We start from the raw sequence: 57,413 nt of genomic DNA, 5'->3' as shown, positions 1-57,413 counted from the left end.
CGCGCAGCCTGCTCGACACTTTCGCCGTTTTCCATGAACCCGGCCGGCAGCGTCCAGTAGCCCAGCCGCGGCTCAATGGCCCGACGGCAGAGCAGCACCTTGTCGCCCCAGACCGGTACGACGCCCGCCACGATGTTGGGATTCTGGTAGTGAATGGTGTTGCAGTGCTCACACACGTAACGCGGGCGGCTGTCGCCCTCGGGAATACGCTGAATGACCTTTTCGCCGCAGTTGCTGCAGAATTTCATGATCGGATCGGGTTCCTGAAGTCAGCGGCTATCTTGAGCTGTTGCGCAGGTACACGGCAAGAGGTGTATGGCGTGTCTGGCAACACTTGGGCGCGTCGACGCTTTGGTGCATGATGCCGGGCAGGCAACCGATCGAGAATTCCCATGCTGGATGAGCTTCTTCTCCGTATGAGCAGCCACACGCCGGTGAGGCTGGAGACGGACGCGCGCTTCCCCGAAGCCGCCGTGCTTCTGCCCATTACTCGCAGTGAAGAACCCGAGCTGGTGCTGACCTTGCGTGCCAGCGGGTTGTCGACCCATGGCGGCGAAGTGGCTTTTCCCGGCGGGCGTCGGGACCCCGAAGACCCGGACCTGATTTTTACCGCCCTGCGCGAAGCACAGGAGGAGATCGGCCTGCCGCCCGGATTGGTGGAAGTGGTCGGCCCGCTGAGTCCGCTCATTTCCAAGCACGGCATCAAGGTGACGCCTTACGTCGGCCTTATTCCCGACTTCGTTGAATACACGCCCAATGATGCTGAAATTGCAGCGGTGTTCAGCGTGCCGCTGGAGTTCTTTCGGCAGGACGTTCGCGAACACACCCATCGCATCGACTACCAGGGGCGCAGCTGGTATGTGCCGAGTTACCGGTTCGGCGAGTACAAGATCTGGGGCCTGACCGCGATCATGATCGTCGAGCTGATGAACCTGCTGTTCGACAGCGGCATCAACCTCAACCAGCCGCCCACTCGATCCATCATCCATACGCTGAAATCCTGACCCGCCGCGCCAGGTTTGGCCACAAGGAGCACGTCATGAAGTACCGCCTGGGCGAATCCCGCGTTGATGCCCACCCGACCAGCTGGATCGCGCCCACTGCGACCGTCATCGGCAATGTGCGCTTGCAGGCCAATGCGAGTGTCTGGTTCGGTGCCGTGCTGCGCGGCGATAACGAGCTGATCGACATTGGCGAGAACAGCAATGTGCAGGACGGGACGGTGATGCACACGGACATGGGCTCGCCGCTGACCATTGGCCGCAACGTCACCGTCGGCCACAACGTGATGCTGCATGGCTGCAGCGTGGACGACAACACGCTTATCGGCATCAACTCGGTCATCCTCAACGGGGCAAAGATCGGCAAGCATTGCATCATTGGCGCGAATTCGTTGATCGGCGAAGGCAAAGTCATCCCCGATGGCTCGCTGGTCATGGGGTCGCCCGGTAAAATCGTCCGCGAGCTGACCGAGGCCCAAAAGAAAATGCTCGAAGCCAGCGCCGCCCATTACGTCCACAACGCCCAACGTTATGCGCGTGACCTGGCGCCACAGGAAGACTGATGCCCAGCCCCGACTCCCCGACCTTCGACTCCCCGATCCCAGGTTCCCCAATCGCCGAAACGAGCGCCCATGAAAAGCCGGTCCGCTCGCCGTGCGTAAGCATTTGCTCGCTGGACGATGCGGACGTCTGCACCGGGTGCCAGCGCACCGTGGCCGAGATTACCGGCTGGAGCCGCATGGACAACCCGGCACGCCGCGCCGTGCTCGCGGCCTGTGACGAGCGGGCGAAGGCGGGCGGCATGATGTTTTCGGTGAACGGCGACGCCCGCCGCCGCTGACTCATCCCTGCGCTGCTGCATCCCTTTGCCTTGCCAACATGGTAAATTGCGCGCCTTTCTCCCCTGCGGTTGCTTGCACACGGCGAGCGACCCTCGACCTGCTCCACGAGGACCTGAGATGACTCAAATCGGAACTCCACTGTCGCCGACCGCGACCCGCGTTTTGCTCTGCGGTTGCGGCGAGCTTGGCAAGGAAGTGGTGATCGAACTGCAACGTCTGGGCGTTGAAGTGATCGCCGTCGACCGTTATGCCAATGCTCCGGCGATGCAGGTCGCGCATCGCAGCCACGTTATCAACATGCTCGACGGCGCGGCGTTGCGTGCGGTGATCGAGTCCGAGAAGCCGCATTACATCGTCCCGGAAATCGAAGCCATCGCCACGGCGACGCTGGTCGAGCTGGAGTCCGAGGGCTTCACGGTCATCCCGACGGCTCGTGCCGCACAGCTGACCATGAACCGCGAAGGCATCCGCCGCCTGGCCGCTGAAGAGCTGGGCCTGCCAACCTCGCCTTACTACTTCGCCGACACGTTCGAAGACTACAAGCAAGCCGTTGAAGACCTGGGCTTCCCGTGCGTGGTCAAGCCGGTCATGAGCTCGTCGGGCAAGGGCCAGAGTTTGCTGAAAACCGACGCTGACATTCAGAAGGCCTGGGACTACGCCCAAGAGGGCGGTCGCGCCGGCAAAGGTCGAGTCATCATCGAAGGCTTCATCGACTTCGATTACGAGATCACCTTGCTGACCGTGCGCCATGTCGCTGGCACGACGTTCTGTGCACCGGTTGGCCACCGTCAGGAGAAGGGCGACTATCAGGAATCCTGGCAGCCACAGGCCATGAGCCCGGTGGCGTTGGCCGAGTCCGAGCGAGTGGCCAAGGCCGTGACCGAAGCGTTGGGCGGCCGAGGCCTTTTTGGCGTCGAGCTGTTCATCAAGGGTGACCAGGTCTGGTTCAGCGAAGTGTCGCCGCGTCCCCACGACACCGGTCTGGTGACATTGATTTCTCAGGACCTGTCGCAGTTTGCGCTACACGCCCGCGCGATTCTGGGCCTGCCGATTCCGTTGATCCGCCAGTTTGGCCCATCGGCCTCGGCAGTGATTCTGGTAGAAGGCCAATCCACGCAGACCGCGTTTGCCAATCTGGAGCAGGCGCTGAGCGAGCCGGACACCGCGCTGCGTCTGTTTGGCAAGCCAGAAGTCAACGGTCAGCGGCGCATGGGCGTGGCGCTGGCGCGTGACGAGTCGGTTGATGACGCCCGGCGCAAGGCCACCCGTGCTTCGATGGCCGTGAAGGTTCAGCTTTAAGCGTCAACTTCGAACAAAAAACGGCGTCCTCACAGGCGCCGTTTTTGTTTGATAGCTGTGCGCACGAAGACGTTGGATCAAACCTGCCTATGTCACCCGCTACCTGCTGACAGTGTGGGAGCGCGCTTGCCCGCGAATGAGGTGTGTCAGGTTCATAAGCGGTGACTGATACACCTCGTTCGGGGGCAAGCGCGCTCCCACACGTACGTTTCCGGTGGGCTCAGGCAATCGTATCCAGGTCCGCGTGCCGGGTTTCTTTCAGGCACAGCACGGCAATCACGCTGATCAGCGCTGCTGCCGAAACATAACCGCCCACCCAGCTCAACCCGCCCATTTCCACCAGCTTTTGTGCGAAGAACGGCGCGACAGAGGCGCCGACGATGCCGCCGATGTTGTAAGCCGCGGACGCGCCGGTGTAGCGAACGCGCGTGGGAAACAGCTCTGGCAGCATTGCGCCCATGGGCGCAAACGTGACGCCCATCAGAAACAGCTCGATGGACAGGAACAGCGTCACCGCCCACGTGGTGCCGTGGGTCAGCAACGGCTCCATCAGGAAACCCGACAGAATGGCCAGCACGCCGCCGACAATCAACACCGGCCGGCGGCCAAAGCGGTCACTGGCCAGTGCGGAAAGCGGCGTCGCAAGGGCCATGAACAGCACGGCGAAACACAGCATCGCCAGGAACGATTCCCGACTGTAGCCCAGCGTCTTCACCCCATAGCTCAGCGAAAAGACCGTCGAAATGTAGAACAGCGCATAGCACACCACCATTGAGGCTGCTCCCAACAGCATCGGTGCCCAGTACTGCGCGAACAGCTCGGCGATGGGCAGCTTTACGCGCTCGTGGCGGGCAATGGCTTTGGCGAAGACAGGTGTTTCCTCAAGCTTCAGGCGCACATACAGGCCGATAACGACCAGCACGGCGCTGAGCAGAAACGGCACGCGCCAGCCCCAGGAGCGAAATTGCTCGTCATCCAGCGTCATGGCCAGCGTCAGAAACAGCCCGTTGGCGGCAAGGAAACCGATCGATGGGCCCAGTTGGGGAAACATGCCAAACCAGGCTCGTTTGCCTTTGGGAGCGTTTTCGGTCGCCAGTAAGGCGGCTCCGCCCCATTCACCGCCAAGGCCCAGGCCCTGACCGAAGCGCAGCACACAGAGCAGGATCGGCGCCCATGATCCGATGGCATCGTATCCCGGCAGCACGCCGATCAACGTCGTACAGACCCCCATCAGCAGAAGCGAGGCGACCAGCGTCGATTTCCGACCGATGCGGTCGCCAAAATGGCCAAACAGCGCCGAACCCAGCGGGCGAGCAAGAAACGCGATTCCGAACGTCAGAAAAGCCGACAGCATCTGCGCGGTGCTGGACGTTTGCGGGAAGAACACCGGCCCGATCACCAGCGCAGCGGCTGTGGCGTATACGTAAAAATCATAAAACTCGATGGCCGTGCCGATAAAACTGGCGGTGGCAACGCGCGCTGCGGAGTTGGCCGGGCGGGCCTCGCTCTGCTCGCGGGCGGGAAGGGCGGAAGTAGTGGTCATGCGGAGATCCCTGGCAGTCGTATCGCCTGTCAGCGGGGAACGAACATCCGTACGCGCGCTGTGGCAATCGTTATTTATTGTTGGGTCCAGCGCTGAACAGACTAGCCCGGATGCGGGCAAAGGCGCGTGGCGAGCTCGGGATCGGAGCGCAGGCCAGGGTCGCGTGAGCGGTCAGGCTGTGTGACTGGCCGGATCGCGCATTGTGCGGGTAGCACGCGGATCGGCGGGGCTGGGTAAGCGGATCGATTATAGGAAGGGGATCGGCGCCGAAACAAGTGTTTCAGCGCGCCGCTGCATGCCTCAGATCACGTCCTTGGTACGTGTGTTCAGCCACATCAGCACACGGCTGACGCGATTGTCTTCGGTCTCGAGGATTTCCAGGCGGTAGGGGCCGATTTTCAGGCACACCGAACTGCTGGGAATCGTCTCCAGCGCTTCGGTGATCAGACCATTGAGGGTTTTCGGACCGTCGGAGGGGAGGTGCCAGGCAAGGCTCTTGTTCAGATCGCGAATCGACGCCGCACCGTCGATCACCAGACGGCCGTCAGGTTGGGGCTGAATGTGCGGGTTGTCGATGGCCTGCTCGCTTTCGAATTCCCCGACGATTTCCTCAAGAATGTCTTCGAGACTGACGATGCCCAGCACTTCACCGTACTCGTCGACCACCACGCCCATGCGTCGCTGCTGCTTGTGGAAATTGAGCAGCTGCATCTGCAGCGGCGTGCTTTCGGGCACAAAGTACGGCTCATAACATGCCGCCTGCAGCGCCTCTTTGGTCAGCTCGTTGCGGGGCAACAAGTGGCTGACCATCCGCGTATTGAGGACCCCTTCGACCTGATTGATGTCGTTGTGATAGACCGGCAGACGCGTGTGGCGGGAAATGATCAGCTTGTCGGTGATCTCTTCGATCGTGTCATCGAGGTTGATGCCGTCCACTTCGCTGCGCGGCACCAGGATGTCATTGACGGTCATGGTGTCGAGCGCATGAATGCCAGAGATGATGTGGGCGCGGCCGAACTGACTTTCGTTGTCCTGATAAACCGGCGGTCGCTGGTCGTCCTCATCATCGACGCTGTCAGCGCGACGCCTGGACAGAAAAGGACGCAACAACAGTTTGGCGATGTTTTTGTAGAGCCAGGTCAGCGGTTGCAATATCCGAACGGGGATGCGCAACACGTTGTTGCCCAGCAGCAGAATCGCTTCAGGCCGACGCGCCGCCAGCTTTCTCGGGATGAACTCGGTCACCACCACCAGCGCGCTGGCAACACCCATCCAGGCCAGCAGCGGGGCATGAACATAGCCCTCGCCAATGGCAAGCAGGGTGGCGAGCACGGTGATGAGGACTTTGAGGAGCGTATTGCCGAGGATGAGGCTGTTGAGGTTGAACGCGAGTACCGGCCTGGCCGGCTCGCTGGAGCGTGGATTGACAGGCATGGCGCGCAGATTGTGGTGCGCAGCCTCGACCGCTCCCAACAGCCCCGACCACAGGGTAAGCAGGGCAAGGAGCGTGAGCATTGAGCCGGCCGGCAGGTTTTCCATGATCAATGCCCGTCAGATGTGCAGGATGTATTCACGGACGAGCTTGCTGCCGAAGTAAGCCAGCATCAAGAGTACAAAACCGCCCAGCGTCCAGCGAATCGCCTTGTGCCCGCGCCAGCCCAAATGATGACGGCCCCACAACAGAACGCTGAAGACGACCCACGCCAGGATCGACAGCAGCGTTTTGTGCACCAGGTGTTGAGCAAAGAGGTTTTCGACGAAAAGCCAGCCGGAAATCAGCGACATCGAGAGCAAAACCCAGCCCGCCCAGAGGAAGCCGAACAACAGGCTCTCCATGGTTTGCAGGGGTGGGAAGCTTTTTATCAGGCCCAGGGGATGCTTGTTCTTGAGCTGGCGGTCCTGCAGCAACAGCAACAAAGACTGAAACACGGCGATGGTGAACATGCCGTAAGCGAGGATCGACAGCAGAATATGGCTGATGATGCCGTGCTCTTCGATGATCGGCTGCAGGGTGCCGGCCGGTGCGAACTGCGCCATCAGCGTGGTCAGCAGCCCCAGCGGGAACAACAGAATCAGCAGGATTTCGACCGGTAGCCGGATGCACGCGAGCATGGTCACGATGATCACGGCAACGGCGATCAGGCTGGCGGCGCTGAAAAAGTCCAGGCCCAGACCGATGGGACGTACCAGTTGACCAAACAGCGCGCTGGCCTGGCAGGCGACGGCCAGAGTGCCGACCAGGCACAGCAGCCATTTGTCGGCCTTTTTGCCCTGACGCAGGCGCGCACCTTGGTAGACGGTCGCAGCGGCGTAAAAGACAGCGGCGGCGAGGCTGAAGAGCAAACTCGGTGACAAGGGGAACATAGATCCTGTTGGGCGTGCCCGAAAGGCGCTGAGTTTGGCATATAACCCGCAAGTCACGAAAGACCAGAGAAGCAGACGCCGTAGTGTCCGTGCGCGGGACTCTTCGCTATAATCCGCGACCTGCTCAAGCCACAGGCTCGCCGACCGCTGTTTCAGCCGCGTTTATAGTGCTTCTATAAACAGCAGGCGCCGCGATTTCGGCGGCCGACTGGAAAGGCCGTTACGGGCCGGCCCGCACTATTCGGTGTTCAGCACGAACCCAAAGGATCACGCATGTTTGAAAATCTGACAGATCGTCTCTCGCAGACGCTGCGCCAGGTCACTGGCAAGGCCAAGCTGACCGAGGACAACATCAAGGACACTCTGCGTGAAGTGCGTATGGCGCTCCTTGAAGCCGACGTCGCCTTGCCGGTCGTCAAGGACTTCGTCAATCGCATCAAGGAACGCGCCGTCGGCACCGAGGTGTCGCGCAGCCTGACCCCGGGCCAGGCGTTCGTGAAGATTGTCCAGGCCGAGCTTGAAGAGATGATGGGGGCTGCGAACGAAGAGCTGACCCTCAACGTCACGCCGCCGGCCGTCATCCTCATGGCGGGCCTGCAGGGTGCGGGCAAGACCACCACGGCCGGCAAGCTCGCCAGATTTTTGAAAGAGCGCAAAAAGAAAACCGTGATGCTGGTGTCGGCGGACGTCTATCGTCCCGCCGCAATCAAGCAGCTTGAAACACTGGCCAACGACATCGGCGTGACGTTCTTCCCGTCCGACATCATCCAGAAGCCGGTGGACATCGCCGAAGCGGCCATCAGGGAAGCCAAGCTCAAGTTCATTGACGTGGTGATCCTCGACACCGCCGGCCGTTTGCACATCGATGCCGAAATGATGGGCGAGATCCAGGCGCTGCACGCTGCGGTCAAGCCTGCCGAGACGCTGTTCGTGGTCGACGCCATGACCGGCCAGGACGCCGCCAACACCGCCAAGGCGTTCGGTGACGCGTTGCCGTTGACCGGCGTGATCCTGACCAAGGTCGATGGTGACGCCCGTGGCGGTGCTGCGCTGTCGGTGCGTGCCATTACCGGCAAGCCGATCAAGTTCATCGGTATGGGTGAGAAGAGCGAGGCGCTCGAGCCGTTCCACCCGGACCGTATCGCGTCGCGCATCCTGGGCATGGGCGACGTGCTCAGCCTGATTGAGCAGGCCGAGCAGACCCTCGACAAGGACAAGGCCGACAAGCTGGCCAAGAAGCTGAAGAAGGGCAAGGGTTTCGACCTCGAAGACTTCCGCGATCAGCTGCAACAGATGAAAAACATGGGCGGCCTCGGCGGGCTCATGGACAAACTGCCGAGCATCGGCGGCGTCAACCTGTCGCAAATGGGTAATGCCCAGAGCGCCGCTGAAAAGCAGTTCAAGCAGATGGAAGCCATCATCAACTCGATGACCCCGGCCGAGCGTCGCGACCCCGAGCTGATCAGTGGTTCACGCAAGCGCCGCATTGCCATGGGTTCGGGTACTCAGGTGCAAGACATCGGTCGCCTCATCAAGCAGCACAAGCAGATGCAGAAGATGATGAAAAAGTTCTCGACCAAGGGTGGCATGGCCAAAATGATGCGCGGCATGGGCGGAATGTTGCCCGGCGGCGGTATGCCCAAAATGTAAATTGCATCGCGCGGGCTCAGGGCCCGCGCGTTCCTCTTTGGGGCAACCGTCCCGATGGCTTGCTCAGGCAGGCGTTCAACGCCGTCGTAATTGGCGGTTCCATGGCAGATCTTTGGCAGTCCTTCGGCGCATGCCGGAAAAAGTCATTTGCAAATATCCGGATATTCCTTAGAATATGCGGCCTTTCGGGCACCCATGCCCGCTGTGCATCTTAGATTTGCAGCACCGACTACAGGAAAATTGTTCAATGCTAACAATCCGTCTTGCCCTTGGCGGCTCCAAAAAGCGCCCGTTCTACCACCTGACTGTGACCGACAGCCGTAACCCACGCGACGGTTCCCACAAGGAACAAATCGGTTTCTTCAACCCGGTTGCCCGTGGTCAGGAAATCCGTCTGTCCGTGAACCAAGAGCGTCTGGCCTACTGGCTGAGCGTTGGTGCACAACCTTCTGAGCGTGTTGCTTCGCTGTTGAAGGAATCTGCCAAGGCTGCGGCCTGAGCAATATGAACGCGACGCCAGCTTCTGCCGACGATCTGATCGTCATCGGCAAGATTTACTCGGTACATGGCGTTCGCGGCGAAGTGAAGGTGTATTCCTTTACTGATCCGACTGAAAACCTGTTGCAGTACAAAACCTGGACGCTCAAGCGCGAAGGCAATGTGAAACAGGTCGAGCTGGTCAGTGGACGTGGGAACGACAAGTTCCTGGTCGCGAAGCTCAAGGGTCTTGATGACCGTGAAGAAGCACGTCTTCTTGCGGGTTATGAGATCTGCGTGCCACGCAATCTGTTCCCTGAATTGACCGACGGCGAGTACTACTGGTACCAGCTTGAAGGTCTGAAGGTCATTGACGGACTTGGGCAGTTGCTCGGGAAGGTCGATCATCTTCTGGAAACCGGCGCAAACGATGTAATGGTGGTCAAGCCCTGCGCAGGCAGTCTGGATGATCGCGAACGCCTTTTGCCCTATACGGAGCAATGTGTGTTGGCCGTCGATCTGGTTGCAGGCGAGATGAAGGTGGAATGGGACGCGGATTTCTAAGCAATGGCCAGCCTGCGCATAGAAGTCATCACGCTGTTTCCCGAGATGTTTTCCGCCATCAGCGAATACGGCATTACCAGCCGTGCGGTGAAACAGGAGCTCTTGCAGCTCACCTGTTGGAATCCGCGGGATTACACCACTGATCGACATCACACTGTGGACGATCGCCCGTTTGGCGGTGGCCCTGGCATGGTGATGAAGATCAAGCCCCTGGAAGACGCGCTGGCTCAGGCCAGGCAAGCAGCGGGGGAGGCGGCGAAGGTGATTTACCTGTCGCCCCAGGGTCGCAAGCTGGATCAGTCTGCGGTCCGCGAACTGGCGCAGGAAGAAGCACTTATCCTGATTGCCGGTCGCTATGAAGGCGTCGACGAGCGTTTTATTGAGGCTCATGTCGATGAAGAGTGGTCGATTGGCGACTATGTGTTATCTGGCGGTGAGCTGCCGGCCATGGTCCTGATAGATGCGGTTACGCGACTGCTGCCTGGAGCTTTAGGGCATGTAGATTCCGCGGAGGAAGACTCCTTCACGGATGGTCTGCTGGATTGCCCGCACTACACCCGACCGGAGGTGTATGCGGATCAGCGTGTTCCCGACGTATTGCTAAGTGGCAATCACGCACACATCCGGCGTTGGCGTTTACAGCAGTCCCTTGGGCGGACCTATGAACGACGCGCCGATCTTCTGGAAAGCCGCTCGCTTTCTGGAGAAGAGAAGAAGCTGCTGACGGAATATCTCCGTGAGCGGGACGATAGTTAACGTATCGATGGTAAATCCAGCTGATTTACCTTAGGAGCACAGCATGACTAACAAAATCATCCTTGCACTCGAAGCAGAGCAGATGACCAAAGAGATCCCTCCCTTTGCCCCGGGCGACACCATCGTCGTTCAGGTGAAAGTGAAGGAAGGCGACCGCGCTCGTCTGCAGGCGTTCGAAGGCGTTGTTATTGCCAAGCGTAACCGTGGCGTGAACAGTGCTTTCACTGTTCGTAAAATCTCCAACGGTGTTGGCGTTGAACGTACTTTCCAGACCTACAGCCCGCAAATCGACAGCATGGCTGTGAAACGTCGCGGTGACGTTCGCAAGGCCAAGCTGTACTACCTGCGTGACCTGTCCGGTAAAGCAGCTCGCATCAAGGAAAAACTGGTTTAATCCCAGTCTTCCAATGCGAATGAAAAAGCAGCCTACGGGCTGCTTTTTTGCTTTCTGGCATTCGGTTTTTGTCCTGCTCGGTCAGGTATGAAAAACTGCCCGTCGCCCTCTGCCATTCAAGTAAGAACCCATGCCCGCCATTGACCATCCCATGATCGACCGCTTTCTGGACGCCCTTTGGCTGGAAAAGGGGCTCTCGGACAACACCCGTGGCGCCTATCGCAGCGACCTCGCGCTGTTCAACGGGTGGCTTCAGGAGAAAGGCGTCGACTTGATGAGCATCAGTCGTGAAGCAATTCTCGATCACCTGGCGTGGAGGGTCGACAACGGCTACAAGCCACGCTCGACAGCTCGATTGCTTTCCGGCGTGCGCGGCTTCTATCGCTACCTGCTCAGGGAAAAGCTTATCGCCATCGACCCGACGCTGCAGGTCGACATGCCGCAGTTAGGCAAGCCGCTGCCCAAATCCCTGTCCGAAGCAGACGTCGAGGCACTGCTGGCCGCGCCCGATTTGAGTGACGCTATTGGCCAGCGCGACCGAGCGATGCTGGAGGTGTTGTACGCCTGCGGTCTGCGGGTTACCGAGCTTGTCAGCCTGACACTGGAACAGGTCAACCTGCGTCAGGGCGTATTGCGCATCATGGGCAAAGGCAGCAAGGAGCGGTTGGTCCCTATGGGCGAGGAGGCTATCGTCTGGGTTGAGCGATACATGCGGGACGCTCGCCACGAGTTGCTCAACGGGCGGCCCAGCGACGTGCTGTTTCCCAGTCAGCGTGGCGAACAGATGACCCGCCAGACCTTCTGGCATCGCATCAAGCATCAGGCCAAGGTCGCCGGCATCGGCAAATCCCTGTCTCCGCACACCCTGCGGCACGCCTTCGCCACTCACTTGCTCAACCACGGCGCTGACCTGCGCGTGGTGCAGATGCTTCTGGGCCACAGCGACCTCTCGACGACGCAAATCTATACCCACGTAGCGCGCGCCCGGTTGCAGGAAATGCATGCGAAGCATCACCCGAGGGGGTAGCGGACTTCATGAATTTACGACCTGTCTTACATCAGCGAGCGTCGGCCTTCCCGGCCTTATGTGATAGGCTTTGCCGGTTTCGCAGATCAAGGCCCTGAAAACATCCCGGTGATGTCCCGCCGCCCGTTTTCAGCCCGGCCCGTCTGCTCACCGCTCGAGGAGTTTTCATGCGCGTCACTCGTTTTCTCGGTGCTGCCGTTGTAGCGCTGGCCAGCTCTTTCAGCCTTTTTGCCCACGCCGACGAGGCGTCCGACAAAGCCATCCGCAAGACCCTGGAGTCTCTGAACCTGGAGATCCCTGTCGAAAGCATTGCCAGCAGCCCGCTGAACGGCCTCTATGAAGTCAATCTGAAGGGCGGACGTGTGCTCTACGCCAGTGCTGACGGGCAGTTCGTCATGCAGGGCAATCTGTATCAGATACAGGGCGGCAAGCCGGTCAACCTGACCGAAAAAGTCGAGCGTCAGGCGATCTCGAAAACCATCAACGGTATTCCGACGGCCGAGATGGTCGTCTATCCCGCCATTGGCGAAACCAAGTCCCACATCACAGTGTTCACCGACACCACCTGCCCGTACTGCCACAAACTGCACGAGGAAGTACCGGAGCTGAACAAGCGCGGTATCGAGGTGCGTTACGTCGCATTTCCGCGGCAGGGGCTGGGTTCGCCGGGCGACGAGCAACTGCAGGCCGTGTGGTGCTCCAAGGACCGCCGCGGTGCCATGGATCGCATGGTCGACGGCAAGAATATTCAGGCGCCCAAGTGCGACAACCCGGTTACCCGCCAGTTTGAAATCGGCCAGTCAATCGGTGTGAACGGTACGCCGGCGATCGTGTTGGCAGACGGACAGTTGATTCCGGGCTACCAGCCTGCGCCGCAAGTGGCCAAACTGGCGCTCGGCGCCAAGTAATCCGGTCTGTCGCAGCCTCCTGCGACAGACCCTGAAGCGGCTTTTATGACGCGCTTCGTCAATAGCAGGCCGTGTTGATCGCGGCTGATTTCACGGCCGGCCTTGCGTCGGCCGTTTTATGGGGAGTTCATAGTGAAACCGGTCAAAGTAGGCATCTGTGGGCTGGGTACTGTCGGTGGCGGTACCTTCAATGTGCTAAAGCGTAACGCCGAGGAAATTGCCCGCCGTGCCGGGCGTGGAATCGAAGTGGCGCAGATTGCCATGCGTACGCCAAACCCCAATTGCCAGATTACCGGTACCCCGACCACTGCCGACGTTTTCGACGTGGCGAGCAACCCTGAAATCGACATCGTCATCGAGCTGATCGGTGGCTACACCGTCGCCCGCGAACTGGTGCTCAAGGCCATCGAAAACGGCAAGCACGTCGTCACGGCCAACAAGGCGCTGATTGCTGTACATGGCAACGAGATTTTTGCGAAGGCCCGGGAGAAGGGCGTGATCGTCGCCTTCGAAGCAGCAGTGGCTGGCGGTATTCCGGTGATCAAGGCGATTCGCGAAGGCCTGTCGGCCAATCGCATCAACTGGGTGGCCGGCATCATCAATGGCACCGGTAACTTCATCCTCACCGAGATGCGCGAGAAGGGCCGCACCTTCCCGGACGTTCTTGCCGAAGCGCAGGCGCTGGGCTATGCAGAGGCCGACCCGACCTTTGACGTGGAAGGTATCGATGCAGCGCACAAGCTGACCATCCTGGCGTCCATCGCCTTCGGTATTCCGCTGCAGTTTGACAAGGCCTACACCGAAGGCATCACCAAGCTGACTACCGCCGACGTCAATTACGCCGAAGCGCTGGGTTATCGGATCAAGCACCTGGGCGTCGCCCGCAGCACGCCGAGCGGCATTGAGCTGCGCGTCCACCCGACCCTGATTCCGGCTGATCGTCTGATCGCCAACGTCAATGGTGTGATGAACGCGGTGATGGTCAACGGCGACGCCGCCGGTTCCACCTTGTTCTACGGCGCGGGTGCCGGCATGGAGCCTACGGCGTCGTCGGTTGTGGCTGATCTGGTCGACGTGGTCCGTGCGCTGACCACTGACCCGGAGAATCGCGTACCGCATCTGGCCTTCCAGCCTGACTCACTGTCGGCTCATCCGATCTTGCCGATCGAAGCGTGCGAAAGCGCTTACTACCTGCGGATTCAGGCCAAGGACCATCCTGGCGTGCTTGCACAGGTGGCGAGCATTCTGTCCGAGCGCGGCATCAACATCGAATCGATCATGCAGAAAGAAGTCGAAGAGCATGACGGTCTGGTGCCGATGATTCTGCTGACCCATCGCGTGGTCGAACAGCGCATGAACGATGCGATCGAAGCGCTGGAAGCGTTGCAGGATGTCGCCGGGCCGGTTGTGCGAATCCGCGTCGAGCATCTGAACTGAGACGAGCCGCAAGCTTTAAAGCGGCAAGCTGCAAGTAACAGCAAACTTATATCGCGGTGAGCTTCGGGCCCCGGGCGGTAGGTCAAAGACGAAGCGTTTTGACTTGCAGCCTGCCTTTCGGAGCTTGCCGCCCAAACCGAAGGTTTGAAAAAATGCGCTATATCAGTACCCGCGGCCAGGCGCCGGCCTTGAATTTTGAAGATGTATTGCTGACCGGTCTGGCCAGCGACGGCGGCCTGTATGTTCCGGAAAACCTGCCGCGCTTCACGCAGGAAGAGATCGCGTCGTGGGCCGGGCTGCCGTATCACGAACTGGCCTTTCGGGTGATGCGTCCGTTCGTGACGGGAAGTATCCCGGACGCGGACTTCAAGAAGATTCTCGAAGAGACCTACGGCGTGTTCTCCCACGCCGCCGTGGCACCGCTGCGTCAGCTCAACGGCAACGAGTGGGTGCTGGAGCTGTTCCATGGCCCGACGCTGGCGTTCAAGGATTTCGCCCTGCAGTTGCTGGGGCGCCTGTTGGATTACGTGCTCGAGAAGCGCGGCGAGCGCGTGGTGATCATTGGCGCCACCTCGGGTGATACCGGGTCGGCCGCTATCGAAGGCTGCCGCCGCTGCGACAACGTCGATATCTTCATCCTGCATCCCCACAACCGCGTGTCCGATGTTCAGCGCCGCCAGATGACCACCATCTTCGGCGAGAACATCCATAACATCGCGATCGAAGGCAACTTCGACGACTGCCAGGAAATGGTCAAGAACAGCTTCGCCGATCAGAGCTTTCTGAAAGGCACACGTCTGGTGGCGGTGAACTCGATCAACTGGGCTCGGATCATGGCCCAGATCGTTTACTACTTCCACGCAGCCCTGCAGTTGGGTGGCCCGGCGCGCTCGGTGGCGTTCTCGGTGCCCACCGGTAATTTCGGCGACATCTTCGCAGGCTACCTGGCGCGCAACATGGGCCTGCCGATCAGTCAGCTGGTGGTTGCCACCAACCGCAATGACATCCTGCACCGCTTCATGAGCGGCAACCAGTACGTCAAGGAAACCCTGCACGCCACCCTGTCGCCGTCGATGGACATCATGGTGTCGTCGAACTTCGAGCGTTTGTTGTTCGATATGCACGGCCGCAATGGCGCGTCGATAGCCAGCCTTATGGACAGCTTCAAGCAGGGCGGCGGTTTCAGCGTCGAAGACGAGCGCTGGACCGAGACCCGCAAGCTGTTTGATTCGCTGGCGGTCAGTGATGAGCAGACTTGCGAAACCATCGCTGAAGTGTTCGCCAGCACTGGCGAATTGCTTGACCCGCACACAGCCATCGGCGTCAAGGCCGCGCGAGACTGCCGCCGCAGCCTGGACACACCGATGGTGATTCTGGGAACCGCGCACCCGGTCAAATTCCCGGATGCGGTGCTGAAGGCCGGTGTAGGAAAAGCGCTTGAGCTGCCTGCACATTTGTCTGATTTGTTTGAGCGAGACGAGCGTTGCACCGTACTGCCGAATGACCTTAAAGCCGTCCAGGCCTTTGTCAGCCAGCATGGGAATCGTGGCAAGCCTCTCTGACCGTATCGCCGTGTAACAAACAAGACCCGCCCCGCAGCGGGTCTTGTTTTATCTGCGTGCCACACTTCCGAAGAATTTCAATTTTCGGATAAGCCTGTGGTTTTTAACTATTTTTACCTGATGGCACGCAACGGCCATTTTCTGTGTCTGGGATCAGCCCTATGGGTGTCGCTGATTTTTGTCTGCCTGTGGAGCCGGACCGCTGATGCGATTCAGACCGTTCCCTTCGTGCTGGGTGCGTATTCTCCCGATGAACAGCCGCTGGCGCTTGCTGACGCGGACCGCCAGTGGCTTGAGGCACGCAAAGTCCTCAAGGTGGGTATTTCGGTGCTGGATCATGAGCCCGTTGACATCACCACCGACCGCAACCGCTATCAAGGCATCAGTGCCGATTACCTGAGCCTGATGAGCACACGGCTGGCAATACCGGTGCAGGTACGCGGGTTCGCCAAACGCGCACATGCGGTAGACGCGCTGCTTGCCGGGGAAATCGACCTGTTAAGCAGCGCCAGCGGATTCGAGCGAGCCATACCCGGGCTCTCGTTTACGCAGGCCTACCTGCCCGATCGCGCCGTGGTCTTCGGACGGGGCAGTGACCCCGGCTTGCAACCGTCGCTCAAGGGCAAACGGGTGATTCTGCAGGACGGCTACGCTGATCTTGAACAGGTGCAGCAAATCTACCCCTACAGCGAAATCATGCTCGCGCCCACACTGCATAGCGCCATGGAGGCGCTGGCGCAAAATGACGCCGACGCATTCGTCGCCAACGAACTGACGGTGCAGTCCTACAGCCTTTTGCGACCGCATCTCGGTTTGCAAACCAAATTCGACAGTCTGCTGCCGTCCTCGGGCTTTGCCTTTGCCTTTCGTGAGACGGACACCCAAGCGTTGCAGTTGTTTAACCGTGCGCTGGCGGGTCTGGACGATGCCGTACACGCAGAAATCCAGGCGCGCTGGACCCTTGGGCTGGGGGCTGATCTGACGCGGCGACAAGTGAATTTCAGCGCTCCGGAGCGCAAATGGATTCACCAGCATCCCCAGGTCATCGTAGCCTCCACCCAGCACCCTCCCTACATCTATAAGGACGCTCACGGTCGTTGGGTGGGGCTGAATATCGATGTGCTCGCGCGGATTTCGCGCATGACCGGCCTGCAGTTCATACATCAGGAGTCGGCCTCCACCGAAGCATTGCTGAAGACGCTTACAGAGGGTGGCGCGGACATGAACACCACGCTGGCCGAAAACGTCGAGCGCAAGCGACTGCTGAACTTTACCTACGCGTTCGGCGGCAACAATTGGGTTTTTCTGGTACGCGCCGAGCAGGCGACCTCCTTTCAACTGTCGGACATGACCGGCAAGGTCCTGGCGCTGCCCGCACGGCATGCTCTGCTTGCGTTCATCCGGGAGCGCCACCCGCAGATCCAGCTAAAACTTGTGGGGACTTACGAAGATGCCCGTCGACTCGTGGAGGAGGGCGATGCCGATGCCACCATCCAGAACGAGGCCGGTGCATGGTTGTATCCTTCAGCGAACCTCAGAGTCGGGCGCAGCGTGGAGGGCATGTGGTCGCCCGACAGGTTTTCAGTCGTCAAGACCCACCCCCAACTGCTGGGGATACTGAACAAGGCCCTGGAGGAGTTTCCTGTCGGGGAAATGCGCGCGATCCGCCTGAAATGGCTGGGTGCGCCCAATCCCCAAGCCTCGCTGTGGAGGCGTGTACCTGCATGGGTCTACTGGGTGGTCAGTACGTCGCTATTGCTGGGCCTGGTTTCCCTGGCATGGAGCAGCCGTCTCAAATATCAGGCGCATCAGCGCCTGCGGGCGGAGGCGCAGTTGGGCGATCAGTTGGCGTTCCGGCGCACACTGTTCGATGCCATCGCCAATCCGATTCACGTGCACGACCTGCAAGGCCGCCTGGTCGCGTGTAATCGCAGTTATGAAGAGAGCTTCGGCATCAGCTACGAACAGATGCAAGGGCGACGCTTGATCGATGTCGATCTTTTTCCCCGCGACCATGCCGAGCGCATGCACGAAGCTTTCATGACGCTGTTGGACACGCAGACGCCGGTGTTTTCAGAGCGCACTTTGCAGCTGGCTGGGCGACAGGTGGACGTATGGCTGTGGATGGTGCCTTACCACCGCGCCGATGGTCAGCTGCAGGGGCTGCTCGGCGGCTGGATGGACATCGGCGAGCGTAAGCGCCTGGAAGCCGAGCTCAAGGACGCGCGCCATGCTGCCGAGCAGACGGCTTGCCAGCTCAAGCGGCTACTGGCGGAAATGGGACAGGCGCGCACGCCAGACGCATGAGTTCGTCTGTCACATTAGGCAGGCATGCTCGGAAATCAGGTCGCTGCGGTTTGCTTACGCCTGCCGGCGCATCAAGCGCCCAGAACTTTCCGATGCTGCCAATGGTCATTGGTTAGCACCTTTGCATTCAAATTGTTGAGTGGTGATCCGAATGGAAAATATCAGCTTGCTCCTAAGCGAAGCGCTGTCCCCTTATCAGGTGAACATTGGCCCTGCCGGTGCATTGGGCGAGCGTCTGGTGACGCTGAAAAATGCAACCGGTGCCATCGTGATCGAGCGCAATTTTTCCGCTGCTCAGTTGGGTGATAAACGCCAGCTGACCGATGTTGTCGATGGGCTTCACAGAGATTTGATGGTCGTGGAAGGGCGCATCGAACCTTGCGTCATTGCGGCCATGCGCAACCTGTCCCAGTCTGCCGGGTATGCCACCGCTCGACCTTTTGTCTGAGCGGCGCGGAACCTTCTCCATTCGGTAGGCTCCTATCAGTTATGGCAGGCGCAGGCATTGTGCTCCGGTGTTCATGCTGCCTGCCATACGGGTCCAAGATGGACCACGGTTGACCCCGAGCAGTCTCCCCGCTGCTCGGGGTTTCTTTTTGCCCGGGATTTGGCCCTCTGCGCCGCTAGCATCCATGGCCGGTTCAGTTTTGCGGCTCGTCGAAGAATGACTGAGCGTCGTGCAGGTATTCTTCCTTCTTCGCCATCCATTCCGCGTAAAAATCTATCAAACGCGTCACGCGCAGCACGCGCATCTCCCTGTTGATGATTTCCATTGCCGCGCGGCCCTTTTCGGTCTTCGAACAGGCAATGTGAGCAAACTGGTATTTAGGCACGCCTTTGACGGGCAAAAACTCCAGATCCTCAAGAGGAATGCCTCGCGCCTGAGCATGAAAACGGGCTTCCGGCCAATAGCTGATGATGGCTTGAAAACGGTCCAGGCGCTCCATTTCCAGCATGCTGCCCACCGCCGTGTTGCCGTAGTGCAGGATCAGACGTTTGGGACGGGTCGTCTCGCGCAATACCTTGTCGATGACGGAGCCATAGCTGCGCTCTCCGACAATGCCGACATCGACGCTGTCGCTGGCCAGTAATGCACCGAGGTCCAGGCGGCCGTCAGCGTCGATGAAAGGTGCGAACAGCGCTCGCTGATGGCGCTCGATGGTGACGCCGTTGCTGGGGGTGGCATAGGAGGGGATGGAGAAGAGCATGGTTCTGTCGCGCTCCGGCGTCCACAGTAGGGTGGGATCGCAGGCGAACACCGTGGGATCGTTGAGCATCTGGGTTCCACGCGCCCGGTTGACGTGCATGATCTGATGATCGTACTCGGGCATCCTCGCCGTCAGCTCGGGCATGAGCTTGTCGATGGCGCCCTGACCGGCCAATGGGCCGGTAAATATGGTCAGCGGCGGAAAATCGCGCAACAGCCAGATCAGTGTATCGCGGGCGTGCGCCGGGCCGGGGAGCCATGCGAGCAGGGTTGCGATCAGTAAGACACGCACTCGATAACCGCTGACAGGCATGGGAGCGTTGACCATCCGTTGAGGTAAATCCCGAAAAATCCGACCGGCTATCCGTCCGTCGTTACTGCACCTGGCGGGCGCGGAAGTACAGCAGTCATGAACAGCCGCAGATGCGTTGATCCTCATCGACAGTGTCTCGCAGCAGGGTATCGGCGTTGTGCTTCACTTGTTTAACACAGGTCAAGCGGCCTTGAGTAAAGCATCACCCACGCTGTGCGTCAGCTCTCGTTTGCAAGGGCTGCGCGTATCGCTCATCGAGTTCGGTCGTTCAACGAGCCGGCATCGGGTAGACTTGCCGCCTTTCCTGTCTCTCTAGAAGCCCGTTCATGGCCCAGCCGTCCACGACCTACAAGTTCGAACTCAACCTCACCGATCTTGATCGCGGGGTCTACGAAAACGTCAAGCAGACCATCGCCCGTCACCCTTCGGAGACCGAAGAGCGCATGACCGTGCGCCTGCTGGCCTACGCCTTCTGGTACAACGAGCACCTGTCGTTTGGCCGTGGTCTGTCGGACGTCGACGAACCCGCGCTGTGGGAAAAAAGCCTGGACGACCGCGTGCTTCACTGGATCGAGGTTGGCCAACCCGACGCCGATCGTCTGACGTGGTGCTCGCGGCGCACCGAGCGCACCAGTCTGCTGGCGTACGGCAGCCTGCGCGTGTGGGAAGGTAAAGTGGTGCCAGCGATCAAGACATTGAAGAACGTCAATATCGCCTCGGTCCCGCAAGACGCTCTGGAAGTTTTGTCCAAAGACATGCCGCGAGTGATCAAGTGGGACGTGATGATCAGCGAAGGCACGATTTTCGTGACCGATGATCGCGGCCAGCACGAAGTGCAATTGCAGTGGCTGGCGGGCGAGCGAGGCTGATCCAGGCCCCGGCATCGCCATACCGAACAGCCCCAACGAGAAATCCCAGCGGAACCTGAATGCGCATCGAACCACGCGAGTTACCTGACACCCTTCCTTTTCTTGGCGACCTGCCACCCTTGCTCACCCGTTTATATGCTGCGCGCGGCGTAGCGTCGGAGGCGGAGCTCGACAAGGGGCTGGCCCGGTTGATCCCGTATCAACAGCTCAAGGGAATTGATGCGGCGGTCGATTTGCTGGTGACCGCGTTGCAGCAGCGTCAGCGCATCCTCATCGTGGGCGACTTCGACGCTGACGGGGCGACAGCCAGCACGGTCGGTGTATTGGGGCTGCGCCTGCTGGGCGCGGCTCATGTGGAATATCTGGTGCCCAATCGGTTCGAGTTTGGCTACGGTCTGACGCCGGAGATCGTGCAGGTCGCCCTTGAGCGTCAGCCCGATTTGCTGATGACCGTCGACAACGGAATCTCAAGCGTTGAGGGCGTCGCGGCGGCCAAGGCGGCAGGGTTGCAGGTGCTGGTCACTGACCATCACTTGCCTGGCCATGAATTGCCGGCGGCCGACGCTATCGTCAATCCAAACCAGCCCGGCTGCACCTTCCCCAGCAAATCGCTGGCGGGCGTCGGCGTGATTTTCTATGTGTTGATGGCCTTGCGTGCGCGGCTTCGCGACACCGGCTGGTTCGAGGCCAATGGCCGTGCCCAGCCCAATCTGGGCGAGTTGCTGGACCTGGTCGCGCTGGGCAGCGTGGCTGACGTCGTGCCGCTGGACGCCAACAACCGCATCCTCGTGCATCAGGGACTGATGCGCATCCGGGCCGGACGTGCACGCCCCGGGCTGCGCGCCATTCTCGATGTGGCCCGTCGCGAGGCGTCACGCATCACCTCTACTGACCTGGGGTTCATCATCGGCCCGCGCCTGAACGCAGCCGGGCGTCTGGACGACATGAGCCTGGGCATCGAATGCCTGCTGTGCGATGACGAAGCATCGGCCCGGGAGATGGCCGTGCGCCTGGATGAGCTTAATCAGGACCGCAAATCCATCGAGCAGGGCATGCAGCGCGAGGCGCTTGCGCAACTCAAGGACCTGCCACTGGAATCCATGCCGTTCGGGCTGTGCCTGTTCGAGCCGGAGTGGCATCAGGGCGTGATCGGAATTCTGGCATCGCGCATGAAAGAGCGGTACCACCGCCCGACCATCGCGTTCGCCAGTGCGGGCGAAGGGGTGCTCAAAGGTTCGGCGCGCTCGGTGCCGGGGTTTCACATCCGTGACGCACTCGACGCCGTGGCGGCGCAGCATCCCGAACTGATCAGTAAATTTGGTGGCCACGCCATGGCGGCCGGGTTGTCGCTACCGGAAGAAAACTTCCCGGCGTTTGCCCAAGCGTTTGACGATGAGGTGCGCCGCCAGCTCAATGAAGAAGACCTGACCGGCCGGTTATTGTCCGACGGCACTCTGGCGGTGGAGGAGTTTCATCTTGAGCTTGCCCGGGCGCTGCGCAACGCCGGCCCGTGGGGACAGCATTTTCCCGAACCGTTGTTCCATGGTGTGTTCCAGCTGGTCGAGCAGCGTGTCGTCGGCGAGCGCCATTTAAAGATGGTACTCAAGACCGAATGCGGCAGCGTCAAGCTTGAAGGCATCGCGTTCAGCGTGGATCGCGACGTGTGGCCCAATCCAACCGTGCGCTGGGTCGAGCTGGCATACAAACTGGACCTGAACGAGTTTCGCGGCAATGAAACCGTGCAGCTGATGGTGGTGCATCTTTCAGCGCGTTAACCCCTGAAACGGTTCGATGAAACATCTGACGCCTTCCCGGCTAAAGCCGGTCCCACAGGTGAGTGCGGTGCTTTAGTGTGACCGGCTTCAGCCGGGAAGAGGCCCGTTTGAACACTCTCGATTGCGCAGCGTGACATCTGACGCCTTCCCGGCTAAAGCCGGTCCCACAGGTGAGTGCGGTGCTTTGGTGGGAACGGCTTCAGCCGGGAAGAGGCCCGTTTGAACACCCTCAATTGCGCAGCGTGACATCTGACGCCTTCCCGGCTAAAGCCGGTCCCACAGGTGAACGCGGTGCTTTAGTGGGAACGGCTTCAGCCGGGAAGAGGCCCGTTTGAACACCCTCAATTGCGCAGCGTGATACCTGACGCCTTCCCGGCTAAAGCCGGTCCCACAGGTGAATGCGGTGCTTTGGTGGGATCGGCTTCAGCCGGGAAGAGGCCCGTTTGAACACCCTCAATTGCGCAGCGTGACAACTGACGCCTTCCCGGCTGAAGCCGGTCCCACAGGGCAGCGTCGACTCGGCCGGGCTGGCTTCAGCCGGGATGCGAGTGAACCCTCGCTTCTCCCGGGTTGTCGACTAGGCACAAGGTTCGCCAGTTGAGGAACCTGCCACACAACCTGAGAGGTCCCCATGAGCCTGCTGCTTGAACCCTATACCCTTCGCCAACTGACGCTGCGCAACCGCATTGTGGTTTCACCGATGTGTCAGTACTCCTGCGCCGACGGCCTGGCCAATGACTGGCATCTGGTCCATCTGGGCAGCCGCGCGGTCGGCGGTGCCGGGCTGATTTTCACCGAAGCGGCGGCAGTCACCCAGGATGGGCGGATTACCCCGGAAGACCTCGGCCTCTGGAACGACGAGCAAATCGAGCCGCTTCAGCGCATCACTCGGTTCATAAACGCCCAGGGCGCGGTGGCCGGCATTCAGCTGTCCCACGCCGGGCGCAAGGCCAGCACATGGCGTCCGTGGGTGAGCCAGAGCGGCGCCATCCCGGCCGACCAGGGCGGCTGGTCGACCTGGGGCCCCTCGGAGATCGCTTTCGACCCGACCTACACCGTGCCTACGCCGCTGGATGAAGCCCAGATCAAGGACATCATCAAAGCCTTCGTCGATGCTGCCAAACGTGCCTTGACCGCAGGTTTCAAAGTGGTCGAAATCCACGCTGCCCATGGTTATCTGCTGCACCAGTTCCTGTCGCCGCTGAGCAACCAGCGTCAGGATCAATACGGTGGCTCGTTCGAAAATCGCATTCGTCTAACCCTTGAAATCACCAAAGCCGTGCGCGAAGTCTGGCCCGCAGACCTGCCGTTGTTCGTGCGCGTCTCGGCCACAGACTGGGTGGAAGGTGGCTGGAACGCCGATGAAACCGTCGAGTTGGCCAAGCGTTTGAAAGCGCTGGGCGTCGATCTGATGGATGTCTCTTCCGGTGGCTCGGCCCCCAAAGCCGAGATTCCAGTGGGCCCGGGCTATCAGACCGAATTCGCCGGCCGTGTGCGCAAGGAGGCCGATATACCCTCCGGCGCAGTGGGGATGATCACTGAACCCACCCAGGCCGACACCATTCTTCGCACGGGACAGGCCGACCTGATTTTCCTGGCTCGCGAATTGCTCCGCGATCCGTACTGGCCGCTGCGCGCCGATGAGCATCTGGGCGGACGGCAAGCCACATGGCCTGCGCAATACCAGCGCGCAACGCACCGCGACCAGCCGATTCATGAGTCGGATCTGCGCGATTGAGGCGCAATCTCGGGGTACCTGTACAGGCTATTCGTTGACAAATATAGGGTCAGAGGGCCTGCCGTAGCAGGTCACTGACCCATTGGTTGATGCTCTTGTGAGCCAGTTCAGCTTGTGAGGCAACGCTTGCATGCAGCTCAGGCTCCAGCCGTAAGCTCAGTTTCCCGGAATAGGTTTTTTGAGGTTCGCGCCCCAAGCGTTTGCAGACGTCCAGATAATCGTCTACTGCCTCCTCGAACGCTGCGCGAAGCTCCTGTACCGACTGGCCGTGAAAGCCAATCACGTCTTTGATACCCGCAACATGACCCACGAACAGGCCGTCCTCATCGCTGTAATTGATCCGGGCCGAGTAGCCTTTGTAACTCATGATGTTCATGGGGTAACTCCTGCGTGCTCAAGGAATACTCGCGCGTCTCGAACCTGGTAGGGCTTCGCCTCCTTATCCGGATGCGGGCGGTGAAAGGTTGCCACCAGCGTTCTGAAATCATTCGATGCCTTCACTTCCCCCCACTGCCCGCCACACTCTCCCCACCCCGAGTCAGGTAATACGCGCCGAGGATCGGCAGCATCGTCACCATCATCACAAGCATTGCCACGACGTTGGTCACCGGAACGTCCCGTGGGCGGCTGAGCTGGTTGAGCAGCCAGAGCGGCAGGGTGCGCTCGTGGCCGGCGGTGAACGTGGTGACGATGATTTCGTCGAACGACAGGGCGAACGCCAGCATGCCGCCGGCCAGCAGGGCCGAGCTCAGATTGGGCAGGATGATGTAACGAAAGGTCTGCCAGCCATCGGCGCCAAGGTCCATCGACGCTTCGATCAGGCTTTGGGACGTGCGGCGCAGGCGGGCGATGACGTTGTTGTAGACGATCACCACGCAGAAAGTGGCGTGGCCGACGACGATCGTGAACATCCCCGGCTCAATCCCGAGCGCCTTGAATGCTGACAGCAGGGCCAGCCCGGTGATGATGCCGGGCAAGGCGATGGGCAGAATCAGCATCAGCGAAATCCCGTCCTTGCCGAAGAAGTCTCGTCGATAAAGCGCCGCAGAGGCCAGCGTACCGAGCACCAGCGCAATCAACGTGGCCAGACAGGCAATCTGCAACGACAGCTTGATCGATTCGAGCACGTCTGTGCGGGCGAACGCCACGCCGATCCATTTCAGTGTAAAGCCCCTGGGGGGGAAGCTGAACGCAGCGTCCTCGGTGTTAAACGCGTAGAGGAAGATGACCAGGATCGGAAAGTGCAAAAACAACAACCCGCCCCACGCGGCAATCTTCAGACCCCATGATGGTTTTTCAGAGTGCATCGAATGCCCCCAGACGCCTGACGATGGACAGATACACCGCGATCAGCACGATGGGCACCAGTGTGAAGGCGGCCGCCATGGGCAGGTTGCCGATCGCCCCTTGCTGGGCGTAGACCATGCTGCCAATGAAATACCCGGGCGGGCCCACCAGTTGCGGCACGATGAAATCCCCCAGCGTCAGGGAAAACGTGAAGATCGAGCCTGCCGCTATACCCGGCACAGACAGGGGCAAAATCACCTGCATGAACGTCTGCCGGGGTCGAGCACCAAGGTCGGCTGAGGCCTGCAGCAAAGAAGGCGGCAGACGCTCGAGCGACGCCTGTATCGGCAGAATCATGAACGGCAGCCAGATATAGACGAATACCAGAAATCGACCCAGGTGCGAGGTGGACAAGGTGCTTCCGCCAACGCCCGGCACGCTCAGCGTCCACTGCAGCAGCGGCGCCAGGCCCATGTGCTGCACGAACCACTGCGCCACGCCGCCTTTGGCCAGCAACAGCGTCCAGGCATAGGCTTTGACGATGTAACTGGCCCACATCGGCATCATCACGGCAATGTAAAAAAACGCTTTGGTTTTTCCGCTGGTATAGCGCGCCATGTAGTAAGCGATGGGGAAGGCGACCACAGCGCTGGCGATGGAAACCGCAATGGCCATGGTCAGGGTGCGTTGGATGACGTCGAAATTGGCTGGATTAAACAACGCGCCGAAGTTCGTCAGGGTCAGGTCCGGCGTGACCGTCATGCTGAAATCATCGAACGTGTAAAAGCCCTGCCACAGCAGCCCCAGCAGCGAGCCCAGGTAGATTGCGCCAAACCACAGCAGCGGTGGAATCAGCAACAGCGACAGGTATAGATTCGGGCGTCGATACAGCAGGTTGGAAAAAATCCTGACCAGCGATTGCCTGTCTGCGGGTGTCGAGGGAGGAAACGGCTGACCCATCTCAAGGCGCCTCGGGCTTGGCTTCACCGATCGCCGCGCCTGGCTCGTCACGCAGCGCAACCATCGCCTGGCGAGCCCAGCCGACCGTGGCCTTTTGTCCTGGCAGCCAGGGCAGGGCGGTGTCCAGCCATTGGTCGTTGGCCTGGCTGACGCTCAGCGTCTGACCGTTGTCCAGTTTCAGCTCGTAGCGCGTCGAACTGCCTTGATACTGGATGTCATGCAGTATGCCGCTGACCTGAATGTCGGCACCGGCCATGGCGCCGTCGGCGAAACGGATGTGTTCGGGTCGAATCGAGAACGCGCCCGCGCTGCCGCTCAGTGCTTGCGCCAGTTCGCCGCGCACGACGTTGGAGGTGCCGACGAATTCCGCGACGAAGGCAGTGGCCGGTTTCAGGTACAGATTGCGCGGCGTGTCCACCTGCTCGATGCGACCCTTGTTGAATACAGCGACGCGGTCCGACATCGACAGGGCCTCCGTCTGGTCGTGAGTGACGAAGATGAAGGTGATGCCCAGCTGACGCTGCAGTTTTTTCAGCTCGCTTTGCATCTGTTCGCGCAGCTTCAGGTCCAGGGCGCCAAGAGGCTCGTCAAGCAGCAGCACGCGGGGACGATTGACCAGCGCTCGGGCCAGCGCCACTCGCTGGCGCTGTCCGCCCGAGAGCTGCACCGGCTTGCGTGCGCCGTAGCCCTCAAGGGCAACCATGCTCAGCGCTTCGTCGGCGCGCTTGATTCGCTCCGCCTTGCCGACGCCTTTGACTTTCAGTCCATAGGCGACGTTGTCTTGCACGTTCATGTGCGGGAACAGCGCGTAGTCCTGAAACACCGTGTTGACGTCGCGCTGATACGGCGGCAGCCCGGCGGCTTCTTTGCCATGGATGCGGATCGACCCGGCACTGGGTTGTTCGAATCCTGCAATCAGGCGCAGACAGGTGGTTTTGCCTGAGCCTGAGGGACCGAGCATCGAAAAGAATTCGCCGTCCTCGATGTCGATGGAAACGCCGTCAACGGCTGCCGTCTCACCGAACAGCCGCGAGACCTGGAGAAACTGGACTGCGTGGGGCATGGTGGCTACCGCCCGCCCATGATCGCAATGTAATCCTGAGTCCAGCGACTGTAAGGGACGTACTTGCCACCCTCTGACTGCGGGGTCTTCCAGAAGGCGATTTTGTCGAACAGGTCAAAGCCGTTGGTTTCACAGCCTTCGGCGCCCAGCAGTGCGTTGCCCTTGCACGCATCCGGTACCACCGGCAAGGAACCGAACCACGCGGCGACGTCGCCCTGCACCTTCGGTTGCAGCGACCAGTCCATCCACTTATAGGCGCAATTGGGGTGTTGAGCGTCAGCGTGCAACATCGTCGTGTCGGCCCAGCCGGTGGCGCCTTCCTGCGGGATGGTCGAGGCGACAGGCTGCTTGTCGGCCACCAGGCCGTTGACCATGTAGCCCCACGAACTCGACGCCGCCACGCCCTCGTTCTTTACATCGCTCATTTGTACCGTTGCGTCATGCCAGTAGCGGTGCACAAGAGGGTGCTGGAGGCGCAGCAGGTCGAGCACGGCCTGGTACTGGGTTTCGGTGAGCTGGTAGGGGTCCACAATGTTCAGCTCGGGTTTTGCGGTCTTGAGGTACAGCGCGGCGTCGGCGATGTAGATCGGCCCGTCATACGCCTGTATCCGGCCCTTGTTCGGTTTGCCATCCGGCAAGTCCTGCGCTTCGAAGACCACACTCCAGCTGACCGGCGGCGTCTTGAACACCTCGGTGTTGTACATCAATACGTTCGGGCCCCACTGGTACGGAGTGCCATAGGTTTTCTTCTCGACCGTGTACCAGGGGCCGTCTCTCAGCCGAGGGTCGAGGTTTTTCCAGTTCGGGATCAAGGCAGGGTCAATGGGCTGCACGCGCTTGCCGGCGATCAGGCGCAGTGACGCGTCGCCCGATGCCGTGACCAGGTCATATCCGCCCTTGGTCATCAGGCTGACCATTTCATCCGACGTTGCGGCGGTCTTGACGTTGACCTTGCAGCCAGTCTCTTGCTCGAAGCCGGTCACCCAGTCGTAGGCCTTGTCGCTTTCCCCGCGCTCGATGTAGCCGGGCCAGGCCACGATATCCAGTTGCCCCTCGCCATCGCCCACTGCTTTAAGCGCTTCAGCGGCCTGCACCGCGCCGCTGGTCAGTAGAGCGGCAATAGCGGCGCTGAGAATCGCGGTCTTGTACACGGACATGGTTGGCTTGCCTCTTCGTGGTTTTTTGGGCAGTGCTAGATGGTGCAGAGCGTAGTGCCCAGTTGCAGGCATCACAAATGTCCCGCAGCAAATATCGCGCCCGTGGGGCACGTTGGTGGGTGTACGCGATGCTTATGCGCCCTCGCGCCGAGCCGTCATTGCAACATTCAGAAGCAAACCATCCCGCGAGCGCGTGTGCCTTCGTCTTAACCTGCGGGTCGAATCGTCAGTCCCACTTCTGAAGGTGCAGTCATGAACACTCGCGGTCTACTTGATCAATTGTTGAAATCCGGCCAGGACCTGCTGCAAAACAAGGCTGGCGCTCATACCCGCAGCGACAAAAGCGGGCAGGGCGGTCTGGGAGATTTGCTGGGTAAGCTCGGTGGCGGGCTGTCAGGCAAGCATTCAGGCAGTCAATCGGGCGGTCTTGGCGGTCTGCTTTCGGGTGCCGGCGGTGGTGCATTGGCGGCCGGCGCGATGGGCTTGCTGATGGGTAACAAAGGCGCCCGAAAAATGGGCGGCAAAGCGCTGACCTATGGCGGCCTCGCCGCGTTGGGCGTGCTGGCTTACAAGGCCTACGGTAATTGGCAGGCCAGTCAGGGCGTCGCGCAGCCGGTCGAGCCGCAGACAGTGGATCGTGTGCCACCGGCCCAGGTTGAACAACACAGCGAAGCCATTCTGCGGGCTCTGGTGGCAGCGGCCAAAGCCGACGGTCATGTCGATGAGCGTGAACGCGCGCTGATCGAAGGCGAATTCACGCGCATCACCGGTGACAACGAGCTGCAGCAATGGCTGAGCGCTGAACTGAACAAACCGCTGGACCCGATCGACGTCGCCCGAGCGGCGCAGACACCGGAAATTGCCGCCGAGATGTACCTGGCCAGCGTGATGATGGTCGACGAAGAGCATTTTATGGAGCGCGCGTATCTGGACGAGCTCGCCAAGCAGTTGAAGCTCGATCCGGCCTTGAAGACTGAACTTGAACACCAGGTTCGTCAGGCGCAGCCCCCAAGCCTCTAGCCCATGGCGCTGGGCACCCCGCTAAAAATCCCCCGCCACCAGCAGGATCGTCGGGCAGCCTTCTATGCATGACTGAGGTCTGCCCCGACCGTCCCGACTATCCCGATTATCCCGATTATCCCGATTATCCCGATTATCCCGATTATCCCGACTACCCTGCGCCCCGAAAGCCCGCCGTGGGTCCCGGCCGCGTTATCCCGTCTCCGGGCACTGTCCTCACCGACGTCCCTCGCCCACATCCGCATTGCCACCATCAAGCAACTCCAACCACAGCCGATAGTGTGTCAGACACTTCCTTTTTGGCTGTGCGTTATGGCGCTTTCCACGTCGGAAACAGCCCGATCAATAACAGGGCACTAAGCTATACTCCCGCTCGCTTTGGACCGTTCGTCGGTCCGCTTCTTGAACCCGGTCATGCCGGCGTTGAACCCTTGAGGGCTGACTGTGAAGAACTGGACGTTGCGTCAACGAATTTTGGCGAGCTTCGCTGTCATCATCGCCATCATGCTGTTGATGGTGGTCGTGGCGTTCAATCGCCTGCTGGTGATCGAGAACAGCGGCGACGCCGTGCGGCTCGATGCGCTGCCTGGCGTCTTTTACAGCAGCACGGTGCGCAGCGCCTGGGTCGAAAGCTATGTCAGTACCCAGCATTTGCTGGCTGAGGGCGTTGGTCGTGATCTGACCAGCGCCGAAGAAGACCAGTACAAGGAATTCGAAGATCGCCTGCAGGCGCAGATCGTCAACTACCAGAAGAGCATCTTTGACGAGTCGGATCGCACCGATTTCGAGCAGTTTCTGCAATTGCGCGAGCGCTATCAGCTGGTGCTCAACGGCGTGCTCGCGGCCTATCAGGGCGACAACTACGCGCTGGCGCAGCGGATTTTTTCCGAGCAATTGACCCCGATGTGGGCCGAGGGCCGCAAGGTGCTGAATGCACTCGGCGCCAAGAACAAGATGGCTGCCGACAAGGCGTCGGACGCCATACAGACAGCGGTGTCCAGCGCCAAGATTACCCTCGGCATTTCTCTGGTCATTGCCCTACTGGCAGCCGCTGCCTGCGGTGGTTTGTTGATGCGTGCGATTCTCGCGCCAATGGACCGCATCGTGAAAATCCTCGACACCATGCGCACCGGCGACTTGAGTACCCGGCTGGCGCTGGACCGCAACGATGAGTTCGGCACCGTGCAGACCGGCTTCAACGACATGGTGGCCGAGCTCGCCGCGCTGGTGTCCCAGGCGCAGCGCTCTTCGGTTCAGGTGACCACCTCGGTCACCGAGATCGCCGCCACGTCCAAGCAGCAACAGGCCACCGCCACCGAGACGGCGGCGACCACCACGGAAATTGGCGCGACCTCACGTGAAATCGCCGCGACGTCCCGGGATCTGGTGCGCACGATGACCGAAGTGACATCGGCGGCGGACCAGGCTTCGGTTCTGGCCGGCTCCGGTCAGCAAGGCCTGGCGCGCATGGAGGAAACCATGCACTCGGTCATGGGCGCGGCCGATCTGGTCAATTCCAAGCTGGCGATCCTCAACGAGAAGGCCGGCAACATCAATCAAGTGGTCGTGACCATCGTCAAAGTCGCTGACCAAACCAACCTGTTGTCGCTCAATGCCGCCATCGAGGCCGAAAAGGCCGGCGAGTACGGCCGAGGCTTTGCTGTGGTCGCGACCGAGGTTCGGCGTCTGGCAGACCAGACCGCCGTGGCCACCTATGACATCGAGCAAATGGTCCGCGAGATCCAGTCGGCGGTGTCGGCCGGGGTCATGGGCATGGACAAGTTTTCCGAGGAAGTGCGCCGCGGCATGTATGAAGTGACCCAGGTCGGCGAGCAGCTTTCGCAGATCATCCATCAGGTGCAGGCGCTCGCGCCGCGGGTGTTGATGGTCAACGAGGGCATGCAGGCCCAGGCCACCGGCGCTGAGCAGATCAATCAGGCGCTGGTGCAGTTGGGTGATGCCAGCAGTCAGACCGTTGAATCCCTGCGCCAGGCCAGTTTCGCCATCGACGAGCTGAGTCAGGTGGCAGTCGGCCTGCGCAGCGGCGTTTCGCGATTCAAAGTCTGAGTCAGGCCCATGATTGAGCACTCAGCCAGGCGCAGCGCCGCCATATTGCCGAAGAACAAGCTGTTTCTGCTGTTCCGGATCGGCGCCGAGCGGTATGCGCTGGAAGCGACAGAAGTCGCCGAGGTGCTGCCGCGCCTGGTGCTTAAGCCTATCGCGCAGGCGCCGCAGTGGGTTGCCGGGGTGTTTGCGCACCGCGGCACCATTGTGCCGGTCATCGACCTCAGTGCGCTGACGTTTGGCCATTCTGCGCAGGCGCGCACCAGTACACGGCTGGTGCTGGTCCACTATCGTCTCGGCGGTGATCGTCCCGTGCAGTGGCTGGGTCTGATCCTTGAACAGGCGACCGACACGTTGCGTTGCTCGCCCCACGAGTTCAAGGCATACGGGCTGGATAACCCGCAGGCGCCGTATCTGGGGCCGGTGCGTGAGGATGAACACGGCCTGCTGCAGTGGATCCGCGTGCAGGACTTGCTCAGCGACGCCGTGCGCGAATTGCTGTTTCCCGAACGCCCCATCTGCCTTGGCCCGATCGAGGCGATGCCATGAGCAGCGACGCGCGCTTTTTTGCTTTTCTCAAGGACCGCATGGGGCTGGACGTTGCGTCGGTGGGCGAGGCGATTGTCGAGCGCGCGGTGCGCCAGCGCTGCACGTTGTCAAAAGCGCGGGACGCTGACGACTATTGGCAGACGCTGCTGACGTCGGCCGAAGAGCAGCAGGCGCTGATTGAAGCGGTGATCGTCCCCGAGACCTGGTTCTTCCGGTACCCGGAATCCTTCGCGACACTGGGCAAGCTCGCCAACGCGCGGCTGGCTCAGCTCAAGGGTGTTCGCCCTCTGCGCATCCTCAGCTTGCCGTGTTCCACCGGTGAGGAGCCGTATTCGATCGCCATGGCGTTGTTTGATGCCGGTTTGCGCGCGCCGCAATTCAGTGTGGAGGCCGTGGATATCAGCCCGTTGTCCATCCAGCGCGCACTCAACGGCGTGTATGGCAAAAACTCGTTTCGTGGCGATCAGCTGGGCTTTCGTGAGCGCTACTTCAGTGCGGCCGATGACGGCTACCGCCTGCAAGACCGGGTGCGTGAACAGGTCCGCTTCCAGTCCGGCAATCTGCTCGACCCGACCTTGGCCGTGGCCCAGTCGGCGTACGACTTCGTGTTCTGCCGCAACTTGCTGATCTACTTTGACCTCGAGACTCAGCGCCAGGGTTTCGAGGTGCTCAAAAAAATGACACGCGACGACGGCGTCCTGTTTATCGGCCCCGCCGAAGGTAGCCTGCTTGGGCGCATGGGCATGGTGTCGATCGGCATCGCCCAGTCCTTTGCTTTCCGTCGGCGCGACGTAGCGGCCGACCCCTACCTATTTACGCCTGCTCCACCCGTGTCGCCGCAGCGCAGCGACTCGCCAATGCGTGGCGCTGCGTCGGGCTCTCACTACCGCGCTGCGCCTGCGCAACCCTTTGCGCCGAGATCCTTGACTGTCCCTGCTCGCATGGAGGACCGCAGGGCCGCGCTGAAGCCCTCCGCCGGAGCGGTTCTCCCGCCGAATGCCAGTAACACCGAAGCTGCGGAGCTGATACGCCGTATCGCGGCCCTTGCCAACGAAGGCCGCAGCAGCGAGGCCAAAGCAGCCTGCGAGCAGTACCTCAAGCGCCACGACCCCGTTGCGCCGGTGTTTTACTGGCTGGGTCTGCTCAGTGAAGTGGCGGGTGATACCGGCGCGGCGCTAGGGTTTTATCGCAAGGCGCTCTACCTGGAACCGCAGCACCCGGAAACCCTGGCGCAGATGTCGGCATTGCTCGCCGCCCAGGGTGACAGCGCCGGGGCCCAACGCCTGCAGGCGCGCGCGGCACGGGGTGTCGGCAAAGAGGGACGCAACCCATGACTCAGCCGCACACAGAGCTGGTCAGCAGCAGCGCCGAGGCCATCGACGACTGCTGGAACCGCATCGGTATTCACGGGGACCGCTCCTGCCCGCTGCTTGTCGAGCATATCCATTGCCGCAATTGCTCCGTCTATTCAGCGGCGGCAACGCGGCTGCTTGACCGCTATTCCCTGGCGCAAGAGCACCGCGTCTCGGTCCACAGCGAAGCGCTGATCATCGATGTCGAAACCCGCTCCACGGTGGTGTTTCGTCTGGGTGAGGAGTGGCTCGGCCTGCCAACCCGCTGCCTGGTGGAGGTCTCGCCCGTGCAAGCCATTCACTCGCTTCCGCACCAGCGTTCGCGCGCCTTGCTGGGCGTCGCCAATGTGCGTGGCGCCCTGGTGGCGTGCCTGTCGTTCGTCGAACTGCTGGGGCTCGACCCTTCCGTGGTTCCCGCTGGCGATTCGCGAACGCTGCCGCGCATGTTGATCGTCTTGGCTGACGGCGGCCCGGTCGTGGTGCCGGTCGATGAGGTCGACGGCATTCACGCGATCGAGGCGCGCCTGCTGGACAGCGCCTCGGCGCCCGCGCAAAACAGCAATGCGCGCTTCACCCGCGGAGTCGTGCAATGGAAAAGCCGCAGCTTGCGCCTGCTCGATGAAGACCAGCTGTTGTCGGCGGTTAACCGGAGCCTGACATGACGCCCGATCAGATGCGCGACGCGTCGTTGTTCGAACTCTTTACTCTGGAAGCGGAAGCCCAGACTCAGGTGCTCAGCACCGGCCTGCTGGCGCTGGAGCGCAACCCGACCCAGGCCGATCAGTTGGAGGCGTGCATGCGCGCCGCCCATTCGCTCAAGGGAGCGGCGCGTATTGTCGGGGTCGACGCGGGTGTCAGCGTTTCCCACGTCATGGAGGATTGTCTGGTTGGTGCGCAAGAAGGGCGGCTGCTCCTGTTGCCCGAGCACATCGACGCGTTGCTGATGGGCACTGACTTGTTGATGCGCATCGCCACGCCAGCGGCCAACGTCCCTCAGGCGGACATCGACGGCTATGTGGCGCTGATGAATAACATGGTCAGCGCCGACACCGCTTCCAAAACCGTGCTCCTGCCGCCTGCGTCGCCATCGCTGGAAGACATCCTGCTGGCCAATGCGCAATCGCTGGTCACCTCGCTGCAGTCTGCCCAGGATTTGGCCGCCGAAGAGCAGGCCATCGTCATCGCCAGCCACGTCGCCGAGGCTGTGGCCGACCCCGGTCTCAAACTGGACAAGCCGGGCGAGCGACGCGTGGCAGAGACCGGCGAACGGGTCCTGCGCGTCACTGCGGAACGCTTGAACAACCTGCTCGACCTGTCGAGCAAGTCGCTGGTCGAAACTCAGCGCCTGAAGCCTTATCTGACGGCGATGCAGCGGGTCAAACGCACGCAGACCGGCGCCACCCGCGCGCTGGACAGCCTCGAAGCGCTGCTTGGCGCCCATGCCGATCCCGACGCGCAAAAAGCCCTCGATGAAGCACGGCGTTTGCTGGGGGAAGCGCAGCATTTGCTGATCCAACAGACGGCCGACCTCGACGAGTTCGGGTGGCAAGCCTCGCAACGCGCGCAACTGCTTTATGACACCGCACTGGCCTGCCGCATGCGGCCGTTTGCTGACGTGCTGGCGGGGCAGGCGCGCATGGTGCGGGACCTGGGCCGCTCGCTGGGCAAGCAAGTCCGTCTGGAAATCGAGGGTGAGAAAACTCAAGTCGATCGCGACGTGCTGGAAAAGCTCGAAGCGCCGCTGACTCACCTGTTGCGCAATGCTGTCGACCACGGCATCGAATTGCCTGCCCAACGCATGGCGTGCGGCAAGCCTGCCGAAGGGTTGATTCGGCTCAAGGCTTCGCATCAGGCGGGTCTGTTGGTGGTCGAGCTGATTGACGACGGCGCGGGTGTGGACCTGGAACGCCTGCGCCAGAACATCATCCAGCGCAAGCTGTCGCCAGCCGAAACCGCGGCACAGTTGAGCGAAGAGGAACTGCTGAGCTTTCTCTTCCTTCCCGGTTTCAGCATGCGCGACCAGGTCACCGAGGTGTCCGGTCGAGGCGTCGGGCTCGACGCCGTCCAGCACATGGTCCGGCAGCTGCGCGGCGGTGTTGAACTGGATCAACGGGCCGGGCAGGGTAGCCGTTTTCACCTGGAAGTGCCGCTGACGCTCTCAGTGGTGCGCAGCCTGGTCGTAGAAGTCGGCGGCGAGGCGTATGCCTTTCCGCTGGCACACATCGAGCGCATGCGGGATGTGCGCGCCGATGAAATCGTGCAACTGGAAGGACGACAGCATTTCTGGCACGAGGACCGCCACGTCGGTCTGGTTGCCGCCAGCCAGTTGCTCAACCGTCCGGCCAGCCAGCACAGCGAAGACGTGCTCAAGGTGGTGGTCATCCGCGAGCGCGAAGCGGTATATGGCGTCGCCGTTGAACGCTTTATCGGCGAGCGCACCCTCGTTGTCCTGCCCCTCGATCCACGGTTGGGCAAGGTTCAGGACATCTCCGCTGGCGCATTGCTCGACGATGGCTCGGCGGTGCTGATCATCGATGTCGAAGACATGCTGCGGTCGGTGGAGAAGCTGCTCAACACCGGCCGCCTCGAACGCATTGATCGGCGCAATCGTCAGGCGGATACTCGTGCGCGCAAACGGGTGCTGGTGGTCGACGACTCGCTGACCGTTCGCGAGCTGGAGCGTAAATTGCTGGCCAGCCGTGGCTATGAAGTCGCTGTGGCCGTCGATGGCATGGACGGCTGGAATGCCCTGCGTGGCGAGGATTTCGACTTGCTTATCACCGACATCGACATGCCGCGCATGGACGGCATCGAGTTGGTGACGCTGGTGCGTCGCGACAGCCGTCTGCAATCGCTGCCGGTGATGGTGGTGTCGTACAAGGACCGTGAGCAAGACCGCCGACGCGGCCTGGACGCCGGCGCCGATTACTACCTGGCCAAGGCCAGTTTTCATGACGACGCGCTGCTCGATGCAGTCGTGGAGTTGATAGGAGATGCGCAGGGATGAAGATCGCCATCGTCAACGACATGCCCATGGCCGTAGAAGCATTGCGCCGTGCGCTGGCTTTCGAGCCGGCGCACCAGATAGCGTGGGTCGCGGGCAACGGCGCCGAGGCGGTCGAGCGCTGCGCCGAGTTGACGCCCGATCTGATATTGATGGACCTGATCATGCCGGTGATGGACGGCGTGGAGGCGACTCGACGTATCATGGCGGCGACGCCGTGTGCGATCGTCATCGTTACCGTGGACCGCGAGCAAAATGTCCACCGTGTGTTCGAGGCCATGGGCCACGGCGCGCTGGATGTGGTCGACACGCCCGCCCTGGGTGCTGGCAATCCCAAGGATGCAGCCGCACCTTTGTTGCGCAAGATTCTTAATATAGGCTGGCTCATTGGCGAGCGAGACACGCGGGCTCGCCCGGCGCCGCCACCGGTGCGCGATTCGGCGCAGCGTCAACGGTTGATCGCTATCGGCTCATCGGCTGGCGGGCCGGCGGCGCTGGAAATACTGCTCAAGGCGCTGCCGAAGGGTTTTCCGGCCGCGATCGTGCTGGTGCAGCACGTGGACCAGGTATTCGCCGAGGGGATGGCGCAATGGCTGACAAGTTCTTCGGGGCTTGAGGTCAGGCTGGCGCGCGACGGCGAGCCCCCCCAAGCGGGGACGGTGCTCCTGGCGGGCACCAACCACCATATTCGTCTGCTCAAGAACGGCACGCTGGCGTACACCGCAGAGCCGGTTAACGAAATTTACAGGCCCTCCATCGACGTGTTTTTCGAAAGTGTGGCCCGCTATTGGAATGGTGACGCAGTGGGTGTTTTGTTGACCGGCATGGGCCGAGATGGCGCGCAGGGACTCAAGCTGATGCGTCAGCGGGGGTTTCTGACCATCGCCCAGAATCAGGAAAGTTGTGCGGTGTACGGCATGCCCAAAGCGGCGGCCGCCATCGACGCTGCCATGGAAATTCGCTCACTGGACTCGATCGCACCTCGCTTGAAAGAGGTATTCACCCAATGAATTTCCAGGTGACTTCACAGCCCGCCTGTGACCAGGAGACCCTGCATGCATGATTTGCAACTGGACGATCTGAACGCCACGGATGAAAACGCTGCCATGGTGTTGCTCGTCGACGATCAGGCCATGATCGGCGAGGCTGTCCGGCGCGGGCTGGCGCATCAGGAAAACATCGACTTTCATTTTTGCGCAGACCCGCATCAGGCGATTGCCCAGGCGATCCTCATCAAGCCGACAGTGATCCTTCAGGACCTGGTCATGCCCGGTCTGGATGGTTTGACCCTGGTGCGCGAGTACCGCGCCAATCCCAAGACCCGTGACATCCCGATCATCGTGCTCTCGACCAAGGAAGATCCCCTGATCAAGAGCGCCGCTTTTGCGGCCGGCGCCAATGACTATCTGGTCAAGCTGCCCGACAACATCGAGCTGGTGGCGCGCATCCGTTATCATTCGCGCTCCTACATGACCCTGCTGCAGCGCGATGAGGCCTACCGTGCATTGCGCGTCAGCCAGCAGCAGCTGCTGGACACCAACCTGGTGTTGCAGCGCCTGATGAATTCCGACGGCCTGACCGGGCTGTCCAACCGCCGACACTTCGACGAATACCTGGAACTTGAGTGGCGCCGCTCCATTCGCGAACAGACGCAGCTGTCGCTGTTGATGATCGACGTGGATTACTTCAAGGCCTACAACGATGCGTTTGGGCATCTCGAAGGGGATGAAGCGCTGCGTCAGGTCGCCAAGGCCATCCGCGCCAACTCCAGCCGTCCGTCCGACCTCCCGGCCCGTTATGGCGGCGAAGAATTTGCCCTCGTGCTGCCCAATACTTCGCCAGGCGGGGCACGTCTGCTGGCAGAAAAACTGCGCCAATCCATCGCCAGCATGAACATCCCCCACATCGCCCCCAGCCAGGGCTCCAGCCTGACGGTCAGCATTGGCTTGGCAACCGTTGTGCCGCAGGTGGGCAGCCACAGCAGGCAGTTGATTCAGAGCGCGGATCAAGGGCTGTATGCGGCCAAGCACAATGGACGCAATCAGGTGGCGGTGGGGTAGTCCGGCGCAAGCGGTGTTTTCTCGCCGGCTGCGCCTGGCAAGGTTCGAGGATAGGTTGACGATGATAGACCGGGCCTGATTGCCTTTACCTGCACTCATCCCTCCGAGGTCCAGCGGACAACGGCCGACTGTCACATGTGACAGGTTCCCCGCCGCGCACTCGCGCGCATACTCCTCCAACCACAATCCGCGAACATCAGGCGCTCGCCTGACCAGGACAGTGGTTTTGGCTGACGGCTTTCCGCGCAATGGATGGCGTCCAGCAGCCCACCTATACATGGAAGGAATCAGGAAATGGCTCAGAAACCTGGCATCACCCGAGTCACTGAAGGCGATTCGGAAACCGAGATACCGAACGGCGATAGCACTAAAAAGCATGTCATAAAGTTGAGTGGCATCGGTGACCCGAAAAGGTATTTTTTGATGAGTAAAGGAGCGGACGGTAAGGTCTCTTCGGTACCGTTCGGGCCACCAGCAAATTCCACTGGCGGTACCTGGAACGCGCCCACCAATCTGGGTTCACCGGGCAAGTATGAGTTTTATCTGATCGACACTGACGACAACGATGAACCAGTCGGGACCTCGTTCAAGGTGACCCGAAAGTAGTTCTCCTGCGGTGGTGCAGGGTGGCTGGAGCCAGCCACTCTGCACGCTGCCGCTTCTGCAGTTTCGCGCTTGTGAAAGGAACTCAAGATGGACGAAATGGAGATGAAGCCCAGCATTGACTGTGTTACCGGTGAAGAGAGAGAACCAGTTCCCGATGGAGGGACGACCTCGTCTCCGGTGTTGGAATGGTCTGGCAATGGTCTGGCGAGGGACTACTGCCTGGCCGTGGTATTCGAGGGGTTTGTTTTTGGACAGGCGCTGTCCCTCGGCGAAGGAGTTGATCAGTGGGAAACGTCAACATTATTGTTTAACGCAGGGACCTATAAGTTCTTCCTGTATGAACCTGATGAACTCGGCTCCCCTCCTGTTCCAGCGTCCAATACTTTTACCCTGACGTTCGCTCCCTGGATTTCGAGAGGTCAGTGAATACGGCGCAGCGCTCCTTTGCGGGGCGCTTCTCCCTCCCGCGCCGTTTGCTGACCCTGCCCAACGGACTGCCATCGCAGGTGTGGCTGCGCTATACTCGCCGGCTTTGTGAAAATCGCCTGCGAGTGCTGCCTACCATGGAAATCAACCCGATCCTAAACAGCATCAAGGACCTCTCCGAGCGCTCCGAAACCATTCGGGGGTATCTTTGACTACGATCAAAAGCATGATCGTCTGACCGAAGTTAACCGCGAGCTCGAAGATCCAAACGTCTGGAACAACCCGTCTTACGCCCAGGAGCTGGGCCGCGAGCGTTCGCTGCTGGCGCAGATCGTCGACACCCTCGACGAAATGAGCTCCGGTCTGGCAGACGCCAAAGACCTGCTGCTCATGTCCGCCGAAGAAGAAGACCAGGCCGCTGTCGACGACGTGGCCGCTGAAGTCGAGCGTCTGCGCGAGTCGCTGGAGAAGCTGGAATTCCGCCGCATGTTCAGCGGCGAAATGGACCAGAACAACGCCTACCTTGACATCCAGGCCGGCTCCGGCGGTACCGAAGCCCAGGACTGGGCGAACATCCTGCTGCGCATGTACCTGCGCTGGGCTGACAAGCGTGGCTTCGACGCCACCATCATGGAACTGTCGGCCGGTGAAGTCGCCGGTATCAAGGGTGCCACGGTCCACATCAAGGGCGAATACGCGTTCGGCTGGCTGCGCACCGAAATCGGCGTTCACCGTCTGGTCCGCAAGAGCCCGTTCGACTCCGGCAACCGTCGCCACACCTCGTTCTCGGCCGTGTTCGTGTCGCCGGAAATCGATGACAACATCGAAATCGACATCAACCCGTCGGACCTGCGCATCGACACCTACCGCTCCTCGGGCGCCGGTGGTCAGCACGTTAACACCACCGACTCGGCGGTCCGGATCACCCACGTTCCGACCAACACCGTGGTCAGTTGCCAAAACGAGCGCTCCCAGCACGCCAACAAAGACACCGCGATGAAGATGTTGCGGGCGCGCTTGTACGAGCAGGAAGTGCAGAAGCGCAACGCGGCTTCGCAAGCGCTGGAAGACACCAAGTCGGACATCGGCTGGGGTCACCAGATCCGTTCGTACGTGCTTGATGCTTCGCGTATCAAGGACCTGCGCACCAGCGTCGAACGCAGCGATTGCGACAAGGTGCTCGATGGTGACATCGACGAATACCTGATCGCGAGCCTTAAACAGGGCCTGTAATCGCCACACCACTGTTGCGGGTCGGGCGCGTCCTCACGACGTCGCCGCCCGCGATCCTTCGTCGCGCTTCCCGGCCAGACGAAGGGCCACGAACCTGTGATGGATAATCAAGACATGAGCGACCAACAACTCGACCCGCAAGCCCAGCAACAGGAAGAAAACAGCCTGATCGCCCTGCGCAAGGAAAAGCTTGCGGCCGAGCGCGCCAAAGGCAATGCCTTCCCGAACGACTTCCGTCGCGAAAACTACTGCAACGACCTGCAGCAACAATACGCGGACAAAACCAGGGAAGAGCTGGCTGAAGCGGCGATTCCGGTTAAGGTTGCCGGGCGCATCATGCTCAACCGTGGCTCGTTCATGGTGATTCAGGACATGACCGGACGCATCCAGGTCTACGTCAACCGCAAGACGCTTCCGGAAGAAACCCTGGCCTCGGTCAAAACCTGGGACATGGGCGATATTATTGCCGCCGAAGGCACCCTGGCCCGTTCCGGCAAGGGCGACCTTTATGTCGAAATGACCAGCGTGCGCCTGCTGACCAAATCCCTGCGTCCGTTGCCGGACAAGCATCACGGCCTGGTCGATACCGAGCAGCGTTATCGCCAGCGTTACGTCGACTTGATCGTCAACGAAGATGTGCGCGAAACCTTCCGCGTTCGCTCGAAAGTCATTGCCCACATCCGCAGCTTCCTGATGAAGCGCGACTTCCTCGAAGTCGAAACGCCGATGTTGCAGACCATTCCCGGCGGCGCTGCAGCCAAGCCGTTCGAGACGCACCACAACGCGCTGGACCTGGAAATGTTCCTGCGCATCGCGCCTGAGCTGTACCTCAAGCGTCTGGTGGTAGGCGGTTTCGAAAAAGTGTTCGAGATCAACCGCAACTTCCGTAACGAAGGCGTCTCGACCCGGCACAACCCCGAGTTCACCATGCTCGAGTTCTACCAGGCCTATGCCGATTACGAAGACAACATGGACCTGACCGAGGAGCTGTTCCGCGAGCTGGCGCAGTTGGTGCTCGGCAGCACCGACGTTCCATACGGCGACAAGGTCTTCCACTTCGGCGAACCGTTCGTTCGTCTGTCGGTGTTCGACTCTATCCTCAAGTACAACCCTGAGCTGACCGCCGATGACCTGAACGACATCGACAAGGCGCGTGCCATCGCCAAGAAAGCCGGCGCCAAGGTGCTGGGCTTCGAAGGTCTGGGCAAGCTGCAAGTGATGATTTTCGAGGAGTTGGTCGAGCACAAGCTGGAGCAGCCACACTTCATCACTCAGTACCCGTTCGAAGTCTCGCCGCTGGCCCGTCGCAACGATGAAAACCCGAACGTCACTGACCGCTTCGAGTTGTTCATTGGTGGTCGCGAGATCGCCAACGCCTATTCCGAGCTCAATGACGCGGAAGATCAGGCCGAGCGCTTCATGGCGCAGGTGGCCGACAAGGACGCCGGCGACGACGAAGCCATGCACTACGACGCCGACTTCGTTCGCGCGCTGGAGTACGGCATGCCGCCGACAGCGGGCGAGGGTATCGGCATCGACCGTCTGGTCATGTTGCTGACCAACTCGCCGTCCATACGCGATGTCATCCTGTTCCCGCACATGCGGCCGCAAGCCTAAGCGTTAAAACAAGCCGCCTGTGCAGGGCGGCTTTTTTTTGCCTGATCAGATACAGAAGGCAGGCCCGCCGCAAAGAATGTGGCGAGTAAGCGCGTTCCTGCATCAGATCAGAAGCGTTGCGATCAGGCGCTCGCACCGCCAATCAACAGCTTCGCGGGCACGCGCGCTCCTACAGGGGATCACCCGCATTGCGGGAATCGCGCCGCACGCGATTGAGTATGGGCCGCGGTCGATTGTAGGAGCGCGCTTGCCCGCGAAGGCGTCGGTTCAGGCGCCGACGTCAGGTGATGTATGTTGAATGATTCAAAAAAGGAAACCCCGTCGTGAACCGCATGACCCCTCAAAAGGGAGCCGCTGGCATGGCCACGGCCGTCGCACAAAGTGTTCGGTATCAGGGCCGCAAGGCGAGTCGAGAGGGCAGCGAGCAGCGTCGCCAGCAGATTCTGGATGCTGCCATGCGCATTCTCATCCGCGATGGCGTGCGGGCGGTGCGGCATCGTGCGGTGGCGGCCGAGGCGCAGGTCCCGCTGTCTGCGACCACCTATTACTTCAAGGACATCGATGACCTGCTCACCGATGCCTTCGCTCAATACGTCGAGCGCAGCGCCGCCTACATGGCCAAGTTGTGGACCAGCACCGAGGCGTTGCTGCGCGAGATGGTTGCCCGCAACGACGGCAGCGCAGAAGCCCGCGCGCGTCTGGCGGACGAAATAGCCCGGATGACCATGGAGTACGTGCGCCATCAATTGCTGACCCGCCGCGACCAGCTCATTGCAGAGCACGCATTCCGTCTTGAAGCCCTGATCAACCCGCGTTTGGCGCCACTGGTAAGTGCCCACCAGCAGATATTGCTGCAAGGCAGTGCCCAGTTTCTCGAGGTCATGGGCTCGCTTCAGCCACAGCTGGATGCTCAAGTGTTGACGGGGCTCATCTGCCGGATGGAATATCAGGGCCTGCTCAGTGGACCTCAACCCGACGCCGACGAAGAAATGCTCGCTATTCTTACTCGCCAGATGCATCTGGTACTGGGCACTGCCAAGCCGATGGCTGGCTGATACCTCAAGGAGAACCCGATGAAAGTCTGGAGCGTGTTGCTCGCCATGTCGTTCGTGCTGTTGAGCGGATGCCTGGTGACTTTCAAGGACCCGATCCCGCTCAGCACCACTGCCCCGCCCAAATTGCTCGGCACCTGGAGCAGCAAAAACGCGTGGGGCGAGCCACTCGAGTTGGAAATCAGCCGCGCCGGTCCCGAGCGCTACAAGGCGGTGAGCTACCGCAAAGGCGACCGCAAGCACCGCGACGAGTACGTCTTCACTGTGTCGCGCCATGGCAGCCGCTGGTACGTGTCCGCGGCGCTACCTGCCAAATACGGGGCCAATTACGTCATCGCCGGTTTCGATCTGATGGACAACGAGAACGGCGCTGACGAACTGGTGGTCTATGACCTCGACCTGGAGCGATTTCAGCAGCTGGTCGAGCAGAAGGTTCTCGATGGCGAGCGCGTCGATACGGTGAAGGGCGATGGCATGCTGATCTCCAGTTCGATGGACAAAGTCTTCGCCTACCTTGATGACCCGGCCAATTCCGACGTCTTTCTCAAAGCGGCTCAATATCAGCGCATGACCAAATAGCGCAAAGGTTCAATAAGGGGTTCCGGGTGGACGAATACCAACAGACTATTCGCACGTTGTCCGATCGTATCGTGTTGGCGCAGACCCCGATCCGGGTTCTTGATGCCGTGAAGTGGGATGACAACGTCCGCAAAACCTTCCTCGACGGCAAAGGCAAGCACATGCCTGAAGTCGATCGCGCCTACTACGAAAATCGCCCGCTGGGCTTTGACTCGGGCGCGGTGAAGCTGGAATTCCAGAACATTGAACGCGACATCACGCGTCAACTCGGCCAGTTCAATCCGGTCGGGCAAATCATGCGCCGCATGTGCAAGGAGTACCGGATGGTCATCCGCATGCTCGAAGCGCGTGGCACCCCTGACTTCGGCCTGATCTCCCAGGAGCTCTACGGCGCCGCTTCCGATGCGTTTCATGCGGGGGACCCGACGCTGTCGGATCTGGGCATGATGCTGTCGGATTACCTGAACAACATTGCCGGGCGTGGCGATCTCAAGGATGAGCCGAAAGTGCTGACGGCCAAAGACGCCGTCGCCATGCTGCAGACTCGGCTCAATCGCACGTTTGGCGAGGCGGAGGAGACGATCCGGGTGTTCGAGTCCGACGGCATCGTGGCCGACGCTGCGGCGGGGGCGGATTACATCAAGATCCGCAGCGATGCGATGTTCAACGAACGTGACGTGCGCGCCCTTGAGGTCCACGAAGGGCTGGTACACGTAGGCACCACGCTCAACGGCCAGAACCAGCCGATCTGTACCTTCCTGTCCAAGGGGCCGCCCTCGTCGACAGTGACTCAGGAAGGGCTGGCGATTCTCATGGAGATCATCGGTTTTGCCTCCTACCCAAGCCGCCTGCGCAAACTGACCAACCGCACCCGGGCGATTCATATGGCCGAGGAGGGGGCGGACTTTCTGCAGGTGTTCGACTTCTACCGCGAGCAGGGCTTCGGCATGTCGGAAAGCTACGGCAACGCCAGTCGTGTGTTCCGCGGCTCGGTGCCTACCGGTCTGCCATTTACCAAGGATTTGTCCTACCTCAAGGGCTTCATCATGGTCTACAACTACATCCAGCTTGCCGTGCGCAAGGGCAAGCTGGAGCAAGTGCCGCTGTTGTTCTGCGGCAAGACCACGCTGGAAGACATGCGCACGTTGCGCCAGCTGGTGGACGAAGGCCTGGTGGTGCCGCCCAAATATCTGCCTGACCAGTTCCGCGACATGAACGCGCTCTCGGCCTGGATGTGTTTCTCCAACTTCCTCAATCACCTCAGCCTGGACCGGATCGAAGCGGATTACTCGAATATCCTGTGAAGCGTTCATGCCTGTGGGCGAAACGACCAATGCAAGATCCACGCATTGGCCTGAAACCTGTAAGAGCCGGCTTGCTGGCGAAGGCGTAGGGTCAGCTGCGCAGATATTGACTCCACTGACGCGTTCGCCAGCAAGCCGGCTCCTACGGTCGTGTGTCGTGGCTTATGTCGTGGCCTATGCTGCGGATAGACGTACATCGCATTTAGCTCCGTCACCTAAGCCCTGGGCCTGGGCTGGGCTTGAAATCTGAAACCTGCACCTGCACCTGCACCTGATCGAAGCGGATTACTCAAATATCCTGTAAGACATTCATGCCCGTGGGTGAAACGCCCAATGCAAGATCCACGCATTGGCCTGGAACCTGTAGGAGCCGGCTTGCTGGCGAAGGCGTTGGGTCAGCTGCGCAGATATCGACTCCACTGACGCGTTCGCCAGCAAGCCGGCTCCTACGGTTGTGTGTCGTGCCCGTTATCATGAAAACAAGGACATCGCTTGAAGCGTTTTCTCATCTTGTTCCTCGCTATCACCCTCAGTGGCTGCAGCGAACTGCTGTTCTACCCGGAACGCGGTCTGCCGCTGACGCCGGACAAAGCGCACCTGGCCTGGCGCGATGTCACTCTTACCGCCGCCGACGGCACCCGGCTCAACGCCTGGTTTCTGCCGGCAAAGCCCGGCGTACCGTTGAAGGGCACCGTGCTGCACCTGCATGGCAACGGCGGCAACATGGCGTGGCATCTGGCGGGAAGTGGGTGGTTGCCGGAGCAGGGCTACCAAGTGCTGCTGGTGGACTATCGCGGCTATGGCCTGTCCGAGGGTGAGCCCAGTCTGCCAGCCATCTACCAAGACATCGACGCGGCTCTTGACTGGCTGAACGCCGCACCCGAAGTGCAGGGCAAGCCTCTGGTGGTCCTCGGCCAGAGTATTGGCGGGGCGCTGGCCGTGCACTACCTGTCCGAACATCCGCAGCAGCGCGCGCGGGTCAAAGCGCTGGTGCTTGATGGCGTTCCGGCAAGCTACCGCGAGGTGGCGCGTTATACCCTCGGCACAGCCTGGCTCACCTGGCCCTTCAAGCGGCCGCTGTCATGGGTGATCCCCGATGCCGACAGCGCCATCAATGGCATGCCTCAGCTGAAGGGCACGCCGATGTTGCTATTCCAAAGCCTGGACGACACGCAAGTGCCGCTGCACAACGGCATCAGCCTGTATCAGGCCGCGCCGTTGCCGCGCGTGCTGCAGCTGACCCGCGGGCCTCATGTTCAGACCTTCGGCGACCCCACCTGGCGCGAGGTCATGGTTCGTTATCTGGACGATCCGCAGCACTTCAACGGCCTGCGCAGGCTGGGTGAAATCCCCAATTATCCTGATCCTCAAACCGGTAGCGCGCCGTCGTCGTCTCAACCGTGAGGGGCAGAGCGGCTAAGCGATAGAGCGACAGAGCGCCATGAGTGAAAGTCCGCGCGGTCAGGATTTGTGGGAGTGAGCTTGCTCACGAAGAGGCCGCACCGTCGCTCGTCTCTTTAACGTCGGAACACGCTGATTCGCAAGCAAGCAAGCTCGCTCCCCCAGGGCTCGTAATTTCAGATTACCCGCACATTTGCGCCACAAAAAAGCCCCGCCTGTCTTTCAACAGGCGGGGCTTTTTGTTGCCGCTACTACCGCATTACTGCATCGAAGAACGCGGTGCTACTGGCTGATTGTCGTTGGAAATTGTCACTTCCACACGACGGTTCATGGCACGACCCGAGGCGCTGGCGTTGTCAGCCACCGGGTACTCTTTGCCATAACCCTGGGCAACGATGCGCTCTGGGCCTACGCCCATCTTGATCAGTGCCATGCGCACGGAGTTGGCGCGGCGCTCGGACAGCGAATCGTTGTAAGCGGCCGAACCGGTGCTGTCGGTGTAGCCTTCAACGATGACTTTGCGATCCGGGTTTTCCGACAGGAACTGGGCCAGCTTGTTGACGTTAACCAGGCCGGACGACTTCAGCTCAGCCTTGTTCAGATCGAACAGTACGTCACCGAAGGTCACCAGGGTGCCACGTTCGGTTTGCTTGGCGTTCAGGCTGTTCTGCAGCGCCTTGATTTGAGCGTCGCGAGCATCCAGACGTGCCTGAGCGCGTTGGGCCGATGCGTTTTTCAGGTCGTTTTCAGCAGTCTTCAGGTTGATCGTCTGCTTGGCCAACTCAACACGCTGGTTGGTCAGGTAAGCCAGTTGATCGACCTTCTTCTGGTCATCGTTGTTGCGGTACGCAGCGTCAGCCTTGTCCAGCCACTCGCTCGCGTCTTTGGTTTCCAGCGCGGCCAGTTCAGTGGCTTTCGGGTTGCTTTGCAGCGCCGAGTAATTGGTGCGGGCTTGTTCCAGGTTGACGTTCGGCTGCGAAGAGCACGCCGCCAGACCAACGCTCAGAGCCAGCAGGGCAGGAATAAGTACTTGTTTACGCATAATATTTTCGTCCTTTAACTCGATGGCCAATGCTTGAATTGCGAGGGATTACTGAGTGACAGGCTGAACCTGACGCATGCCTTCTTCACGCAACTCATTGACGCCCTGACGAGCATCCTGCACCGCTTTCTGTGCCTTGGCGGCCTGGGCCTTACGCTCGGCTACACGTGCATCCCACTCGGCCTGTTCGGCATATTTACGAGCTTCGTCGTAGTGCTTTTCCTGCATCGCCAGCTCGGCTTGCTTGAATTTGTCCTGAGCGGACTTCATTTCAACCGCGGCGTATTCGGTACCGCCAGCAGTGACAGCGGCATTGACGGCCGACTGGGTCACGGCGTACTGCTCGCTTGGAGGATTACCTGCGCAACCAGCCAGAAGAACGCTGGTGCCCAGCGCCAGCGCAGCCAGCTTCAGGCCGCGCAGGCGATTGAACGTGGTTTTGGCAGTGCTGGTGTTCATGGTGGTCAACTCCATTTCGTAACTCCTGAAAACTTGGTTGTTCCATTGAGCGATGAGCACATGCGGATGGATAGTATTTCGTCACGTCCGCTGCCATATGGCGGCTTTCCTGCAATGGCTAACTGGTCGGACCGCTGCGTTTTTTGAATAGTTCACACATTTTTTCAAACACAGGGTCAGGATTTGTTACGTGTTGTGAATTTGACGCTCAAAAAAATGACGCATAACGCCGACCTTCCCGTAACGCCGATTCGCACAGGAAAATACCCAGCATCGCGGCCTTCAGCAGGAAGATCACAGCGCTTCGCGGTCCGCGATCTCCTGCAGATGACGCCGGGACAACTCCAGAAAGCGGGGCGTCGGGCCCACGTCCTCGTAAAGCGGGTTGCCTTCTTCATCCGTCGCGACAATGTGCTGACCGCGCACATAGGGAAAGCTGGCCTCCAGTTCTTCCAGCGCGGCGCCTATCAGCTCACCCAGCAGTTCCTCGGGCGTTCGCTTGGGATACATCTCGGCAATCGCGGCCAGGCGTGCGGCCGCCTCGACATCCAGATGAATGGCGTAGGCAGTCTCGGTCAGACGACCCTTGGCGTTCTGTTCCCATTGTTCGGCGAGCTCTCGGATTTTCATGAATACCTCATCAGTTCCGTCGTACGACGGGCGTTGGATGTCGGGCCTGGTCTTGGCGAAGCGTGTGACTGAGACTAGCTCCCTCTGCACGGGAAATGTCCCGAGGGTTGCGCAGGGCTATGGATTTGTCGCTCTATACACCTGGCCCTCGATAGAGATAGAAACGAAACCCCCGCAGCCGTTCCGTTGGGCAGCCATAAAAGGCTTCTTGACGCCCCGTTGGGCAGCGGCCATTTTCAGGTGGCGGACTCGAGCGGCTCATAGGGGATGACCCAATCCCCATGAACGCCGGCCTGTGAGAACAATAAAGCTGAAGGAGAGGCTGGATGGTTGATATCGATGCACGATTGCGCGAGGACGTTCACCTGCTGGGTGAGCTGTTGGGCAACACGATTCGCGATCAGCATGGCGCTGATTTTCTCGACAAGATCGAACGCATTCGCAAAAGCGCCAAGGCTGACCGGCATGCATCGACCCAGGGCACCGAGCAGCTGAGTTCCAGCCTTGAGGGATTGGGCGAAGATGAAGTGCTGCCAGTGGCGCGCGCATTCAACCAGTTTCTTAACCTGGCCAACATCGCTGAGCAGTATCAGCTGATTCATCGTCGCGACGACAGCAAGCCGCAGCCCTTTGAGTCCAGGGTCTTGCCCGAGCTGCTGGAGCGTTTGAAGCAGGCCGGTCAGACCCCGCAAGCGCTGGCGCAACAACTCACCACCCTGGAAATCGAACTGGTGCTGACCGCGCACCCGACCGAAGTGGCGCGGCGCACGTTGATTCAAAAGTACGATGCCATCGCCGCCCAGTTGGCAGCGCTGGACCATCGTGATCTGAATCGCCATGAGCGTGAGCAGATCACCGAGCGTCTGCAGCGGTTGATCGCCGAGGCGTGGCACACCGAAGAGATCCGTCGCGTGCGTCCCACGCCTGTGGACGAAGCGAAGTGGGGCTTCGCGGTGATCGAAAATTCCCTGTGGCAAGCCATCCCCAATTACCTGCGCAAGGCCGATCAGGCCCTGCATGCCGCCACCGGCTTGCACCTGCCGCTGGAGTCGGCGCCGATCCGCTTCGCTTCGTGGATGGGTGGCGACCGTGACGGTAACCCCAATGTCACTGCAGCCGTGACGCGCGAGGTGCTGCTACTGGCGCGCTGGATGGCCGCCGACTTGTACCTGCGGGACGTCGATCAACTGGCCGCCGAGCTTTCAATGCAACAGGCGAGCCCGGCCCTGATGGCTGCCGCCGGTGACAGCGCCGAGCCTTATCGCAGCGTTCTCAAACAACTGCGTGAACGGCTGCGGGCGACCCGCAATTGGGCCCACGCGTCGTTGGGCGTCACGCAGGCTGCCCCCGATGAGGTGCTGCACGAGAACCGTGAGCTTCTGGAACCGCTGCAATTGTGTTTCGAGTCGTTGCACGAATGCGGCATGGGCGTGATCGCCGACGGTCCGCTGCTCGACTGCCTGCGGCGCGCGGTTACTTTCGGCCTGTTCCTGGTCAAGCTGGACGTGCGTCAGGATTCCACTCGGCACAGCTCGGCCATGAGCGAAATCACGGATTACCTGGGGCTCGGTCGCTATAACGAGTGGGATGAACAGACGCGCATCGACTTCCTGTTGCGTGAGCTGGACAACAAGCGGCCGCTGCTGCCGGCGCATTTCAGTCCCGAAGCTGACACCGCCGAGGTGCTGGCGACGTGCCGCGAAGTGGCAGCTGCGCCTGCCGCATCGCTGGGCTCCTATGTCATTTCAATGGCGGGCGCAGCGTCCGATGTACTGGCCGTGCAACTGTTGCTGAAAGAAGCCGGTCTGCAGCGATCGATGCGTGTGGTGCCGTTGTTCGAAACGCTCGCCGACCTGGATAACGCCGGCCCGGTGATTGAGCAGCTGCTGAGCATCCCTGCTTATCGCCAGAGCCTGGAAGGGCCGCAGGAAGTCATGATCGGCTATTCGGATTCGGCCAAGGATGCCGGGACCACTGCTGCAGCGTGGGCGCAATACCGGGCGCAGGAAAAGCTGGTCGATATCTGCCGTGCGCAACAGGTGGAACTGCTGCTGTTCCATGGCCGCGGCGGCACCGTGGGTCGTGGCGGTGGCCCCGCGCATGCGGCCATCCTGTCGCAGCCGCCGGGCTCTGTGGCTGGGCGGTTCCGCACCACCGAGCAGGGCGAGATGATCCGCTTCAAGTTCGGTTTGCCGGACATCGCCGAGCAAAATCTGAACCTCTATCTGGCGGCTGTGCTGGAGGCGACCTTGCAGCCTCCGCCGATGCCGCAGCCTGCCTGGCGTCAGGTGATGGACGAACTGGCCGCTGATGGCGTCAAGGCCTACCGCGCCGTGGTCAGGGAAGACCCCGAGTTCGTCGAATACTTCCGGCAGGCGACGCCGGAGCAGGAGCTGGGTCGCCTGCCTCTGGGCAGCCGGCCGGCCAAGCGCCGCGAAGGCGGAGTCGAAAGCTTGCGGGCCATTCCCTGGATTTTCGCCTGGACCCAGACGCGCCTCATGCTGCCGGCATGGCTGGGCTGGGAGAGTGCGCTGAGCAAGGCGCTGGAACGCGGGCAGGGCGATCTGCTCGCCGAGATGCGCGAGCAGTGGCCGTTCTTCCGCACTCGCATCGACATGCTGGAAATGGTGCTGGCCAAGGCGGACAGCGACATCGCTCAGCTCTACGATCAACGTCTGGTGGAGCCGAAGCTGCTGCATCTGGGGACGCATTTGCGCGGCCTATTGTCGCAGGCGTGTGACGTGGTGCTTGGCTTGACGGGGCAATCACGGCTACTGGCCCACAGCCCCGAAACGCTGAAGTTCATCAGCCTGCGCAACACCTACCTGGACCCTCTTCATTTATTGCAGGCGGAGTTGCTCGCGCGCTCGCGTCAGCAGGAAGCGAGCCTGGACAGTCCGTTGGTGCAGGCGTTGCTGGTGTCTGTGGCGGGCATCGCGGCCGGATTGCGCAACACCGGTTAACGGCCACCCGGCGCGGCTGCGTGAAGTTACTGCCTTCATTCAGCCGCGTTGCGAACGCTCGATGCAGTGCGGCGTTACCCGGTTGCACGTCTGCGCGTCCTTGCGCCGATCGATGCCAAGCTACTGGTTTCTCGCGGGTTACTGCGACTTTCGGCGTCTTGTGCGGCATGAATCGGCTGTGTATCTTGATCAGCCTTTGGCCGTTGGGTCAGTAAATTTTGCGATTGGCCCCATTTAGGCGAATCCGACGATATCTCTATAAAAATTTGAGGAGCACAACAATGCGCGTGATTCTGCTGGGAGCTCCCGGGGCCGGCAAAGGTACTCAGGCAAAGTTCATCACTGAGAAATTCAAGATCCCGCAAATCTCCACCGGCGACATGCTGCGCGCTGCGGTGAAGGCCGGCACAGAGCTGGGCCTGAAGGCCAAGAGCGTCATGGACAGCGGCGGTCTGGTGTCCGATGACTTGATCATCGGCCTCATCAAGGATCGTTTGTCGGAACCGGATTGCGCAGGCGGTTGCCTGTTCGACGGCTTCCCCCGCACCATTCCCCAGGCAGAAGCCCTGAAGAACGCCGGTCTGGCCATCGATTACGTCATCGAGATCAAGGTCGATGACGAAGAGATCGTCAAGCGCATCTCCGGTCGCCGCGTTCACGAAGGCTCCGGTCGCGTTTACCACACGCTGTACAATCCGCCGAAGGTGGAAGGCCTGGACGACGTCACCGGCGAGCCACTGGTCCAGCGCAAGGACGATGTCGAAGCCACCGTGCGCCATCGCCTGTCGGTCTACCACTCGCAGACCAAGCCGCTGGTGGATTTCTACACCAAGCTGCAGGCGCAGGACGGCATGCCCAAGTGCAGTCACATCGAAGGCGTGGGCACGGTCGAAGAGATCACTGCCAAGGTGCTTGAAGCCCTGAGCTGATTTGCCTGCTCATACGTTGAACTACGGCCCGCTTGCGGGCCGTAGTTGTTTATAATGCGGCCCTTTTTCGCCTGATGATGGAAACCCCGATGACCACCTTGCTGGCCCTGGACACCGCCACTGAAGCCTGCTCAGTTGCTTTGCTGCATGACGGCAGGGTGCTGACTCACTACGAGGTGATCCCGCGCCTGCATGCGCAAAAGCTATTGCCCATGATTAAAGACCTGCTGGCCGAGGCGGGTATCGGTCTGTCGGCGCTGGATGCCATTGCCTTTGGGCGTGGGCCGGGTGCGTTTACCGGCGTTCGTATCGCCATCGGTGTCGTTCAGGGCCTGGCCTTCGGTCTGGATCGCCCGGTGCTTCCGGTTTCCAACCTCGCTGCGCTGGCTCAACGCGCGTTCCGAGAGCAGGGCGCTGCTCAGGTCGCGGCGGCCATCGACGCGCGTATGGATGAGGTCTATTGGGGCTGCTACCGCGAAGTGGGAGGGGAAATGAAGCTTGTCGGCGAAGAGGCTGTCATGCCCCCCGAAATGGCAGCCTTGCCGAGCGCAGCAACGGGCGACTGGTTCGGTGCCGGCACCGGCTGGGGCTACGCCGGGCGCATCGCGGTAGATGTTGCAGGCCAGGACGCCAAGCTCTTGCCTCACGCTCAGGATTTGCTGACCCTGGGCACGTTCGCCTGGCATCGGGGCGAGGCCATCGTTGCCGATGATGCTCAACCGGTTTATCTGCGCGACAAAGTGGCGACGCCGAAGGCGCGTTGAGCATTCATCTCAACACGCTTGGGTGGATTGGCCGCGCTACGCTCGATCTGCGACCCAGGTCACACTGCTGATGACCGTTCGGCGACAAATCTGCATAAAGTCCGCGCGCCTTTAAACATTTGGCAATAAGTGTGGTCTAGTTATCGTTCACCTGTTTGCTTGATGGCGAACTGTGAGATTAAATTGCCACTATCCGACGCCGAGTAAGCATGATGCGAATCACCGGTCCTCTACAACGTACCTACCCGATCAAGCGCAAGCCCCGCAGGGATTCTGCGGCGGTGGAAGGCACGTTCGAGGAAGTGAACGATGTGATCGAGGTGGTTCCGCAGACGGCCCGTCGTCAGACCGGGACCACGGCAAACGTGCCGGCGCGTCAGCAAGACATTATCTTTCCTCGTGCCATGAGCACCCGTGTGGCTCATGCGCTCAGTAGCTACCTGACGACCTCGACGTTCGTCGACTGGGACCTCGAAGTCGCCGGGCTCGATCTCCACGTTTGAATCTTCCCCACCCGCCTTACTACATCGGATGTCCGTCCTGGAGCGAAAAAGCCTGGCGTGAATCCCTGTACCCGGCGGACGCCCCGGACAGTGATCTGCTCGGCCTTTACGGTCAGGTGTTCAACGCCGTCGAAGGCAACACCACGTTCTACGCGCGACCCAAGCCTGCGATTGTCCAGCGCTGGGCTGACGCCTTGCCCGAGCACTTCCGCTTCAGCGCAAAAATCCCCCGTGACATCAGCCATGCAGGCGACCTGCGCGAGCACCTCGACGCAGTGGAGGATTTTCTGCAATTGCTCGCGCCGCTGGGCAGCCGAATCCAACCCTTATGGTTGCAGCTGTCGGCGAGCTTTGGCCCCCAGCGCTTGCACGAACTCGCTGCATTCATTGATGCGCTGCAAGGCCGGCCCCTGGCGGTGGAAGTCCGGAACATGGCTTTTTTCAGCAAGGGCGAGGAAGAGCGTCAACTCAATCGCTTGTTGCTTGATCGCGGCGTGGAACGGGTTTGCCTGGATTCAAGGCCGCTGTTCAGCAGTGTCTCCAGCGATCCTGCCGTGCTGCATGCGCAGTCGCAAAAGCCCAAGGTTCCCCCACGTCCGGCGGCGCTGACGGCCTTCCCTCAAGTGCGGTTTATCGGTGGGCCGGATCGAGCTATCAACGAGGGCTTCGTTGTGCAGTGGGCCGAGAAGGTTGCCGGCTGGATCGAAGAAGGGCGCACCCCTTCGGTGTTCTTGCACACGCCGGACAACATCGCTTCCCCGGAGCTTGCTCGCCGCTTTCATCATCAATTGATGACGCTGCTGCCCGGGCTGCCCGACTTGCCGGAGCTTGATCGCGGTCCGCACGTGGAGCAACTGGGGCTGCTCTGAGGTCGAGATAGGGGGTACCCATTCGCCCGTCACAAGAGATCCTTACTGGATGCGCGGCTCAACTGTCTTTCTTTTGCTCATTCTGATCGGCGCAGTGGCTGCGTTTTCCATCTGGCGTGGCTGGTTGCCGGTCGCGGACCGCTGGAACCCATGGGCTCCGCTGAATGTGCAGGAACAGCCCAATCTGCTGACCCCTTTCAAGCTCTGGCGATTGCAGGAGGATCCGGCGTTGTGCGTAGCCGCGCTGCAAACTTCCAGCCTGCGCTATGCCCAACAGGCGGACAGCCCGCCCAGCGCCAAATGTCCGCTCGTTAACACCCTGCGTATCCAGGGTGGCGATGTCGCCCTGAGCAGCAGCTTTCTGTCCAGCTGCCGCCTCGCGGTCGCCTACGCGCTGTTCGATATTCATCAATTGCAGCCCGCCGCGCAGTCGGTGTTCGGGCAGAAGGTAACGCAGATCGATCACCTGGGCAGCTTCGCTTGCCGCAACGTCTATAACCGCAGCGAAGGACGTTTGAGCCAGCATGCTTCGGCCAACGCGCTGGACATTGCCGGGTTTCGGTTGGCGGACGGGCGCAGGATTTCGGTGCTCAGGGACTGGGACGACGACGCAGAGAACGGACGGTTTCTAAAAATGGTCAGGGACGGCGCCTGCAAGCAGTTCAACACGGTGTTGAGCCCCGACTACAACGCCGCGCACCGCAATCACTTTCATCTGGACATGGGTCGCTGGCGAGTGTGTCGTTAGCGCCAGCAATGGCAGGCGCGCTTCCTCATGCTGAGAGGGCGACGGTCTTGGTTTAGGCAGCGATGCGCAGGTTCTGCAACACAATCGGTCGTGCCCAACCGTTATCGAACGCCAGATGACGCTGCTGCTCGGTCATTTCTTCGGCACTGAACGGCGTTGCAGGCTTGTCGGCCAAATCCCATTCAAACTCGGCGATCGGCAGGAACAACGGACGCGGCTGAGGGCCCGGGCCGGGCTCCACAGTGTCATCGTAAGGGTTGAGGACCGTCGGGCGGACCCACGTGTCATCAAACTCCAGGTTGCGCTGCTGCTCGATCATTTCCAGCGCAGTGAAAGGCTTGGCGGGCTTGTCGGCCAGGTCCCACTCGAACTCGGCGATCGGCAGAAACAACGGCTCCGGTGGCGCAATTTCCTTGTCCTGAACAGAGCATTCACGCTGCTCGACGATTTTGCCGAGAACCGCAGCGCCAGCAATTGGCTCGCCGGTTGAGTTGTCTGTGGTGGCTGTCGCGCTGTAGGGGGCAGGCGTGGCGGCGTTGTCGTCCACCTGCTGGGCCATCGCACGGGCAAACGCATCCTGCCAGAGCTGCGTGACGCCGCTCAGGGTTTCGGTATTGCGTACGCTGTAATCGCCTGCGTACGACAAATAGCCTATGGATGAGGATTGCTGAATGTCTGACATAAGCGCTCAGTACATGCCGTGGGTCTGGCAAAATGCCGGATACATTCGTTATCGGCAGATGTTGCCAATCATTAAGAAATTTTGAGCGCGTAGAAACAATGACTGAGCATCACGCGGGCAGCCGCATTCGGGTCGACAGCCTGACCCCCGACGGGCAGCAAATGGCAGCGCACTGGGCGCAGCGACTGGCGTTGCCACTGGACGATGCCGAAGCGGACTTCGCCTTGCAAGTGGCCGCCGACGGCCTGCAGTTGCAGCAGTTGGGTGACGACGCGCCGGGCCCGGTGCGGGTGGATTTCGTGGAAGGCAAAGCAGCGCACAGGCGGCTGTTTGGCGGCGGCAGCGGGCAGATGATCGCCAAGGCTGTCGGTGTCCAGCCGGGCGTGCGACCGCGGGTGCTGGATGCCACGGCGGGGCTGGGCAAGGATGCGTTCGTGCTGGCGAGTCTGGGTTGCGAAGTGAGCCTGATCGAGCGGCAGCCAATCATCGCCGCACTGCTTGAGGACGGTCTGGCGCGCGGGGCACAGGATCTGGACGTGGGCCCGATCATCGCGCAGATGCGTTTGTTGACCGGCAACTCCATCGACCTGATCCGGCAATGGCAGGGCGACCCACCCCAGGTCATCTACCTCGACCCGATGTTTCCCCACCGCGAAAAGACCGCTCTGGTGAAAAAGGAAATGCGCCTGTTCCGGCCACTGGTGGGCGACGACATGGACGCCCCGGCGCTGCTTGAGGCGGCGCTGGCGCTGGCCAGTCATCGCGTGGTGGTCAAACGCCCGCGCAAGGCCCCGTGCATTGCTGGTGCGAAACCGTCATACGCGCTGGACGGCAAGTCCAGCCGTTACGACATCTACCCGAAGAAGGCGCTGAAGGGCGCCTGACTGCGGGCTTTGTGTAGGGGCTCTTGAAGGTTGTGTGCGACGGCGGGGTTAAAGCCGGTGCCACATTTGAAATCACCCCGATATCAATGATCCCCGGCGATCCCAAACTGTAGGAGCCGGCTTGCTGGCGAATGCGGTGTGCCATGTCAGTAACGGGCAGCTGACACCACGCG

General features: G+C 60.8%; 55 protein-coding genes and 1 pseudogene (1 of these 56 cut by a window edge). 41 read left to right on the top strand and 15 right to left on the bottom strand.

Annotated features, from left to right (window positions below; genetic code table 11):
- Positions 1–248, bottom strand: partial view of an NUDIX hydrolase gene (locus LT42_RS11375; RefSeq protein ID WP_037012453.1) — the start only. 304 nt of this gene lie to the left of the window's left edge; only the first 248 of its 552 coding nucleotides appear in the window; it begins with the start codon at positions 246–248; the stop codon falls past the left edge of the window.
- Positions 249–392: 144 nt separating this feature from the next.
- Between LT42_RS11375 and LT42_RS11370 the strand changes: the two genes are divergently transcribed.
- From LT42_RS11370 to purT, 4 genes are all read left to right on the top strand, one after another.
- Positions 393–1,004 carry a CoA pyrophosphatase gene (locus LT42_RS11370; RefSeq protein ID WP_037012452.1) on the top strand — a complete coding sequence of 204 codons (612 nt, stop codon included), beginning with the start codon at positions 393–395 and terminating at the stop codon, positions 1,002–1,004.
- A gap of 35 nt (positions 1,005–1,039) precedes the next feature.
- Positions 1,040–1,564, top strand: a complete 525-nt coding sequence (locus LT42_RS11365) for a gamma carbonic anhydrase family protein (RefSeq protein ID WP_037012451.1) — start codon at positions 1,040–1,042, stop codon at positions 1,562–1,564.
- A gap of 50 nt (positions 1,565–1,614) precedes the next feature.
- Positions 1,615–1,842 (top strand): DUF1289 domain-containing protein, encoded by a 228-nt coding sequence (locus tag LT42_RS11360; RefSeq protein ID WP_037013264.1) that lies wholly within the window; start codon positions 1,615–1,617, stop codon positions 1,840–1,842.
- 118 nt (positions 1,843–1,960) lie between these two features.
- Positions 1,961–3,142: a formate-dependent phosphoribosylglycinamide formyltransferase gene (gene purT, locus LT42_RS11355; protein WP_037012449.1), complete on the top strand. Its 1,182-nt coding sequence runs from the start codon at positions 1,961–1,963 to the stop codon at positions 3,140–3,142.
- Between the two features lie 220 nt (positions 3,143–3,362).
- Here the strand turns inward: purT and LT42_RS11350 are convergent, their stop codons facing one another.
- From LT42_RS11350 to LT42_RS11340, 3 genes are all read right to left on the bottom strand, one after another.
- The gene (locus LT42_RS11350; protein WP_037012448.1) at positions 3,363–4,685 is read right to left on the bottom strand and encodes an MFS transporter; all 1,323 of its coding nucleotides are present in this window, start codon (positions 4,683–4,685) and stop codon (positions 3,363–3,365) included.
- Between the two features lie 300 nt (positions 4,686–4,985).
- Entirely contained in the window at positions 4,986–6,224 is a 1,239-nt protein-coding gene (locus tag LT42_RS11345) for a transporter associated domain-containing protein (protein ID WP_037012446.1), read from the bottom strand.
- Positions 6,225–6,236: 12 nt separating this feature from the next.
- Entirely contained in the window at positions 6,237–7,049 is an 813-nt protein-coding gene (locus tag LT42_RS11340; protein ID WP_037012445.1) for a cytochrome C assembly family protein, read from the bottom strand.
- 273 nt (positions 7,050–7,322) lie between these two features.
- Here LT42_RS11340 and ffh point away from each other — a divergent pair, with 273 nt between their 5' ends.
- The 11 genes from ffh (at position 7,323) to LT42_RS11285 (ending at position 18,579) form a co-directional block, all read left to right on the top strand.
- Positions 7,323–8,699 (top strand): signal recognition particle protein, encoded by a 1,377-nt coding sequence (gene ffh / locus LT42_RS11335; protein ID WP_037012444.1) that lies wholly within the window; start codon positions 7,323–7,325, stop codon positions 8,697–8,699.
- 247 nt (positions 8,700–8,946) lie between these two features.
- Positions 8,947–9,198, top strand: a complete 252-nt coding sequence (gene rpsP, locus LT42_RS11330; RefSeq protein ID WP_037012442.1) for a 30S ribosomal protein S16 — start codon at positions 8,947–8,949, stop codon at positions 9,196–9,198.
- A 5-nt stretch (positions 9,199–9,203) separates the two neighbouring features.
- On the top strand, positions 9,204–9,740 hold the full coding sequence (rimM, locus tag LT42_RS11325) for a ribosome maturation factor RimM (RefSeq protein ID WP_037012440.1): 537 nt from the start codon (positions 9,204–9,206) through the stop codon (positions 9,738–9,740).
- A gap of 3 nt (positions 9,741–9,743) precedes the next feature.
- A complete protein-coding gene (gene trmD, locus LT42_RS11320) occupies positions 9,744–10,496 on the top strand; it encodes a tRNA (guanosine(37)-N1)-methyltransferase TrmD (protein WP_037012439.1) in 753 nt (250 codons plus the stop codon).
- A gap of 43 nt (positions 10,497–10,539) precedes the next feature.
- Positions 10,540–10,890 (top strand): 50S ribosomal protein L19, encoded by a 351-nt coding sequence (gene rplS, locus LT42_RS11315; protein WP_037012438.1) that lies wholly within the window; start codon positions 10,540–10,542, stop codon positions 10,888–10,890.
- Between the two features lie 130 nt (positions 10,891–11,020).
- The gene (gene xerD / locus LT42_RS11310; RefSeq protein WP_037012436.1) at positions 11,021–11,917 is read left to right on the top strand and encodes a site-specific tyrosine recombinase XerD; all 897 of its coding nucleotides are present in this window, start codon (positions 11,021–11,023) and stop codon (positions 11,915–11,917) included.
- A 167-nt stretch (positions 11,918–12,084) separates the two neighbouring features.
- Entirely contained in the window at positions 12,085–12,825 is a 741-nt protein-coding gene (dsbC, locus tag LT42_RS11305) for a bifunctional protein-disulfide isomerase/oxidoreductase DsbC (RefSeq protein ID WP_037012435.1), read from the top strand.
- Between the two features lie 132 nt (positions 12,826–12,957).
- Complete coding sequence (locus LT42_RS11300; RefSeq protein WP_037012433.1) at positions 12,958–14,262, top strand: homoserine dehydrogenase; 1,305 nt, start codon at positions 12,958–12,960, stop codon at positions 14,260–14,262.
- A 152-nt stretch (positions 14,263–14,414) separates the two neighbouring features.
- The gene (gene thrC, locus LT42_RS11295) at positions 14,415–15,824 is read left to right on the top strand and encodes a threonine synthase (RefSeq protein WP_037012431.1); all 1,410 of its coding nucleotides are present in this window, start codon (positions 14,415–14,417) and stop codon (positions 15,822–15,824) included.
- Between the two features lie 96 nt (positions 15,825–15,920).
- On the top strand, positions 15,921–18,131 hold the full coding sequence (locus LT42_RS11290; RefSeq protein WP_052075229.1) for a transporter substrate-binding domain-containing protein: 2,211 nt from the start codon (positions 15,921–15,923) through the stop codon (positions 18,129–18,131).
- Positions 18,132–18,282: 151 nt separating this feature from the next.
- The gene (locus LT42_RS11285) at positions 18,283–18,579 is read left to right on the top strand and encodes a DUF3509 domain-containing protein (RefSeq protein WP_037012429.1); all 297 of its coding nucleotides are present in this window, start codon (positions 18,283–18,285) and stop codon (positions 18,577–18,579) included.
- A 193-nt stretch (positions 18,580–18,772) separates the two neighbouring features.
- Here LT42_RS11285 and LT42_RS11280 read toward each other — a convergent pair whose 3' ends face one another.
- Positions 18,773–19,618, bottom strand: a complete 846-nt coding sequence (locus LT42_RS11280) for a TIGR02285 family protein (RefSeq protein ID WP_037013257.1) — start codon at positions 19,616–19,618, stop codon at positions 18,773–18,775.
- 359 nt (positions 19,619–19,977) lie between these two features.
- On the opposite strand from LT42_RS11280, the gene LT42_RS11275 reads away from it, so the two are divergent.
- From LT42_RS11275 to LT42_RS11265, 3 genes are all read left to right on the top strand, one after another.
- Positions 19,978–20,520 carry a YaeQ family protein gene (locus LT42_RS11275; protein WP_037012427.1) on the top strand — a complete coding sequence of 181 codons (543 nt, stop codon included), beginning with the start codon at positions 19,978–19,980 and terminating at the stop codon, positions 20,518–20,520.
- 59 nt (positions 20,521–20,579) lie between these two features.
- Positions 20,580–22,295: a single-stranded-DNA-specific exonuclease RecJ gene (recJ, locus tag LT42_RS11270; protein ID WP_037012426.1), complete on the top strand. Its 1,716-nt coding sequence runs from the start codon at positions 20,580–20,582 to the stop codon at positions 22,293–22,295.
- 631 nt (positions 22,296–22,926) lie between these two features.
- Entirely contained in the window at positions 22,927–24,033 is a 1,107-nt protein-coding gene (locus tag LT42_RS11265; RefSeq protein ID WP_037012424.1) for an NADH:flavin oxidoreductase/NADH oxidase, read from the top strand.
- A gap of 49 nt (positions 24,034–24,082) precedes the next feature.
- Here the strand turns inward: LT42_RS11265 and LT42_RS11260 are convergent, their stop codons facing one another.
- From LT42_RS11260 to ydcS, 6 genes and pseudogenes are all read right to left on the bottom strand, one after another.
- On the bottom strand, positions 24,083–24,409 hold the full coding sequence (locus tag LT42_RS11260; protein WP_037012422.1) for a type II toxin-antitoxin system HicB family antitoxin: 327 nt from the start codon (positions 24,407–24,409) through the stop codon (positions 24,083–24,085).
- Positions 24,406–24,504 (bottom strand): annotated as a pseudogene (locus LT42_RS26245) (type II toxin-antitoxin system HicA family toxin); the annotation flags it as partial. The gene LT42_RS11260 and the pseudogene LT42_RS26245, both read right to left, overlap by 4 nt.
- A 26-nt stretch (positions 24,505–24,530) precedes the next feature.
- Positions 24,531–25,340, bottom strand: coding sequence for an ABC transporter permease (locus LT42_RS11255; protein WP_037012420.1), 810 nt, complete (start codon positions 25,338–25,340; stop codon positions 24,531–24,533).
- Positions 25,330–26,280, bottom strand: coding sequence for an ABC transporter permease (locus LT42_RS11250; RefSeq protein WP_037012418.1), 951 nt, complete (start codon positions 26,278–26,280; stop codon positions 25,330–25,332). Before LT42_RS11250 ends, LT42_RS11255 begins: the two co-directional genes overlap by 11 nt.
- Position 26,281: 1 nt before the next feature.
- Positions 26,282–27,343: an ABC transporter ATP-binding protein gene (locus LT42_RS11245; protein ID WP_037012416.1), complete on the bottom strand. Its 1,062-nt coding sequence runs from the start codon at positions 27,341–27,343 to the stop codon at positions 26,282–26,284.
- Between the two features lie 5 nt (positions 27,344–27,348).
- Positions 27,349–28,500 carry a putative ABC transporter substrate-binding protein YdcS gene (gene ydcS, locus LT42_RS11240; protein ID WP_037012413.1) on the bottom strand — a complete coding sequence of 384 codons (1,152 nt, stop codon included), beginning with the start codon at positions 28,498–28,500 and terminating at the stop codon, positions 27,349–27,351.
- 252 nt (positions 28,501–28,752) lie between these two features.
- Here ydcS and LT42_RS11235 point away from each other — a divergent pair, with 252 nt between their 5' ends.
- The 16 genes from LT42_RS11235 to LT42_RS11150 all read left to right on the top strand — a co-directional run bounded on the left by LT42_RS11235 (position 28,753) and on the right by LT42_RS11150 (position 46,770).
- Positions 28,753–29,520, top strand: coding sequence for a tellurite resistance TerB family protein (locus LT42_RS11235; RefSeq protein ID WP_037012411.1), 768 nt, complete (start codon positions 28,753–28,755; stop codon positions 29,518–29,520).
- A 444-nt stretch (positions 29,521–29,964) separates the two neighbouring features.
- Entirely contained in the window at positions 29,965–31,587 is a 1,623-nt protein-coding gene (locus LT42_RS11225; RefSeq protein ID WP_037012405.1) for a methyl-accepting chemotaxis protein, read from the top strand.
- A gap of 9 nt (positions 31,588–31,596) precedes the next feature.
- Positions 31,597–32,133 carry a chemotaxis protein CheW gene (locus LT42_RS11220; RefSeq protein WP_037012403.1) on the top strand — a complete coding sequence of 179 codons (537 nt, stop codon included), beginning with the start codon at positions 31,597–31,599 and terminating at the stop codon, positions 32,131–32,133.
- On the top strand, positions 32,130–33,467 hold the full coding sequence (locus tag LT42_RS11215; RefSeq protein ID WP_037012401.1) for a CheR family methyltransferase: 1,338 nt from the start codon (positions 32,130–32,132) through the stop codon (positions 33,465–33,467). The genes LT42_RS11220 and LT42_RS11215 overlap by 4 nt, the downstream gene beginning before the upstream one ends.
- Complete coding sequence (locus tag LT42_RS11210) at positions 33,464–34,147, top strand: chemotaxis protein CheW (RefSeq protein ID WP_037012399.1); 684 nt, start codon at positions 33,464–33,466, stop codon at positions 34,145–34,147. Before LT42_RS11215 ends, LT42_RS11210 begins: the two co-directional genes overlap by 4 nt.
- The gene (locus LT42_RS11205) at positions 34,144–36,492 is read left to right on the top strand and encodes a hybrid sensor histidine kinase/response regulator (protein ID WP_037012396.1); all 2,349 of its coding nucleotides are present in this window, start codon (positions 34,144–34,146) and stop codon (positions 36,490–36,492) included. The genes LT42_RS11210 and LT42_RS11205 overlap by 4 nt, the downstream gene beginning before the upstream one ends.
- On the top strand, positions 36,489–37,499 hold the full coding sequence (cheB, locus tag LT42_RS11200) for a chemotaxis response regulator protein-glutamate methylesterase (RefSeq protein ID WP_037012394.1): 1,011 nt from the start codon (positions 36,489–36,491) through the stop codon (positions 37,497–37,499). The genes LT42_RS11205 and cheB overlap by 4 nt, the downstream gene beginning before the upstream one ends.
- 45 nt (positions 37,500–37,544) lie before the next feature.
- Complete coding sequence (locus LT42_RS11195) at positions 37,545–38,549, top strand: response regulator (RefSeq protein ID WP_037012391.1); 1,005 nt, start codon at positions 37,545–37,547, stop codon at positions 38,547–38,549.
- A gap of 294 nt (positions 38,550–38,843) precedes the next feature.
- Positions 38,844–39,155, top strand: coding sequence for a hypothetical protein (locus tag LT42_RS11190; RefSeq protein WP_037012388.1), 312 nt, complete (start codon positions 38,844–38,846; stop codon positions 39,153–39,155).
- Between the two features lie 87 nt (positions 39,156–39,242).
- Complete coding sequence (locus LT42_RS11185) at positions 39,243–39,581, top strand: hypothetical protein (RefSeq protein ID WP_037012386.1); 339 nt, start codon at positions 39,243–39,245, stop codon at positions 39,579–39,581.
- A gap of 137 nt (positions 39,582–39,718) precedes the next feature.
- Positions 39,719–40,814 (top strand): peptide chain release factor 2 gene (gene prfB, locus LT42_RS25710; RefSeq protein ID WP_152597626.1). Its coding sequence is split into 2 segments (ribosomal slippage): positions 39,719–39,790 and positions 39,792–40,814, totalling 1,095 coding nucleotides; the frame shifts between segments, so codons are not numbered across the junction.
- A 114-nt stretch (positions 40,815–40,928) separates the two neighbouring features.
- Complete coding sequence (gene lysS / locus LT42_RS11170) at positions 40,929–42,431, top strand: lysine--tRNA ligase (protein ID WP_037013255.1); 1,503 nt, start codon at positions 40,929–40,931, stop codon at positions 42,429–42,431.
- Positions 42,432–42,763: 332 nt separating this feature from the next.
- On the top strand, positions 42,764–43,486 hold the full coding sequence (locus LT42_RS11165; RefSeq protein WP_037013254.1) for a TetR/AcrR family transcriptional regulator: 723 nt from the start codon (positions 42,764–42,766) through the stop codon (positions 43,484–43,486).
- Between the two features lie 18 nt (positions 43,487–43,504).
- Positions 43,505–44,062, top strand: coding sequence for a hypothetical protein (locus LT42_RS11160; protein ID WP_037012377.1), 558 nt, complete (start codon positions 43,505–43,507; stop codon positions 44,060–44,062).
- Positions 44,063–44,088: 26 nt separating this feature from the next.
- Positions 44,089–45,366 carry a flavohemoglobin expression-modulating QEGLA motif protein gene (locus LT42_RS11155; protein ID WP_037012374.1) on the top strand — a complete coding sequence of 426 codons (1,278 nt, stop codon included), beginning with the start codon at positions 44,089–44,091 and terminating at the stop codon, positions 45,364–45,366.
- A gap of 492 nt (positions 45,367–45,858) precedes the next feature.
- The gene (locus LT42_RS11150; protein ID WP_037012371.1) at positions 45,859–46,770 is read left to right on the top strand and encodes an alpha/beta hydrolase; all 912 of its coding nucleotides are present in this window, start codon (positions 45,859–45,861) and stop codon (positions 46,768–46,770) included.
- 256 nt (positions 46,771–47,026) lie between these two features.
- On the opposite strand, the gene lptF is transcribed toward LT42_RS11150, so the two are convergent.
- From lptF to LT42_RS11135, 3 genes are all read right to left on the bottom strand, one after another.
- Positions 47,027–47,809, bottom strand: a complete 783-nt coding sequence (gene lptF, locus LT42_RS11145) for a lipotoxin F family OmpA-related lipoprotein LptF (protein WP_037012369.1) — start codon at positions 47,807–47,809, stop codon at positions 47,027–47,029.
- 48 nt (positions 47,810–47,857) lie between these two features.
- Positions 47,858–48,283, bottom strand: a complete 426-nt coding sequence (locus tag LT42_RS11140; RefSeq protein WP_037012367.1) for a DUF4398 domain-containing protein — start codon at positions 48,281–48,283, stop codon at positions 47,858–47,860.
- A gap of 279 nt (positions 48,284–48,562) precedes the next feature.
- On the bottom strand, positions 48,563–48,898 hold the full coding sequence (locus LT42_RS11135; protein WP_037012365.1) for a hypothetical protein: 336 nt from the start codon (positions 48,896–48,898) through the stop codon (positions 48,563–48,565).
- 326 nt (positions 48,899–49,224) lie between these two features.
- Between LT42_RS11135 and ppc the strand changes: the two genes are divergently transcribed.
- From ppc to LT42_RS11105, 6 genes are all read left to right on the top strand, one after another.
- Entirely contained in the window at positions 49,225–51,861 is a 2,637-nt protein-coding gene (gene ppc, locus LT42_RS11130) for a phosphoenolpyruvate carboxylase (protein ID WP_037012364.1), read from the top strand.
- A gap of 281 nt (positions 51,862–52,142) precedes the next feature.
- Positions 52,143–52,790: an adenylate kinase gene (adk, locus tag LT42_RS11125; protein WP_037012363.1), complete on the top strand. Its 648-nt coding sequence runs from the start codon at positions 52,143–52,145 to the stop codon at positions 52,788–52,790.
- Between the two features lie 89 nt (positions 52,791–52,879).
- Entirely contained in the window at positions 52,880–53,554 is a 675-nt protein-coding gene (gene tsaB, locus LT42_RS11120) for a tRNA (adenosine(37)-N6)-threonylcarbamoyltransferase complex dimerization subunit type 1 TsaB (RefSeq protein ID WP_037012362.1), read from the top strand.
- A gap of 212 nt (positions 53,555–53,766) precedes the next feature.
- Positions 53,767–54,057, top strand: a complete 291-nt coding sequence (locus tag LT42_RS11115) for a hypothetical protein (protein ID WP_037013252.1) — start codon at positions 53,767–53,769, stop codon at positions 54,055–54,057.
- Complete coding sequence (locus LT42_RS11110) at positions 54,054–54,926, top strand: DUF72 domain-containing protein (RefSeq protein ID WP_037012361.1); 873 nt, start codon at positions 54,054–54,056, stop codon at positions 54,924–54,926. The genes LT42_RS11115 and LT42_RS11110 overlap by 4 nt, the downstream gene beginning before the upstream one ends.
- 49 nt (positions 54,927–54,975) lie before the next feature.
- Positions 54,976–55,674 (top strand): extensin-like domain-containing protein, encoded by a 699-nt coding sequence (locus LT42_RS11105; protein ID WP_037012360.1) that lies wholly within the window; start codon positions 54,976–54,978, stop codon positions 55,672–55,674.
- A gap of 52 nt (positions 55,675–55,726) precedes the next feature.
- Here LT42_RS11105 and LT42_RS11100 read toward each other — a convergent pair whose 3' ends face one another.
- Positions 55,727–56,356: a hypothetical protein gene (locus LT42_RS11100; protein WP_037012357.1), complete on the bottom strand. Its 630-nt coding sequence runs from the start codon at positions 56,354–56,356 to the stop codon at positions 55,727–55,729.
- A 98-nt stretch (positions 56,357–56,454) separates the two neighbouring features.
- Between LT42_RS11100 and LT42_RS11095 the strand changes: the two genes are divergently transcribed.
- The gene (locus LT42_RS11095; RefSeq protein WP_037012355.1) at positions 56,455–57,240 is read left to right on the top strand and encodes a class I SAM-dependent methyltransferase; all 786 of its coding nucleotides are present in this window, start codon (positions 56,455–56,457) and stop codon (positions 57,238–57,240) included.
- Positions 57,241–57,413 lie beyond the last annotated feature (173 nt).

This window comes from Pseudomonas lutea, from assembly GCF_000759445.1.
GTDB lineage: Bacteria > Pseudomonadota > Gammaproteobacteria > Pseudomonadales > Pseudomonadaceae > Aquipseudomonas > Aquipseudomonas lutea.
This window is presented reverse-complemented; position numbering and strand designations above follow the sequence as displayed.

Coding starts and splice junctions, on each gene's coding strand:
- LT42_RS11115 (WP_037013252.1), top strand. CDS start 53,767: ATGCGAATCACCGGTCCTCTACAACGTACCTACCCGATCAAGCGCAAG.
- xerD (WP_037012436.1), top strand. CDS start 11,021: ATGCCCGCCATTGACCATCCCATGATCGACCGCTTTCTGGACGCCCTT.
- LT42_RS11135 (WP_037012365.1), bottom strand. CDS start 48,898: ATGAAAATCCGAGAGCTCGCCGAACAATGGGAACAGAACGCCAAGGGT.
- lysS (WP_037013255.1), top strand. CDS start 40,929: ATGAGCGACCAACAACTCGACCCGCAAGCCCAGCAACAGGAAGAAAAC.
- LT42_RS11185 (WP_037012386.1), top strand. CDS start 39,243: ATGGACGAAATGGAGATGAAGCCCAGCATTGACTGTGTTACCGGTGAA.
- rimM (WP_037012440.1), top strand. CDS start 9,204: ATGAACGCGACGCCAGCTTCTGCCGACGATCTGATCGTCATCGGCAAG.
- LT42_RS11210 (WP_037012399.1), top strand. CDS start 33,464: ATGACTCAGCCGCACACAGAGCTGGTCAGCAGCAGCGCCGAGGCCATC.
- LT42_RS11285 (WP_037012429.1), top strand. CDS start 18,283: ATGGAAAATATCAGCTTGCTCCTAAGCGAAGCGCTGTCCCCTTATCAG.
- LT42_RS11195 (WP_037012391.1), top strand. CDS start 37,545: ATGCATGATTTGCAACTGGACGATCTGAACGCCACGGATGAAAACGCT.
- LT42_RS11220 (WP_037012403.1), top strand. CDS start 31,597: ATGATTGAGCACTCAGCCAGGCGCAGCGCCGCCATATTGCCGAAGAAC.
- LT42_RS11140 (WP_037012367.1), bottom strand. CDS start 48,283: ATGGAGTTGACCACCATGAACACCAGCACTGCCAAAACCACGTTCAAT.
- dsbC (WP_037012435.1), top strand. CDS start 12,085: ATGCGCGTCACTCGTTTTCTCGGTGCTGCCGTTGTAGCGCTGGCCAGC.
- recJ (WP_037012426.1), top strand. CDS start 20,580: ATGCGCATCGAACCACGCGAGTTACCTGACACCCTTCCTTTTCTTGGC.
- LT42_RS11235 (WP_037012411.1), top strand. CDS start 28,753: ATGAACACTCGCGGTCTACTTGATCAATTGTTGAAATCCGGCCAGGAC.
- rpsP (WP_037012442.1), top strand. CDS start 8,947: ATGCTAACAATCCGTCTTGCCCTTGGCGGCTCCAAAAAGCGCCCGTTC.
- ffh (WP_037012444.1), top strand. CDS start 7,323: ATGTTTGAAAATCTGACAGATCGTCTCTCGCAGACGCTGCGCCAGGTC.
- LT42_RS11340 (WP_037012445.1), bottom strand. CDS start 7,049: ATGTTCCCCTTGTCACCGAGTTTGCTCTTCAGCCTCGCCGCCGCTGTC.
- LT42_RS11215 (WP_037012401.1), top strand. CDS start 32,130: ATGAGCAGCGACGCGCGCTTTTTTGCTTTTCTCAAGGACCGCATGGGG.
- rplS (WP_037012438.1), top strand. CDS start 10,540: ATGACTAACAAAATCATCCTTGCACTCGAAGCAGAGCAGATGACCAAA.
- LT42_RS11345 (WP_037012446.1), bottom strand. CDS start 6,224: ATGGAAAACCTGCCGGCCGGCTCAATGCTCACGCTCCTTGCCCTGCTT.
- adk (WP_037012363.1), top strand. CDS start 52,143: ATGCGCGTGATTCTGCTGGGAGCTCCCGGGGCCGGCAAAGGTACTCAG.
- LT42_RS11160 (WP_037012377.1), top strand. CDS start 43,505: ATGAAAGTCTGGAGCGTGTTGCTCGCCATGTCGTTCGTGCTGTTGAGC.
- ppc (WP_037012364.1), top strand. CDS start 49,225: ATGGTTGATATCGATGCACGATTGCGCGAGGACGTTCACCTGCTGGGT.
- LT42_RS11190 (WP_037012388.1), top strand. CDS start 38,844: ATGGCTCAGAAACCTGGCATCACCCGAGTCACTGAAGGCGATTCGGAA.
- LT42_RS11365 (WP_037012451.1), top strand. CDS start 1,040: ATGAAGTACCGCCTGGGCGAATCCCGCGTTGATGCCCACCCGACCAGC.
- LT42_RS11095 (WP_037012355.1), top strand. CDS start 56,455: ATGACTGAGCATCACGCGGGCAGCCGCATTCGGGTCGACAGCCTGACC.
- cheB (WP_037012394.1), top strand. CDS start 36,489: ATGAAGATCGCCATCGTCAACGACATGCCCATGGCCGTAGAAGCATTG.
- LT42_RS11205 (WP_037012396.1), top strand. CDS start 34,144: ATGACGCCCGATCAGATGCGCGACGCGTCGTTGTTCGAACTCTTTACT.
- LT42_RS11260 (WP_037012422.1), bottom strand. CDS start 24,409: ATGAACATCATGAGTTACAAAGGCTACTCGGCCCGGATCAATTACAGC.
- ydcS (WP_037012413.1), bottom strand. CDS start 28,500: ATGTCCGTGTACAAGACCGCGATTCTCAGCGCCGCTATTGCCGCTCTA.
- LT42_RS11255 (WP_037012420.1), bottom strand. CDS start 25,340: ATGCACTCTGAAAAACCATCATGGGGTCTGAAGATTGCCGCGTGGGGC.
- LT42_RS11105 (WP_037012360.1), top strand. CDS start 54,976: ATGCGCGGCTCAACTGTCTTTCTTTTGCTCATTCTGATCGGCGCAGTG.
- tsaB (WP_037012362.1), top strand. CDS start 52,880: ATGACCACCTTGCTGGCCCTGGACACCGCCACTGAAGCCTGCTCAGTT.
- trmD (WP_037012439.1), top strand. CDS start 9,744: ATGGCCAGCCTGCGCATAGAAGTCATCACGCTGTTTCCCGAGATGTTT.
- LT42_RS11370 (WP_037012452.1), top strand. CDS start 393: ATGCTGGATGAGCTTCTTCTCCGTATGAGCAGCCACACGCCGGTGAGG.
- LT42_RS11265 (WP_037012424.1), top strand. CDS start 22,927: ATGAGCCTGCTGCTTGAACCCTATACCCTTCGCCAACTGACGCTGCGC.
- purT (WP_037012449.1), top strand. CDS start 1,961: ATGACTCAAATCGGAACTCCACTGTCGCCGACCGCGACCCGCGTTTTG.
- thrC (WP_037012431.1), top strand. CDS start 14,415: ATGCGCTATATCAGTACCCGCGGCCAGGCGCCGGCCTTGAATTTTGAA.
- lptF (WP_037012369.1), bottom strand. CDS start 47,809: ATGCGTAAACAAGTACTTATTCCTGCCCTGCTGGCTCTGAGCGTTGGT.
- LT42_RS11100 (WP_037012357.1), bottom strand. CDS start 56,356: ATGTCAGACATTCAGCAATCCTCATCCATAGGCTATTTGTCGTACGCA.
- LT42_RS11165 (WP_037013254.1), top strand. CDS start 42,764: ATGACCCCTCAAAAGGGAGCCGCTGGCATGGCCACGGCCGTCGCACAA.
- LT42_RS11250 (WP_037012418.1), bottom strand. CDS start 26,280: ATGGGTCAGCCGTTTCCTCCCTCGACACCCGCAGACAGGCAATCGCTG.
- LT42_RS11245 (WP_037012416.1), bottom strand. CDS start 27,343: ATGCCCCACGCAGTCCAGTTTCTCCAGGTCTCGCGGCTGTTCGGTGAG.
- LT42_RS11350 (WP_037012448.1), bottom strand. CDS start 4,685: ATGACCACTACTTCCGCCCTTCCCGCCCGCGAGCAGAGCGAGGCCCGC.
- LT42_RS11275 (WP_037012427.1), top strand. CDS start 19,978: ATGGCCCAGCCGTCCACGACCTACAAGTTCGAACTCAACCTCACCGAT.